General features: G+C 38.6%; 50 protein-coding genes and 1 pseudogene (2 of these 51 cut by a window edge). 20 read left to right on the top strand and 31 right to left on the bottom strand.

The window, feature by feature from the left end:
- Positions 1-1,604: pseudogene (locus BUA16_RS18805) on the top strand (DNA polymerase III subunit gamma/tau) (it extends 186 nt beyond the left edge of the window).
- 14 nt (positions 1,605-1,618) lie between these two features.
- Here the strand turns inward: BUA16_RS18805 and BUA16_RS01545 are convergent.
- The 7 genes from BUA16_RS01545 to BUA16_RS01575 all read right to left on the bottom strand — a co-directional run bounded on the left by BUA16_RS01545 (position 1,619) and on the right by BUA16_RS01575 (position 11,163).
- On the bottom strand, positions 1,619-1,978 hold the full coding sequence (locus BUA16_RS01545; RefSeq protein ID WP_072762885.1) for a transmembrane 220 family protein: 360 nt from the start codon (positions 1,976-1,978) through the stop codon (positions 1,619-1,621).
- Positions 1,979-1,981: 3 nt separating this feature from the next.
- A complete protein-coding gene (locus BUA16_RS01550; RefSeq protein WP_072762886.1) occupies positions 1,982-3,358 on the bottom strand; it encodes an alkaline phosphatase family protein in 1,377 nt (458 codons plus the stop codon).
- A 3-nt stretch (positions 3,359-3,361) separates the two neighbouring features.
- On the bottom strand, positions 3,362-4,555 hold the full coding sequence (gene eboE, locus BUA16_RS01555; RefSeq protein WP_072762887.1) for a metabolite traffic protein EboE: 1,194 nt from the start codon (positions 4,553-4,555) through the stop codon (positions 3,362-3,364).
- Positions 4,555-5,730 carry a 3-dehydroquinate synthase gene (locus BUA16_RS01560; RefSeq protein ID WP_072762888.1) on the bottom strand — a complete coding sequence of 392 codons (1,176 nt, stop codon included), beginning with the start codon at positions 5,728-5,730 and terminating at the stop codon, positions 4,555-4,557. The genes eboE and BUA16_RS01560 overlap by 1 nt, the downstream gene beginning before the upstream one ends.
- 13 nt (positions 5,731-5,743) lie before the next feature.
- Positions 5,744-6,646, bottom strand: a complete 903-nt coding sequence (eboC, locus tag BUA16_RS01565; RefSeq protein WP_072762889.1) for a UbiA-like protein EboC — start codon at positions 6,644-6,646, stop codon at positions 5,744-5,746.
- On the bottom strand, positions 6,647-7,555 hold the full coding sequence (locus BUA16_RS01570; protein ID WP_084668387.1) for a TatD family hydrolase: 909 nt from the start codon (positions 7,553-7,555) through the stop codon (positions 6,647-6,649). It abuts the gene before it with no gap.
- A 257-nt stretch (positions 7,556-7,812) separates the two neighbouring features.
- Positions 7,813-11,163 (bottom strand): ThuA domain-containing protein, encoded by a 3,351-nt coding sequence (locus tag BUA16_RS01575; RefSeq protein ID WP_072762890.1) that lies wholly within the window; start codon positions 11,161-11,163, stop codon positions 7,813-7,815.
- Between the two features lie 443 nt (positions 11,164-11,606).
- Here BUA16_RS01575 and BUA16_RS01580 point away from each other — a divergent pair, with 443 nt between their 5' ends.
- Entirely contained in the window at positions 11,607-13,496 is a 1,890-nt protein-coding gene (locus BUA16_RS01580; RefSeq protein WP_072762891.1) for a 3-keto-alpha-glucoside-1,2-lyase-like domain-containing protein, read from the top strand.
- A 5-nt stretch (positions 13,497-13,501) separates the two neighbouring features.
- The gene (locus BUA16_RS01585; RefSeq protein ID WP_072762892.1) at positions 13,502-15,445 is read left to right on the top strand and encodes a hypothetical protein; all 1,944 of its coding nucleotides are present in this window, start codon (positions 13,502-13,504) and stop codon (positions 15,443-15,445) included.
- Between the two features lie 76 nt (positions 15,446-15,521).
- Here BUA16_RS01585 and BUA16_RS01590 read toward each other — a convergent pair whose 3' ends face one another.
- A complete protein-coding gene (locus BUA16_RS01590) occupies positions 15,522-16,391 on the bottom strand; it encodes an EboA domain-containing protein (protein WP_245795498.1) in 870 nt (289 codons plus the stop codon).
- Between the two features lie 168 nt (positions 16,392-16,559).
- On the opposite strand from BUA16_RS01590, the gene miaE reads away from it, so the two are divergent.
- Positions 16,560-17,141, top strand: a complete 582-nt coding sequence (miaE, locus tag BUA16_RS01595) for a MiaE family protein (protein WP_072762894.1) — start codon at positions 16,560-16,562, stop codon at positions 17,139-17,141.
- A gap of 86 nt (positions 17,142-17,227) precedes the next feature.
- Here the strand turns inward: miaE and BUA16_RS01600 are convergent, their stop codons facing one another.
- The 9 genes from BUA16_RS01600 to rpsA form a co-directional block, all read right to left on the bottom strand.
- Positions 17,228-18,115 carry a Ppx/GppA phosphatase family protein gene (locus tag BUA16_RS01600; RefSeq protein ID WP_072762895.1) on the bottom strand — a complete coding sequence of 296 codons (888 nt, stop codon included), beginning with the start codon at positions 18,113-18,115 and terminating at the stop codon, positions 17,228-17,230.
- A 12-nt stretch (positions 18,116-18,127) separates the two neighbouring features.
- The gene (gene ppk1 / locus BUA16_RS01605) at positions 18,128-20,206 is read right to left on the bottom strand and encodes a polyphosphate kinase 1 (RefSeq protein ID WP_072762896.1); all 2,079 of its coding nucleotides are present in this window, start codon (positions 20,204-20,206) and stop codon (positions 18,128-18,130) included.
- Positions 20,207-20,692, bottom strand: a complete 486-nt coding sequence (locus BUA16_RS01610; protein WP_072762897.1) for a SixA phosphatase family protein — start codon at positions 20,690-20,692, stop codon at positions 20,207-20,209.
- A gap of 81 nt (positions 20,693-20,773) precedes the next feature.
- Complete coding sequence (gene pdxH, locus BUA16_RS01615) at positions 20,774-21,421, bottom strand: pyridoxamine 5'-phosphate oxidase (protein ID WP_072762898.1); 648 nt, start codon at positions 21,419-21,421, stop codon at positions 20,774-20,776.
- Between the two features lie 569 nt (positions 21,422-21,990).
- Positions 21,991-22,896 (bottom strand): ribonuclease Z, encoded by a 906-nt coding sequence (locus BUA16_RS01620; protein ID WP_072762899.1) that lies wholly within the window; start codon positions 22,894-22,896, stop codon positions 21,991-21,993.
- A 322-nt stretch (positions 22,897-23,218) separates the two neighbouring features.
- A complete protein-coding gene (locus BUA16_RS01625; protein ID WP_072762900.1) occupies positions 23,219-23,551 on the bottom strand; it encodes a ribonuclease Z in 333 nt (110 codons plus the stop codon).
- 7 nt (positions 23,552-23,558) lie between these two features.
- A complete protein-coding gene (locus BUA16_RS01630; protein WP_072762901.1) occupies positions 23,559-24,485 on the bottom strand; it encodes an aspartate carbamoyltransferase catalytic subunit in 927 nt (308 codons plus the stop codon).
- Positions 24,486-24,488: 3 nt separating this feature from the next.
- Complete coding sequence (gene pyrR, locus BUA16_RS01635; RefSeq protein ID WP_072763066.1) at positions 24,489-25,028, bottom strand: bifunctional pyr operon transcriptional regulator/uracil phosphoribosyltransferase PyrR; 540 nt, start codon at positions 25,026-25,028, stop codon at positions 24,489-24,491.
- Positions 25,029-25,234: 206 nt separating this feature from the next.
- On the bottom strand, positions 25,235-27,076 hold the full coding sequence (gene rpsA / locus BUA16_RS01640; RefSeq protein ID WP_072762902.1) for a 30S ribosomal protein S1: 1,842 nt from the start codon (positions 27,074-27,076) through the stop codon (positions 25,235-25,237).
- A gap of 267 nt (positions 27,077-27,343) precedes the next feature.
- Here rpsA and BUA16_RS01645 point away from each other — a divergent pair, with 267 nt between their 5' ends.
- Entirely contained in the window at positions 27,344-27,724 is a 381-nt protein-coding gene (locus BUA16_RS01645; RefSeq protein WP_072762903.1) for a LysM peptidoglycan-binding domain-containing protein, read from the top strand.
- A 44-nt stretch (positions 27,725-27,768) separates the two neighbouring features.
- On the opposite strand, the gene cmk is transcribed toward BUA16_RS01645, so the two are convergent.
- The 6 genes from cmk to glgB form a co-directional block, all read right to left on the bottom strand.
- Positions 27,769-28,464 (bottom strand): (d)CMP kinase, encoded by a 696-nt coding sequence (gene cmk, locus BUA16_RS01650; protein WP_072762904.1) that lies wholly within the window; start codon positions 28,462-28,464, stop codon positions 27,769-27,771.
- Between the two features lie 115 nt (positions 28,465-28,579).
- Positions 28,580-31,030: an endopeptidase La gene (lon, locus tag BUA16_RS01655; RefSeq protein WP_072762905.1), complete on the bottom strand. Its 2,451-nt coding sequence runs from the start codon at positions 31,028-31,030 to the stop codon at positions 28,580-28,582.
- A gap of 293 nt (positions 31,031-31,323) precedes the next feature.
- Positions 31,324-32,655 (bottom strand): MFS transporter, encoded by a 1,332-nt coding sequence (locus BUA16_RS01660; protein ID WP_072762906.1) that lies wholly within the window; start codon positions 32,653-32,655, stop codon positions 31,324-31,326.
- A 67-nt stretch (positions 32,656-32,722) separates the two neighbouring features.
- Positions 32,723-33,529 (bottom strand): M48 family metallopeptidase, encoded by an 807-nt coding sequence (locus BUA16_RS01665; protein ID WP_072762907.1) that lies wholly within the window; start codon positions 33,527-33,529, stop codon positions 32,723-32,725.
- Positions 33,530-33,668: 139 nt separating this feature from the next.
- Entirely contained in the window at positions 33,669-36,068 is a 2,400-nt protein-coding gene (locus tag BUA16_RS01670) for a glycoside hydrolase family 31 protein (RefSeq protein ID WP_072762908.1), read from the bottom strand.
- A gap of 99 nt (positions 36,069-36,167) precedes the next feature.
- Positions 36,168-38,063 (bottom strand): 1,4-alpha-glucan branching protein GlgB, encoded by a 1,896-nt coding sequence (gene glgB, locus BUA16_RS01675; protein ID WP_072762909.1) that lies wholly within the window; start codon positions 38,061-38,063, stop codon positions 36,168-36,170.
- Between the two features lie 165 nt (positions 38,064-38,228).
- Here glgB and BUA16_RS01680 point away from each other — a divergent pair, with 165 nt between their 5' ends.
- The 4 genes from BUA16_RS01680 to BUA16_RS01695 all read left to right on the top strand — a co-directional run bounded on the left by BUA16_RS01680 (position 38,229) and on the right by BUA16_RS01695 (position 41,477).
- A complete protein-coding gene (locus BUA16_RS01680) occupies positions 38,229-38,795 on the top strand; it encodes a dihydrolipoamide dehydrogenase (RefSeq protein ID WP_072762910.1) in 567 nt (188 codons plus the stop codon).
- 158 nt (positions 38,796-38,953) lie between these two features.
- Positions 38,954-39,451: a peptide-methionine (R)-S-oxide reductase MsrB gene (msrB, locus tag BUA16_RS01685; RefSeq protein ID WP_072763067.1), complete on the top strand. Its 498-nt coding sequence runs from the start codon at positions 38,954-38,956 to the stop codon at positions 39,449-39,451.
- Positions 39,452-39,721: 270 nt separating this feature from the next.
- Positions 39,722-41,113, top strand: coding sequence for a dihydrolipoyl dehydrogenase (gene lpdA / locus BUA16_RS01690; RefSeq protein ID WP_072762911.1), 1,392 nt, complete (start codon positions 39,722-39,724; stop codon positions 41,111-41,113).
- A 73-nt stretch (positions 41,114-41,186) separates the two neighbouring features.
- Positions 41,187-41,477 carry a DUF3817 domain-containing protein gene (locus BUA16_RS01695; RefSeq protein ID WP_072762912.1) on the top strand — a complete coding sequence of 97 codons (291 nt, stop codon included), beginning with the start codon at positions 41,187-41,189 and terminating at the stop codon, positions 41,475-41,477.
- A 3-nt stretch (positions 41,478-41,480) separates the two neighbouring features.
- Here the strand turns inward: BUA16_RS01695 and BUA16_RS01700 are convergent, their stop codons facing one another.
- The 3 genes from BUA16_RS01700 to BUA16_RS01710 form a co-directional block, all read right to left on the bottom strand.
- Complete coding sequence (locus BUA16_RS01700) at positions 41,481-42,200, bottom strand: Dph6-related ATP pyrophosphatase (RefSeq protein WP_072762913.1); 720 nt, start codon at positions 42,198-42,200, stop codon at positions 41,481-41,483.
- Positions 42,200-42,616, bottom strand: coding sequence for a type II 3-dehydroquinate dehydratase (gene aroQ / locus BUA16_RS01705; RefSeq protein ID WP_072762914.1), 417 nt, complete (start codon positions 42,614-42,616; stop codon positions 42,200-42,202). The genes BUA16_RS01700 and aroQ overlap by 1 nt, the downstream gene beginning before the upstream one ends.
- Positions 42,617-42,826: 210 nt before the next feature.
- On the bottom strand, positions 42,827-43,333 hold the full coding sequence (locus tag BUA16_RS01710) for a hypothetical protein (RefSeq protein WP_072762915.1): 507 nt from the start codon (positions 43,331-43,333) through the stop codon (positions 42,827-42,829).
- 157 nt (positions 43,334-43,490) lie between these two features.
- On the opposite strand from BUA16_RS01710, the gene BUA16_RS01715 reads away from it, so the two are divergent.
- A complete protein-coding gene (locus BUA16_RS01715) occupies positions 43,491-44,393 on the top strand; it encodes a site-specific tyrosine recombinase (RefSeq protein ID WP_072762916.1) in 903 nt (300 codons plus the stop codon).
- A 45-nt stretch (positions 44,394-44,438) separates the two neighbouring features.
- Here the strand turns inward: BUA16_RS01715 and BUA16_RS01720 are convergent, their stop codons facing one another.
- Complete coding sequence (locus tag BUA16_RS01720) at positions 44,439-45,731, bottom strand: NAD(P)/FAD-dependent oxidoreductase (RefSeq protein WP_072763068.1); 1,293 nt, start codon at positions 45,729-45,731, stop codon at positions 44,439-44,441.
- 255 nt (positions 45,732-45,986) lie between these two features.
- Between BUA16_RS01720 and BUA16_RS01725 the strand changes: the two genes are divergently transcribed.
- Both BUA16_RS01725 and BUA16_RS01730 read left to right on the top strand, forming a co-directional pair.
- Positions 45,987-46,481, top strand: coding sequence for an RNA polymerase sigma factor (locus BUA16_RS01725; RefSeq protein WP_072763069.1), 495 nt, complete (start codon positions 45,987-45,989; stop codon positions 46,479-46,481).
- A gap of 186 nt (positions 46,482-46,667) precedes the next feature.
- Complete coding sequence (locus BUA16_RS01730) at positions 46,668-47,132, top strand: hypothetical protein (protein ID WP_245795499.1); 465 nt, start codon at positions 46,668-46,670, stop codon at positions 47,130-47,132.
- Here the strand turns inward: BUA16_RS01730 and BUA16_RS01735 are convergent.
- Together BUA16_RS01735 and BUA16_RS01740 are read right to left on the bottom strand one after the other, a co-directional pair.
- A complete protein-coding gene (locus tag BUA16_RS01735) occupies positions 47,129-47,932 on the bottom strand; it encodes a lysophospholipid acyltransferase family protein (RefSeq protein ID WP_072763070.1) in 804 nt (267 codons plus the stop codon). The genes BUA16_RS01730 and BUA16_RS01735 overlap by 4 nt on opposite strands.
- A 147-nt stretch (positions 47,933-48,079) precedes the next feature.
- Positions 48,080-48,721 carry an NUDIX hydrolase gene (locus tag BUA16_RS01740; protein ID WP_072762918.1) on the bottom strand — a complete coding sequence of 214 codons (642 nt, stop codon included), beginning with the start codon at positions 48,719-48,721 and terminating at the stop codon, positions 48,080-48,082.
- A 147-nt stretch (positions 48,722-48,868) separates the two neighbouring features.
- On the opposite strand from BUA16_RS01740, the gene BUA16_RS01745 reads away from it, so the two are divergent.
- Positions 48,869-49,591: a peptidylprolyl isomerase gene (locus BUA16_RS01745; protein WP_072762919.1), complete on the top strand. Its 723-nt coding sequence runs from the start codon at positions 48,869-48,871 to the stop codon at positions 49,589-49,591.
- Positions 49,592-49,624: 33 nt separating this feature from the next.
- Here BUA16_RS01745 and BUA16_RS01750 read toward each other — a convergent pair whose 3' ends face one another.
- Complete coding sequence (locus tag BUA16_RS01750) at positions 49,625-50,242, bottom strand: trimeric intracellular cation channel family protein (protein WP_072762920.1); 618 nt, start codon at positions 50,240-50,242, stop codon at positions 49,625-49,627.
- Between the two features lie 3 nt (positions 50,243-50,245).
- Entirely contained in the window at positions 50,246-50,971 is a 726-nt protein-coding gene (locus tag BUA16_RS01755) for an RDD family protein (RefSeq protein WP_072762921.1), read from the bottom strand.
- A 38-nt stretch (positions 50,972-51,009) separates the two neighbouring features.
- Here BUA16_RS01755 and BUA16_RS01760 point away from each other — a divergent pair, with 38 nt between their 5' ends.
- The 7 genes from BUA16_RS01760 to BUA16_RS18900 form a co-directional block, all read left to right on the top strand.
- The gene (locus tag BUA16_RS01760) at positions 51,010-51,978 is read left to right on the top strand and encodes a stage II sporulation protein M (RefSeq protein WP_072762922.1); all 969 of its coding nucleotides are present in this window, start codon (positions 51,010-51,012) and stop codon (positions 51,976-51,978) included.
- Complete coding sequence (locus BUA16_RS01765; RefSeq protein WP_072762923.1) at positions 51,959-52,903, top strand: hypothetical protein; 945 nt, start codon at positions 51,959-51,961, stop codon at positions 52,901-52,903. Before BUA16_RS01760 ends, BUA16_RS01765 begins: the two co-directional genes overlap by 20 nt.
- Positions 52,903-53,634, top strand: a complete 732-nt coding sequence (locus BUA16_RS01770; RefSeq protein WP_143150431.1) for a hypothetical protein — start codon at positions 52,903-52,905, stop codon at positions 53,632-53,634. Before BUA16_RS01765 ends, BUA16_RS01770 begins: the two co-directional genes overlap by 1 nt.
- Complete coding sequence (locus BUA16_RS01775) at positions 53,627-54,844, top strand: DUF4350 domain-containing protein (RefSeq protein ID WP_072762925.1); 1,218 nt, start codon at positions 53,627-53,629, stop codon at positions 54,842-54,844. The genes BUA16_RS01770 and BUA16_RS01775 overlap by 8 nt, the downstream gene beginning before the upstream one ends.
- A 3-nt stretch (positions 54,845-54,847) precedes the next feature.
- Positions 54,848-55,852, top strand: coding sequence for an AAA family ATPase (locus BUA16_RS01780; protein ID WP_072762926.1), 1,005 nt, complete (start codon positions 54,848-54,850; stop codon positions 55,850-55,852).
- 117 nt (positions 55,853-55,969) lie between these two features.
- Positions 55,970-57,304 carry a DUF58 domain-containing protein gene (locus tag BUA16_RS01785; RefSeq protein WP_072762927.1) on the top strand — a complete coding sequence of 445 codons (1,335 nt, stop codon included), beginning with the start codon at positions 55,970-55,972 and terminating at the stop codon, positions 57,302-57,304.
- A gap of 70 nt (positions 57,305-57,374) precedes the next feature.
- A protein-coding gene (locus BUA16_RS18900; RefSeq protein ID WP_245795500.1) for a hypothetical protein crosses the window boundary here: on the top strand, positions 57,375-57,671 show its 5' portion. The gene runs 24 nt beyond the window's last position; the window shows 297 of its 321 coding nt (coding positions 1-297); its start codon is at positions 57,375-57,377; the stop codon falls past the right edge of the window.

Here is a 57,671-nt window from a genome sequence, read left to right on the forward strand (position 1 = left end):
ATCAACCAGGCCACCGGAGATTATGGAGATGAGGATTTTGCCTTTAATATCTTTGAATTGGATGCCGCATCCAATAACTCGGTAGATGACATAAGAGACCTAACGAACCAGGTACGGATACCGCCACAAGTAGGAAAATACAAGGTATATATTATCGATGAGGTGCATATGCTATCCCAATCGGCCTTCAACGCCTTTTTAAAGACCTTGGAAGAGCCACCAGCACATGCTATCTTTATTCTGGCGACTACCGAAAAACACAAAATTATCCCGACCATTTTGTCGCGTTGTCAAATATTCGACTTTAAGCGTATTACTGTTGGCGATGCCGTGGAATATTTAAAATATATTGCCGAAAACCAAGGAATAGAAGCAGATGGCGACGCCTTGCACATCATTGCCCAAAAGGCAGATGGCGCTATGCGAGATGCCCTCTCTATTTTTGACCGTGTAGTGAGTTTTTCAGGAAAATCCCTGACTCGAAAAGCCGTAACCGAGAACTTAAACGTCTTGGACTACGACACCTATTTTAAAGCTACCGACCTCATATTAGGTCATGATATCCCTGGACTATTAGTGCTCTTTAACGACACCCTTGCCAAAGGGTTCGACGGGCATCATTTTATGAGTGGTTTGGCTTCGCATTTTAGAGATCTTATGGTATGCCAGCACCAACAAACAATAGCTCTCTTAGAGGTTGGTGATGACGCCAAAAGGAATTACCTGGAACAGTCCAAAAAAACTTCAGGCCCCTTTTTATTGGATGCCATTGAAATCGCCAATGATTGTGACATTCACTATAAGTCTAGCAAAAACCAACGTCTTTTAGTAGAGCTTACCTTAATGAAATTGGCATCCATCGGCTTCGATGGAGATAAAAAAAAAAGTCTAAATCCCTAGGAAACAGCCTTAGCCATCTCAATTTTATAATCCCTGCTTCTTATTATAAGACCGGTGTTGAAGCACAAGAAACACTAGAAAAACCTACGGTCACTGCAGATTCTCAAGCAACTTCTGCCCTTGCCAAAAGTCCACAAACCGTAGCAGGGCAGCAGAACGGCAGCAATGCGCCCATTGGAAGCCAAAAACTAGAGACCGCCTCTGCAGCCGCAGCAACCAAAATAAACCTAAAATCATTGCCCAAGCGGGTTTCCGGACTTTCCATATCTAGCTTAAAGGCTAAAAAGGAACATGAACTTAGTAAAAAAGAAGATGTTGCCGATGAAAACCAATTACCAAAGACCCCTTTTACAGAAAAGGCCATGCAAGAATTGTGGACAGAATTTGTAGAGATCCTAGACAAAGGGGGACGTAAAATATTGGCCTCTAACCTCAATGCCGATCTTCCAAAATTGAAGGACAATTTTACCTTATGTATAGAATTGCCCAACGATACTATGAAAAAAGAGGTGGAAAGAGATAAATACGATTTAATGGAGTTCTTAAAACTAAAACTGAACAACCATTTTATTAGCTTAGAAATAAACGTCAACGAAGCAACTGCCAAAAAATTCGCTTTTACACCCGAGGAAAAATACCAGAAACTAAGGGAAAAGAATCCTGTGATCGATTTTCTACGACAAGAATTCGATTTGGATATGTAAAAGTGTATAGATACCTAAAGCGATTCCTTTTTTTGTATCGAGATCTGCCAATTATAAAATAATATCACTATAGCATTTACGAAAAGACCCAAAGATTCCCTGGCGTGCTCTATATTATCGATATTCCCACCGGAAATAGCAACTCCCTGGTACTGTTCTGGCCAGAATAAAATACCCCCTATCCCATAGGAAACCGCTAAGAGGAGTCCCACTAGCTTTGGTAGTTTTTGAAATAAAAACAAGACTGAGGCTAAAGCAGCAATACCGTATAAGACATACCATAGGGCTGCATCCGGGTCATTGTACTGCACAGATGCCGCCCATATAAATAATACAGTAAAAATTGCCGCAAAGAACTTTGAGAACAAATTCATGAATTAAGATTTTAGAACATGACTTTCTATAAGCCCACATACTTCGGTAGCCACCAAAGAATCTTTAGGGTTTAAACCGACATTATTTGTTATGAATACCGGGTGATCGTTAGGATCTTCCGGAATACGGCCATGAGACCCTTTTATTAAATTAGCATCCAAAGGAATAATGTCCAACACGGTTCTAAAGCCCATCTTTTTCTTTGCTAACTTCCACACAACCTTAAGCATCAGTAATTTATCATTTGGATCGGTCATCATTTCTACAGGATCGTAACCAGGTTTTTTATGAATATCAACCATCCTGGCATAATCGGGAGCCTTGGCATCATCAAGCCAAAAGTAATAGGTAAACCAAGAATCTTTATCGGCAACTACTACCAAGTCCCCGCTCCGCTCATGATTTAGGCCCATAGCCACAATGTCATCCCCAGATAGAACTTTTTCTACTCCCTTCACTTTTTCTAGCAAAGATTTTATCTTTTCCTTTTCCGCAGCATTGTCAATATACACATGAGCCAACTGATGATCAGAAACGGCGAAGGCCTCGCTTTGTCCTGCATCCAACAATTCTAATCCGCGTTCTATCCTTACCTTTAAATAGCCGGCCTTTCTTAGCTGCCTATTAATATGAATAGGATTATTGACATTGGTAATCCCGTATTCGGAAAGCAGAATTATATGCGCATCCTTCTTTTCATAAAATTCCACTAATTGTTTTACCACCCCATCTATTTCATTTAGATCCTTGGATATAACGTTAAAATCATTGCCATATCTCTGAAGGTTATAATCTAGGTGAGGGAGGTATATTAAGGTTAAGGTCGGATCGTGCATAGTCTCGGTTTTTATCGCTGCATCGGCAATCCATTGACTCGATTTAATAGTGGTCTTTGGTCCCCAAAAATGAAACAGCGGGAAAGTCCCCAGTTCGTCCTGTAAATGATCGCGCAATTCAGCAGGATACGAATATATATCGGGTATTTTTCTTCCATCGGCTAAATAGTTGGGTCTAGGTGTTACGCTATAATCGGCATTGGAATACATATTATACCACCAAAACATATTGGCACAGCTGAAATTTTCATCCTGTCTTTTTAGCTTGTCCCATATTTTTTCTTGTTGCACTAAGGTATTTGACTGCCTCCAGAACTTCACCTCGTGTTCTTCCTTAAAATACCAGCCATTCGCCACGATTCCATGTTCGGAAGGCGTTTTACCAGTTAAATAAGTGGCCTGAGCCGCACAGGTAACCGCAGGTAACTGTGGCCTTATGGTTGCTAACTTTCCTTTTTCTAAAAACGATTTAATAAACGGAGTGTGTTCCCCTATTAAACTACGCGTTAAGCCAACAACATTAATTACTACAGTCTTTTTCATTATTTAAAGCTTATTCTTTAACCATTGTATTTCTCTAACGATACACTCGCTCAGATTCGTTTTCAAAGCAGCTGGCAATACATCCCAGGTATACGTTTCTATTTCTAAATGCTCGGACACCTGATTATTTTTAAGATATTCCACGACCTTGATAATTTGGTCTTGGGTAGAAAATAAAGCATCGTATTTCTCTAAAAAAATGGGGACATGAAAGTGCGCCCTTAGCTCCTCTGCATCGGGCCTCTCTGCCAATACCTTAGGCAGATCATTATAGGTAACTACCCTATCATCACACTTTTGGGTCACCTGATGCAGGTATACCCCTTCATTAAATTGTTCCAATGAGCCCCATACCTTCTCAGTATCGCCTTCATTAAATACTATTTTTAAAGCTGAGCTAACTTGAATTTTCCCAACCTTAATACCGGCATCCCTAAACTTTGTCAGGGTATATTCCGGCTCTTCATACGCTAAAGAAAAATGGCATACATCGTAACAAACAGTGATATATTTCAAAATAAGCTCCTTAGCCGTAGCTGCATCCACTCCCAAGACTTCCATCAGCAGGGTACTGCCTTGAGGAAGTAAATAAGCCTCAAAAAATTGCAATACCTCATCGCTATTTTCGAGCATGCCATCTGGTTCTGGTTCTATATCTAAATGCAGGTGTTTACCCGTATTTTTTTCAATCCCATATAGATGCAGGGCTAGCTGAGCCATATTTTTGGCCCCAGTTAAGAATGCCGCTTCCAAAGCCGCTTCCGTCTTATGCCAATGTTTATAACTTATAGGAGAAGTCGAAATTCCTCCTGAAATACCTCTTGGAACTAAAAATGCTAACTGATCAAAGAGTCTTTTGGTATAAGTCAATCTATCTGTAGTGGTCCAATCCGGTGCATGCACCTGATCTTTTACCCTTTCGTTATGAAAATTCCCATAAGGAAACCCGTTCATAGTAAAAACGTACATTTGATTCTCTTCTAACCAATCGTTGAGTTTTTGCAAGTGATCTCCCTCTTGCAATTCTTCACTGGCTGTATTAGACAATCGCAAACCAACACCGAAGGGTACCCCTGCTGCAACTTCTGCTTTTATTCTAGGAAGATATTTCTTTAAACTCTCCCAGGTTTGCTGCCAGTTTTCTCCTGGATGTATATTGGTACAGTACCCTAGGTGATACTTATTGTTAATAATCATTAGAATTGCGACATTTTAGGTTGGTACATTTCATTGAGCCAAACTACCGATTTTCTCATTACTGCCATATCGATTTCATGGACATCGTGTTTTTTTCCGATTTTAGAGATAAGGGTAATAGTAAGTTCTCCTCCTAAATGTTCTCTAAATTCTTCTATTCCCGCCAGTAGTTCATCCAATTCTTGTTCTCCCTTGATAGGAATATGCAAATCGAATCCGACCTGTTCCATCACCTTAAGAGCGCGTTCAAGGGTTGCTTTATCTATTAATCCAATAAAATGGGCATATGTTAAATCTAACGCCATGCCAATAGCGACAGCTTCCCCGTGCCTCAATTGGTAGTTGGTCATATACTCAAGTTTATGAGCCGCCCAATGACCAAAATCTAACGGCCTAGAAGAGCCACTTTCAAAAGGGTCCCCTCCTTGGGCAATATGTTCCATATGCATTTCTGCACAGCGATATATTAAATACTGCATGCTCTCCATTTCCCTGGCATGCAACAAAACACTTTTTTCTTCTATATATTTAAAGAATACATCATCCTTAATCAGTGCCACTTTTATGGCTTCGGAAATACCGGAAATCCAATCCCTATTTTCCAAGGTCGTTAAAAATCGACTATCGTTAATAATGGCATATGCAGGGGCAAAAGTCCCCAAGAAATTCTTCTTCCCAAAAATATTAATACTATTCTTAACCCCTACGGCCGAATCATTTTGAGATAGTACCGTAGTAGGAATCCTGATAAGTTTTACACCCCTATGGGCTATAGCCGCGGCATAACCGCTCATATCTATAACAGCACCGCCACCAATAACCACAACAAAAGAATGTCTGCAAATACGATTTTCGTGGACCGCTTCTAAAATACGTTCCACATTTTCGTAGTCGTTTTTACACTGCTCCCCACCTGCAATGATTAATTGTTCTGTTAAAGCAATAGTCTCTTTATAGGTTTGGCAATATCCTTTTATATCTTCTTGTAGGGAAGGATGATTTTTTACAACTCCATCATCAATAACAAAAAGGACCTTTACGTTTCCTTTTTCATTATAATCGGAAATTATATTTTTAAACAGGGGATTATTCGCCTGAAACAGCTGTTCCGTAAAATGAAGTTTATATTCAAAAGGAACTTTAAACGACTGGGCGATAGCTTTATAATGTTGCATCTTTTTATTAACTTTAGGTAACTGCGAACAGTTTGGACAAAAATTTGGATAAAGGCAATAATAGTAGGGTTGGTAATCCAACCCACCAATAGGAGAAACCTACAACCAGGGTTGCGTCTAGTACTATTATAGATAGGACCCCGGCAACAACTGCATTCTTTATATTTTCGGGCGAATTAATCTTATACGCCTTCATCAATGGCCTATATACCAGGATAGCGAACAACACAAGAAAGGGCAACGCCTGTAGCACATTAAGGTCCGCGGTAACGAACAGCAACAAAACACCAAGAATTACACTGGCGTACAAGGTCGCTGCAAAAAGGATATGCTTTTTATTATTCCCATACACCTCCCCCCTGCTTATAAGGGTAATCGCGGCAATGTACACTATAGGAATAGACACACACCACCAATAATTAAAAGAACCTAGTATGCTTATTCCCAATAATAAATTAATGCCTCTACAGGTTCCCATGGTCAGAGGGCCAAAAAAACCGTGATGTTTTGCTAAACTATCATACAAAAGAATAACCAAACCTAGAGCGGTAGCCGTTAAGCCACTTAAAGGGTTTACCAAAAAAGCGATCCCTGCCCCTAATGCCATTAATACGCCTCCGAATATGGCGGCCGATCTTAAAGGTACCAGACCAGAGGGAATAGGTCTTTCTGGACGTTCTGTTTTATCTATTTTATAATCGAAGACATCGTTTAACACCACTCCTGCAGCATACAACAGTACCGAAGACATTATCAATATTAGAATATGTTCTATATTATTGACGCTAGATGACTCCCCTAAAGTGGCGTGCATAAAAACTCCTGAGATAGCAGTACCGGCTAAAATGTCGGCCGCTGAAGTAGGTAGGTTTGCAGGTCTTGTAAGTCTTAAATATCCTTTAGTTACAGGATTCATTTATACAATCTTATCAGTATCTACCTTAGGCTCTTGCCCTCGTAAAACACTATTATCATTAAAGAGTTGGGTCTGATTGATTCCAGATGGGTTTAACCAGTCCGATTCCTTCATTTTTCCGTTCATTCCAAAAATATCCAAGGCATTTTGGTAACATGTCTTTCTCACATCTTCTCTAGATATACCTCTTTTTAACATCAAAGACGCTGTTTTTGGCACTGCTAAAGGATCGCTAACACCCCAATCTGCCGAGCTGTCTACGATAATATTGGTACTTCCAAATTTACGAACCACTTCAACCATTCGTTCATTCCCCATTTTTGTTTTAGGGTAAATGGTAAAAGCTGCCAAAAACCCACGGTCTAGAACTTCTTTTACCGTTTCTTCATTATTGTGGTCAATAACCACCATAGAGGGATCTAGACCATGCTCTAGACAAACTTCCATACTCTTAATTGTTCCGGCCTTTTTATCCCTATGAGGGGTATGTACCTGAACCGGCAAGTTCAATTCTTTAGCCAATTCTAATTGCGCCCTAAAATATTTATCTTCCGCAGGGGTCTGATCGTCGTAACCAATTTCTCCAATAGCCACTACGTTTTCTTTATGAACATATAACGGTAGTAATTCTAGCACCTGTTCCGCCAAGGCTTCATTATTGGCTTCTTTAGAGTTTAATCCGATAGTACAGTAGTGTTTAATACCAAACTGGCTAGCTCTAAAGGGCTCCCACCCTACTAAACTGCTAAAATAATCTTGAAAAGAACCCACTTGTGTCCGTGGCTGTCCCAACCAAAAAGAAGGTTCAATGATGGCTACCACTCCTGCCGCCGCCATAGCCTCATAATCATCGGTAGTCCTAGACGTCATGTGTACGTGCGGATCTATTATCATCATTTTCTCTTCCATAGTATACTTCTATATTTTTTTTAATATTTAATTATTCATATAATAGTCAACTTCCTTCTTTTAAACAATACTCCTCTACAGTCACAGATATTCGAGGTATAAAATCAGGAAATTCTCCAACGGATAAAATTACTGAATTAATAGGTTATAAGGACAACCTTTGCCCTTTTTTAAACCGCATTTAACAATCCCAAAATAGACATGTCGTTTCTAAAATAAGCTTAGAAACGACATATCTTACCAAACTTATTGACCCATTAATATTGTAAAGCCATCCAATCCAGGTTAGCAATCACCTGATCCTTATCCTTTTCATTAACAAAGACTAAACAAATAGTTCCGATTTCGGAACTAGGATTCACGGGAATCGAAATTTCCTTTTTTCGTCCCTCCTTCTTGTCATAATGATCAATAACCTGGGTTCCCATTACCTTTCCGGCAGCATTACCCTCGCGGACTTCAATCTTTCCATAGTATTGGGTATCGGGCCCAAAAAACATGGACAAGCGAACTCCTTTTAATCCAGCCAAGGATACATTATTAAATTTTAAAAAGGAATTATTTTTTATATCACCCACCATATTATCTCCCATGGCATCCCAAAAACTTAGGCCCTCACTTTTTTCATCGGCCATTTCGGCCTCATATTTTGGGTATTTAAAAATCACCTGGGCTCTCCCTTGCAACTTCGAATCTTCTAAATCTGTGGCTCCCTTATCCAAATAGGAAGCCATAACAACATATTTCCCCTCGGTCTTATTTACCATATGTTCTTTAAAACTAAGGACTCCTTCCAAGGGGAGTAGCGTTTCTTTTTTATTCATGCCATTCTCCAAGGACAAGATATAATCTACCATTTTCTCTACTTCCTCAACCTTTAACTGAGGATGGGCCGACATCATTCCTTCGCCCCAAACACCAGACCCTCCTTTTATAATCTTACTTATCAAATATGGTTTATCGGTCATGGAATAACGTTGAGAAATCTCTTTATAACTAGGCCCATTTACTTTAACATCGACAGCGTGACAGGCCTTACAATCGGTACCATCTATGAGAGATTTCCCCTCTGGAACCGTGTTTTGCTGATGGCCAAGGGTAGCCTTAACCATATCTTCACCTTCCGGGATATAATCAAAAGTTACTTTTACATCCTTAGAAGAAATACTCCCCTCCTCGCTACTTCCGTCCTGCGCATCCACCACACTCACTTTATACTTTACTTGACGGTTGTCCCAATAGGTGACATTTTCGGTGTCCAAGGCTATTTTTATCACTGGCTCATCATTACCCACCAATATTTCCTCGGTACTTTCACTGGTATTCCCTGCTTTATCAGTTACTTTTAAACGAACCGTATATTTTCCGGGTTCTGTAAAAGTAAAGGAAGGTGTTTCGCTTTTATCTTGTACGGTCTCTTGGGTAAAAAACCACTCATATTGCAGCTCCTCCTTGTCATAATCCTCCGATGCTGCCCCTGAGAATTGCACGGTAAAAGGATGTGCACCCACCATTTTATCGGCAGTAATTCTTGCTATCGGCTTTCGATTCCCACCTTCATAACTAATTCTATTTAAACGGGCATCCATGTTTTGGGAATTCCATTTTTGCCCGTATTCCAAAACATATAGGTTGCCATCAGAACCAAAGATCATATCCATGGGATGGGAAAACTCACTATTAGGCATAAATGGATCTGCCTTCACGTAATTCTGATTTTCATCTAAGGTTACTACATATATCCAATCTCTCATCCATTCGTACAAAAACAATTTCCCTTCAAAATAATCTGGAAAGGAATTAGTTGCACCAGGATAATCGGAAGCGCGAAAAACAGGTCCGGCCATAGGGTTCACCCCACCAGCTCCCAGCCAAGGGAATTCTTCGGACTCACCATAGGAAAACCAAATCATGGATTCCTGGGCCGCGGGCAATTCCCTAAGTCCGGTATTATTGGGAGAATCATTGATCAGTTTTTTTGCATTAAACTTGGCGCCAGGCGTCTTGGTCGCAAAATCATAATCATTATACAACTGATTATTGCCTCTTGTATAAGGCCACCCCCAATTGCCAGCCTTTCTTGCCTGGTTAAATTCGCCCATCCCGTGCGGACCTCGCTGAGGGTCATTTTTTCCGGAATCGGGACCTACATCTCCCCAATACAAATAAGCTGTTTTACTATCCACTGAAAACCTAAATGGGTTCCGAAGTCCCATCGCATATATTTCTGGTCTTGTATTTGGGGTGCCTTCTGGGAATAAATTTCCTGAAGGAATAGAATAACTACCGTCATCTTCTGGTCTAATCCTTAAAATTTTACCTCTTAAATCGTTGGTATTTCCTGCCGATCTTTGCGCGTCCCATAAGGCTCTTCCCTCACGCTCGTCTATTGGGGCAAATCCAGAGGACTCAAAAGGGTTGGTATTATCTCCCAAGCCAATATACAGATTGCCGTCAGCACCAAATTCTAAAGCTCCCCCACTGTGACAACATTTTCTTAAAGTCGGAATGGTCAGTAATTTTTTCTCGGAACCTAGGACCAGGGAATCGCCCACTAAGTCGAATCTAGAAACATATTGCTTGGACTCTTCCCCTGCAGCGGAATAAAATAAGTAGATCCAGTTATTTTCCCTATAATTAGGATCTACTGCCAATCCCAACAAACCATCTTCATTCCCGTAGAACAGATCTAATTGGGCGATGATCTTTGTTTCTTCGGCTTCAAAATCATAGAGTTTTAACTTCCCTCTTCGCTCCACAAACAAAATTCCTCTCCCCGGCAATTCATCGAGCTCCATAGGTTCGTTCAAATTAAAATCCAATACCTTACGAACGAATCTATTTTCTTCTGGAATTCTTTTTGTCCTGGCTTTGGTGTAATCCAATACATTTTCTCCCATGGCGTATTTAATACCTCCCAGCAAATGAGCCAAAAAAGCAGTATCTGTAAAGGTGTCATCGGTATGCCCCATTTCCGTATAAAAAGATCTGCCCCCATCGTAGTCATGATACCAAGAAATTGGATGATTATCCCCGTTTGTACCGCCTTCATAACTAGTCTCATCAATAGCTATCAACACATTTATATCGGGATTAATATCTTTAAAATTGTACCATTCATCAGTTTTGACCCAAATAGCCCCCAATGATTTTGTCGCCTGATGGGCTTTATTGGTCACCTTTAATGTTGCTTCTTGAACTTTTGGGTGTCCATCGAAATAAGCCCCTACCAGTTTATTATACCAAGGCCAATTATATTCGGTATCTGTAGCTGCATGAACACCTACAAAGCCACCTCCGGCCTGAATATATCTTTCAAAATCTGCTTGTTGAACATCATTTAAAACATCACCGGTGGTATTTAGAAAAACCACTGCAGCATATTCTCGTAATACTTCCTCTGTAAAGTCAGAAGCATCCTCCGATAATGTTATAGTTATATTGTTCTCAGCCCCTATTTTTTTTAAGGCTTCTATTCCGGCTTCGATAGATCCATGTCTAAAAGCTTCCGTTTTACTGAATACCAACAACTTTTCTTCCTTAGAAGTACAAGCCCCCAAAACACCTATTAAAAAAAGCATTAGAATGCCCTTAAACACATTTATCATATACCCTTAATTTGTTTTTTATATCTAGATTCTTATTAAAAGAAAAGCCCGGAGTGATTAAGTATGCTCATTTTACCATCACTTGATACTTTTTTTGCTCTTTATCTTAATTTTATCCAAAATTGTGCTACAATTTATAATTTTTGAGCTTATTATTGCAACTTCACATAAAAAAACACTTAAATATTAAGCATTTAACTATTAAAAGCACTAGATGAAACCTTACAACAAAATGATATTTAAAATTGTAAAATCACAAAGCATCCCAATACCCATACGTCCAGACGCCATACATTTCTCCACGAGAAAAACTGCCTAGCGATTCATTTAAAGAAAATACCACAAATCTCATTTAATTGCTAAAAGCCTAAAGTATTATAACTCAACCCTCATTTTTATGATACTTCCAAGAGTTCACCATTTTTTAAAACAAGTATAATCAAATGAAAATCAAAGTATCTATCCTCTTACTATTTTCTAGTTTTAGCATGCTTGCTCAAGAGCAACTATCATTGGAAAACATGAATGATTTCAGAAATCAATCAGGAAATTGGCAAATTATTGGCAATGTTTTAGCCAATCGAAACATTTCGGTACATCCGGAGCCCGCACCCGTATCAGATAAAACTTCTAAACGCCGTAAACGCAAAAAAAGGAAGTCGGCCCCAACATTAGCTGCTGTACAGACAGAAGCCGGAACCGGAATTCTATACAACAACTATAGCGAGACACAAAAAGACCATTTGTTGACAACATGGGAACACGGTGACCTAAAATTAGCATTGGAAGTACTTATTCCTAATGGTTCCAATTCTGGTATCTACTTACAAGGTCGATATGAAGTACAATTAAAGGACAGCTGGGGTGTTATGAACCCTACTTCCAGTGATATTGGTGGTATCCACCGAAATTGGGAAACAACACCAGGAAAGATATTTATGGGAATCCCCCCTTTAAGCAACCCAACAAAAGCTCCTGGCTTATGGCAAAAAATTGCCATTCACTTCCAAGCCCCAAGATTTAATGATGCTGGTGAGAAAATCGCCAATGCCAAGATAATCTCTGCGACCTTGAACGGTGTTTTAATCCATAGTAATGTAGAAATACCTTTGCCTACTGGAGGCCCTATTTCCAATACCGAAGTTGCAACCGGACCTTTGATGATACAAGGAGACCACGGCCCTATTGCTTTTAGAAATATAAAATACCAATTGTTGACAAACTCCAAGGTAGCCCTTAACGAGCTTTCCTATAAAACGTATAAAGGCGATTTTAAAGGTTTGGAAGATCTAGAGGCCGCAAAAGTTGTAAAGGAAGGAACTGCTAAAAATATCGATGTACATGTTACAGATGAAGAGGATGCCTACGGCATTACTTATTCTGGCAGCATCACTATCCCAGAAGATGACAACTATACCTTTGAAATTGGGTATACCGGTGGAGCTAGTTTTGCTATAGATGGTAAAACTATAGTTTCTAACAATTCCTCGGATTCCGAAGGCGTACTTTCTAAAGAAATTACTTTAAATGCCGGAACCCATTCCTTTACGATCACAAATATTAAAACGGCCGCATGGAGAGCCCCTCGATTAGGATTTACAATAAGCAGTGCTAAAACCAATCCAAAAAGTTTTCATGTAGTCGATTCATACCCTCCAAATGTAAATTCAGTGTCCCCTATATATGTTTCTGCCGAGGCCGATCCACGAATGCTAAGAGGATTTGTTAGCTTTAAAGGCAACCAACAACGTCTTTCCCATACGATAGGTGTCGGTACTAATGAGGGTCTTAATTTTGTTTACGATTTGGAATCGGCTAACCTTGTTGGCGTATGGCGAGGCAATTTTGTCAACGCTACCCCCATGTGGCATAGCCGTGGTAACGGTTCTTTTAACCCCGATGGTGCAGTACAATGGACTTTTTTAAATCAGCCATTAGCCCAACTCGAGGATTTAAATGCCCCTTTCCCTGCCACAGGAACAACTCCTGACTTTAAACCAGAAGGGTATAGTGTTGATACGATCGATGGTTTACCTATTTTTAAACATAATTATAAAGGAGCTTCCATCACTAATAAAATATATCCTAATAACAACAACACCCATTTAATTCACGAGATCAATGTTTCTGGTACTGTAGATGCCAATTGGTATTATAAAATAGCATCGGGCAAGGCAGAAAAACAAGCAGATGGTTCTTTTACCATCAACGACAAGGAATATTACGTCAATATTCTTTCGGGTCAACAGCCTATAGTTCGGGAATTAAATGGTGAGACAGAATTGTTGGTATTAGCCGATGGCAGTACTATAAAATATGAAATAATTTGGTAATAAACATGAGAACCTACATACATAACACTTTAAAAAAGACACAAACATTTGCTTTCATCAGCTTGTTTGCCTCTACAACTGCCTTATTTGCACAAAACACTCCTACCGAGGACGATTATTATAGGATCACTACTATCCCCACTCCAGAAGGAATTCTGGTAGAAGGAGGTGGTGTCGTATCCCTGCCTAATGGGAGTTTAGCGGTAGCTACCCGAAGAGGGGACGTTTGGACCATAGAAAACCCCTCAATGGCCAACGGCCAGCAGCCTGTTTTTAAAAAATTCGCTCAAGGCCTTCACGAGCCTTTAGGCCTTGCTTATAAAAACGACGCCTTATATACCGCTCAGCGAGGAGAATTGACCAAATTAAAAGATACTGATGGTGATGGGATTGCGGATGAATATAAAACCGTCTACGCATGGCCCCTATCTACTCATTACCACGAATATTCTTTTGGTCCTGTTTTAGCTCCCGATAACAGCTTTTTTGTCACTGCCAACGTTGCTTTTGGCAATGAGGAATGGTGGCGTGGAGAAAGCCGCAAACCTTGGCGAGCATGGACCATGAAAATCACTGAAGATGGTCAAATGGAACCATGGGCAACGGGAATGCGTTCTCCAGCCGGATACGGAATGGTAGATAACGAGTTATTCTATTCCGAAAACCAAGGAGACTGGGTTGGTTCTGGTGCTATTTGGCACCTTCCTAAAGGAACCTTTGCCGGACATCCTGCGGGACTAAAATGGTCTGGTCATAAAGACTCTCCTATTACCCTTACCGAAGAGCAATTCTATAGCAAAATAGACATGAGACAGGTAAAGGTAAATGGTCGTTATGTGAAGCCCGAGAATATCAATGATGAAAAAAATCCGGATTTTGCCTATCAATTTTTAGAAGATTTCCCAGGTTTAAAACTTCCTGCGGTCATTCTTCCTCATGGAATTTTAGGGATTTCGAACTCCGAATTAAAAGTTGATGAAACAAAAGGGAAATTCGGGCCTTTTAGCGGTCAGTTACTCGTTGGCGACATGGGACAAAGTAAAATTATGCGAGTAGTCCTAGAAAAGGTAAAAGGTGAGTACCAAGGGGTAGCCTTCGATTTTAGATCTGGATTCCAATCGGGTGTCATGCGAATGGATTTTGATAATGATGGACGACTATTTGTAGGAGAAACCAACAGGGGGTGGGGTTCTGCAGGAACTACCAATTCTGGATTAGAATTCCTTACTTGGACCGGCCGTATGCCTTTTGAGATGAAAACGGTAAAGGCGATGCCAGACGGATTTGAACTAGAATTTACCTTTCCCGTAGACAAGTCTTCTGCAGAAGACTTGGATTCCTATACTGGAAAAAGCTACATCTATAAATATCATGCCGCCTATGGTAGTCCACAGACCAATATAGAAGAAATTAAAATTAAAGGTGTAAAAGTAAGTGAAGACGGGATGAAGGTACGCGTGGTTACCGATAATCTTAGACCCTATTATGTACATGAGATTATGCTTGCCGGAGTAAAGGCAAAAACATCTTCCAATCCACTATTGCATCCTACTTTTTACTACACTCTTAACAATATTCCTGATGGTAATAAATTACCAGTATCCGAACTATCTACCAAAAGATCTAGTGCCAGAAAAAAAGTAGTTCCTAAAAAGGCCGCTCCTAAGCAAATAGCGACCAATATTAAAGTTTTAACGGATACCGAAATTCAACCATTTTTAACGAATAACACCTGTGTTGCCTGTCACCACAAGGACAAAAGGGTAATTGGCCCGTCATTTAAAGAAATTGCCAAACGCAATTATACGGACGAGAAAATTGTAGATTTAATCTACAATCCACAGCCTAAGAACTGGCCAGAATATGCTACTCCGATGGCACCTATGCCCCATGTTCCAAAAGATCAGGCATTAAAAATAGCGGCCTGGATAAATTCCTTGAAGAAATAATCCGACCCAATTCCCTATTAAAAAGGCCTCAAATCTATGATAGATTTGAGGCCTTTTTTTTATAACATTCCGATTCTTAGGAAGCAGTTAAGGTTTCCCAGGACAAGGATCCGTTTTCTATATTTTTTACCAGTTGCGGAAAGGCCGCCAACATATTCTTTGCCTTAGGGTTCTCTGAAACATAGCAACAAAGGGCACCCGCCTTGTTCTCAGCGATATTTTCACTGTGTAATAAACGTTCCATATCCATTAAAAGCGTATCGTCTATAAACTTCGCCACAGGCCTCCAAAAACAGGGATCTACCTCTCTTGACGCCGCCCAGCGTTCATGCCCATAATCTGATATAATCCTGGCGAGGTCAGCATTGGCTCTTTCATCTACCGATAAAATCTGCCTTAAATCTTGTTGCATAAAGGCAGCCTTTAAATACATTTGATTCCATTGCTGATCATTAAAATATAATGCAGGGTACGGATTATTCATGGTAATAGCATCGAAGACAGTCGCTATATTGGTCCTCAAGGCTTCCACAGCCTGATTTTTATAATCTGAAGGATTTGGTAAAAGGACTAAAAACTTTAAAAAAGTCTCCAATTCACTTTTGTCTGCCACTTGGATAATATTAGCAACTTTAGTTTTGAAAAAAGTAGCATTTTCTTCCAACACCCTCACCAAAAGATAAATTCGGCCCAATTCATGGATGGTGGCTTTCTGTGTCTCTAGATACTCCCACAATTCTGTATCTCCTGTAGTTATGGGGCGTTCGTTTAATTTTATTTTCGAAGGAATCAGACTGTAGGTCAAATATAAGTCTTTGGTCGATTCGGCTTCCAGAATATGATTTATTTTAAATAACAGCCATTGCTTCTCATCTTCGGCCAAATTATTCTCCAATATTTTAAACAACTGCTTACTTACATTTTTAAACAACATATTTCTTTTCAAATCTTTAAATTTAACGTCACAACATTCAAGTTACTTCCTAAACAACAGCAACTTACCCCACAATGAGGCTTATTTGTTGTAAACTAAAGAATAAATATAAAACTATATCATTATATATTATGGCCCTTAGGGCTATTCTTTCTATTTTTGAGATAGAATTAAGGAATTATGTTAGGTTTAAAATTACCCACAGACCCTAGATGGGTCAATATTGTAGAAAAAAATATCGATGAGATATTGACGGATCACGCCTATTGCGAGCAAAAGGCCGCAAGTACTGCTATTTCGTTAATTGTTAGTTTTCCGGAATACACAGACCTTATCCAAGAAATGATAGCCTTATCTAGGGAAGAAATGGGCCATTTTAAGATGGTACACGACCGGATTTTAGAACGAGGAAAAACCTTGGGAAGAGACCGAAAGGACGACTATGTTATTGCTCTGATGAAGTTTTTTCCAAAAGGAGGCAGTAGAACCACGCAGCTCGTTCATCGATTACTGTATGCTGCCTTAATAGAAGCACGTAGTTGTGAACGATTCAGATTACTATCGGAACAACTTGAAGACAAGGAATTGGCAGCCTTTTATCACAAACTCATGATTAGCGAAGCTGGCCACTACACTATGTTTTTAAAGTTCGCCAGACAATATGGCGATCGCCAGGAGGTTGACAGCAAGTGGGAAGCCTTACTGACCTATGAAGCCGAAATAATGAAGGATCTTGGAAACAAAGAATCGGTACACGGCTAAAGACAAAAGGTATTAACAATGCTTTGAACAAGCTTTGTTAATACCTTTATAAAACGCCTTAGAACCATCTAATCGATAATACCCTCTCAGTTTTCTGTATAGTACAGCGTTTTTATAATTCCATCGGAAAGCCCAATTTTTGGCACATGAATTTTTTTAACCCCCAACCATTTGGCGGCGTTAATAAATATCCGGGTCGCGTGGATGATAACATCGGCCCTATCTGGATTTAAGCCCAATTCTGATACCCTTTCTTCGAAGGTAAGGCTTTGCAAAAAATGATATTGCCCCTTTAACCATACATAAGACAAGGGATCTCCCAGCTTTCTGCCCGACATTTTGTGCAACTTATTGATATTCCCCCCCGAACCGATGATTGATAAGTTTGCCAGTCCTTTTACATTATTTTTTAGCCAAAGCTCCAATTCCTTCCAAAGGCCCTCATCGACCATATCATTTAATAATCGTACGGTTCCTATTTTAAAGGACTGGGAGATTTTTATTTCCCCTTCAGTAAATACGGTAAATTCCGTACTTCCCCCACCTACATCGATATAGAGGTAATTTTCATCCTTTTTAATGACATTTTTTAGGTCTGTAGACGCTATTATAGAAGCCTCTTTTTCCCCATCGATGATTTCTATGTTGACGCCCGAGGCATCAAAAATTCCGGCAATCACCTCTTCCCCATTCGCGGCTTCTCGCATAGCAGATGTGGCACAAGCCATATATTTTTCTACCCCATGTACCTTCATCAGTAACTGAAAGGCTTTCATGGCATTGACCAAACGATCGGTGTTCCTATCAGAAATCCTTCCGTTTACAAAGACATCTTCTCCTAAACGAATTGGAAGTCTCACAAGAGCACTCTTTCTAAAGAGCGTTTTTTTACCTTCTTCCTCGATAACGTTATGGGTCAATAAACGGATTGCATTGGATCCTATATCTATAGCGGCAAATTTACGTACTTTCAATAGTCAATAATTTTAAGAATTTAATTTATTTAGGTAATAGTCGTACATCGCAAATTGAGAACGGACCTTCTTTTGGTCATTTTCCCTATAAGCATTATCCTGTTTTTCGGAAAAAACACGTGCTTTTACATTGTCTTGCCAACAAATTTCGAAAGTATCCAACAATTCTTGTTTAACATCCTGATCATAGATAGGCACTCCCACCTCTACACGGTAATCTAAATTTCTAGTCATCCAATCTGCTGATGATATATAAACTTTTGGACTACCATCATTCCCGAAAATAAAAACTCTTGGATGCTCCAAGAATTTATCGACAATACTGATTGCTTCAATATTCTCGCTCATTCCCTTTACTCCAGGTACCAAACAGCAAATTCCTCTTATTATCAATTGAACCTTTACCCCTGCCTGACTGGCTTCGTACAATTTATCGACCATTTTATAAGAAGTAAAACTATTCATTTTAATTTTTATAAAGGCTTCTTTTCCTTCCTTTGCATTTCGTATTTCCTTATCTATCAGGCGTTTAAAAACATTCTTAGTATAATGAGGAGAAACTACAAGGTGTTTATATTTGTTGATTTTATAGGTAGTCTCAAAGAAATCGAAGACTTTGTTCAGTTCTTTCAAGATTCCTTGATGGGCTGTAAACAAGGTATAATCGGTATATATCTTAGCCGTGGACTCGTTAAAGTTCCCAGTACTCAAAAACCCGTATCGCTTTATTTCGTTTCCTTCTTCGCGTTCTACCAAACAGATTTTACTGTGAACTTTAAGTCCGCGGACACCAAAGATCAGTTTCACACCCTCTGCTTGCAATTGCTCGGCATATTTAATATTTGCCTGCTCATCAAATCTTGCTTGCAACTCTATCTGCACCGTTACATGCTTTCCATTTTTTACGGCATTGATCAAAGACGCGGCAACTTGTGAATTATTAGCGAGTCTATAGACCGTAATTTTAATATTGCGAACCTTAGGATCTAAGGCCGCTTCTCTCAAAAATTTTATAATATAGGAAAACGTCTGAAATGGAGTGTATTGCAAAAAGTCCTTCTCTGCAATTCGTTCAAAAAGGCTTCCTTCCATAGAAATCCCTTTTACCGGTAAAGGCAATATTTTCTCATACATCAAATCCTGCCTTCCTAAGCTAGGGAACCCCATATAATCACGTCGATTATGATATCTTCCTCCCGGAATTACACTATCGGTATCCTCTACATCCATTTTATCTTTCAGGAAGGTCAAAGTATCTTCCCCTATATTCTTATCGTATACGAACCGTACCGGGTCACTTATTTTACGATGCTCTACACTAGAGGAAATCTTTTCAATAAAACTCTTGCTTAGATCATTATCCATATCGAGCTCGGCATCCCGCGTAATTTTGATCATATGTGCCGATATAGATTCGTAATCGAACATATTGAAGACACTTCCCAAACAATACCGGATCACGTCGTCCAACATAATAATATAACTCCTATCTCCCTCCTTAGGCAAGACTACAAACCTGTCTATTTCTTTAGGAATCTCAATAAGTGCATAGCGTTTTTCTTTTTTTCCAATGGTCTTATCATCGGATTTTTTCAAGATCAGTTTTATTGCCAAGTATGCCGCGGTATCATTCAGCATTGGGAATTCTGTAAGATCATTTAAAATAATGGTCATTAAAACAGGACTCACCTTTTCCAGAAAGTAATTTTTTATAAACTGGGATTGCCCTTCAGATATTTCCGTTTCATTGATCAGGAAAATATTCTTGGTCTCCAATTCGGCTTCAATATCCCCTAGTATTTCTAAACTTCTAGTTTGTTGATTAATTACTATGTTGGTTATTTCTTCTAGGAGATCTTTTGCCTTTTCTCCTCCCAGAACACTTTTTCCCGTTTTACCTGCATCTACAATTCTTTTTACCGTTGCATAGCGCACCTTAAAGAATTCGTCCAAATTATTAGAAAAAATCCCTAAAAACCGAAGTCGCTCAATTAGGGGAACATTTATATCAGCACTCTCTTGCAGTACTCTGGCATTAAAACTTAACCAACTAATTTCTCGGTTAATATATTGGAATTTATTTTTATTCATTTATTTTAATTGTTTCGGAAATAACGTTCGAACCGTAGTTCCCTTTTCAACGGTATTCCAATCATTTGTATCAAATTTTAACTGCACCAGACCACTGGTAGAAACATTGTTTATATATTGGTTTCCTAAAGAATTTGCTATATGGGTAAAGGCCTCATTATGACCAAAAATCATAACTGTCTCTAGCTTATTGTCCAAATTCCTTATAAACTGATAGACATCCTCTCCTGAAAAATCGTACAATTGATGCACTACTTCTAACTGCGAAAACGGCACATTGACAGTTCTTAAAAAAATCATAGCCGTATGCAATGCCCTATTGGCCGGACTGGAAAATGCGGCATCGATTTTCACAGGAGCAGCACTAAAGGTACTCGCCACCAATCCTGCATCTTTTATTCCTCTTTCCATTAAAGGCCTGTCTCTATCGGACACCTTATATTCCCAGGATGATTTACCGTGTCTCATTAAAATTAAGGTTTTCATGTGTACAATTTTATGGTTTTATTGATTCACTAATTCCCTCCCAAAACACCCGTGAGAAACAAGAACGGTACCGACTTTCTATTAGGGTGCCAGTCGTTCTATTTTCCAGTCAAAATCTGGCTGCAGGCTATAACGGATCCTATCGTGTAAACGGTTGGGCCGTCCCTGCCAAAATTCTATTGAAACGGGCTTTACGATGAAGCCGCCCCAATACATTGGTCGCTCTACCTCCTTATTTTCATAAGACCTTTCCAAATCCTTTAATTTCTCCTCTAAAAACTCTCTATCCGGAATTACGGAACTCTGACGAGAGACTATAGCCCCTAATTTACTCCCTAAAGGTCTGGACTCAAAGTAGCCATCGGATAAATTTTCGGCAATTTTTTCGGCATTCCCTTTTATGATGACCTGTCTTTCCATATTAGGCCAAAAAAATGAAATACAAACTTTAGGATTTTGGGCGATGGCCTTTCCTTTTTCGCTTTCGTAATTGGTATAAAATATAAAGCCTTCATAGGTGTATTTCTTTAATAATACCACCCGATTTTTTGGAAAACCATCTAAACCTACCGTGGATACCGTCATAGCATTGGGCTCATCTACTCCTTCCGAAGCCTCTACCTCATAAAACCACTTTTGAAACAATTCCATAGGATTAGCAGAAATAGCACCTTCTGTCAGGGCACTTTTCTCATAGGATTTTCGATAATTCCCTAGGTCTTTTTGCATGTGAAATCTTTAATATTTTGAACAATACTAGTATTTACACAAATTTGCGCAAAACAAACCTAATCACGAAAAGTACATCGGTTTATTTTGGATATGTTTCCTAATTAAAACAAACTATTATTAATAGTACAAGATTTTAACGAAGAAGATATAGAATATATTTTGAACGCATGGGATCGGGAACATTTTTTATTTTATATCGCTATATATGGCAAATATACCCCATGAAAATACACCCTTTTTCCCTAAAATTTGAATATTTTATAAATGATGTAAATTTCTCTTGCGTCAGTGTACAGGATTCCCCTATTTACGATTCCCCTAATACACCTTAATGAACATCAATTAACTTCCACTCCTATCACTCCTAAGGGCAATGATTCATTTACTGGTTATTTTGCGTTAGGGACCGCGGCGGCATCCCCGCAGCAGCGCAAGGGATATAGCCAAGGGCCCGCCCGACGAAGGAGGGAACGCCCAAAGTAAATTGTTAAAGGCTATAGGAATCCAGAATCGACATTTTTTAATTGGGTCCGATCATTTTTATGAGACCTAGCATCAATAAAAACCTACAGGTCAAACTCCTTGCCGTCATCAGCCAGGGCGACGTTGGAGAAAATTGTCTCAGCCTCTTCTTTAAACAGCTCTATAGATTTATAGCGGGTTGAAAAATGCCCTAGAATAAGTTTGCCTACATTGGCCGCTTTAGCAATACTTGCTGCTTCCTTTGCAGTGGCATGTTTTGTTTTTGGCGCCAAATCTTTTTCGGTCTCCAAAAATGTAGCCTCGTGATACAATACATCTACATCTTTAATCAGTGGAACAATCGATGTTGTATAGGCAGTATCGCTGCAGAAAGCATAGCTCTTAGGCTTTGGAGGATCAAAAGTGAGCTCGGCATTTGGGACAAGTTTATTATCATCTAATCTAATATCCTTTCCATTCTTTATATTCTGATAATAGCAGCGATCTATTCGATATTTTTCGGCTGCCGCGACATTTAATTGCCGTAACCCCGGCTTTTCCTTGAACAAAAAACCATTGGTATAAACTCTGTGTTGTAGTGGAATGGTAGAAACGCTTACCGTATCGTCCTCAAAAATAAGTTCTGAATCCGAAGACGTTAATTCATGAAACAACAGCGGATAATTGGTCCAGGAATCTCCAAGCTTTAAAAGTAGGGTTAAAGCTTCCTTGATGCCTTTGGGCCCGTATACGTGTAATGGCGTTTTTCTTCCCAACAAACGAAAGGTGGAGACTAGCCCTGGTAAGCCAAAAAAATGATCTCCGTGTAAATGTGAAATAAAAATATGGTTGATCCTGGAAAACCTGACCTTATTCTTGCGCAATTGTACCTGGGTACCTTCCCCGCAATCTATTAAAAATAGGTGGTTTTTAATTTCGAGAACTTGGGCTGTAGGATTATTTAAAGACCTTGGTGTAGCCGCATAACAACCCAGTATATTTAATTTCATATGTGGATATTTATTGTTTTTTACCGGTCATACTTCGGCTGCGCTCAGTACAAGCATGTAAGTCCCCTAACTGAATCCGTATTTCCGACCAGTCTTCGGTCATGCTCATTTCATAAGGTTTATAATTTGTATGGACAGCGATTTTCATGTTCGCTGAACACAAATTTTTCCCTTACCCGGACTAGAGATTCAACTACGGATTTCTGTTTAGAAACCAGCTTTTGGGTCTAGGGTATACGTTGAAAGGCAAGCGTAAATTTAGGCCGTCCAAGGCCTCCCAAATAATTATAGAAACAACGGTGTTAGATTAAAGGACCTTAACTTACAGCTCCAAATCTCTTTCTATTTCTTCCATTTCTATAATATCCATCGCCTCTTGCAAGGTTGGCACCACACAAATCTTGTCTGGAACCTCCTCATAAGAAACCTTATCGGTCACCAAAACAAATGATTTTTTTGATTTGCGATGGGTATCAGAAATTTCCAAAAATTCCAATACGTGATCCGGTGTAAGTTTAGAAAATGAAAAAAGGTTTAAAACGATATGATCATTTTTAATTTTTGGATACGCTTCATTTAGATTACTCAAAAAACTATTTAATGAGGTATTCTCTTGAAGAACAACTGTGGTATTCCCTTCTTTAGTCAGAATCATAATAACATTATTTAATTTTTGATGCCAATAAATAAATCACTGCCATACGAATGGCCACACCATTTTCTACCTGATTTAGAATAATGGATTGTTTCGAATCTGCCACATCGCTGGTTATTTCCACACCTCGATTGATGGGTCCAGGGTGCATGATCACTATTTCCTTGTCCAAGCTGTCTAGCAAGGCCTTGTTTACCCCAAACTGTTGGGTATATTCCCTTGTTGTCGGAAAATAACTTATATCGAGTCGTTCATTTTGAATCCTGAGCATATTGGCAACATCGCACCAATTTAAAGCTTTCCGCAAATCTGTTTCCACCGTCACCCCCAAAGACTCTATATATTTGGGCATTAAAGTTTTAGGACCACAAACCTTTACGTTTGCTCCCTGCAATTTTAAGGCAAAAATATTGGATAACGCTACTCTTGAGTGTAGAATATCGCCAACGATCACCACGTTTTTCCCAGCCACATCGCCTAATTTTTCCCTGATAGAATAAGAATCCAGTAAGGCTTGGGTAGGGTGTTCGTGGGCACCATCTCCAGCATTAACGATAGCTGCCTTTACATGTTTCGACAAAAATATTCCTGCTCCGGGATTGGGGTGACGCATCACCACCATATCTACCTTCATCGAAAGAATATTGTTAACGGTATCGATAAGGGTTTCCCCTTTTTTCACAGAAGATTGTCCTGCAGAAAAATTGACGACATCGGCCGATAATCTTTTTTCTGCCAATTCAAAAGAGAGTCTTGTACGGGTACTATTTTCAAAAAAGATATTCGCAATAGTAATATCGCGCAATGAAGGTACTTTCTTTATGGATCGGTTGATAACCTCTTTAAAATGATCTGCTGTTTCTAAAATGAGCTGAATATCCGATTCTTTAAGATATTTAATTCCCAACAAGTGATTTACACTTAATTCAGCCATGTTTTAATTTTTTACTAAATATATAACATCTTCCCCATCGTTCTCTTCCCACAGAACCTTTACTTTCTCCCCATTTATAGCATCGACTTGACGTCCTCTATAATTGGGTTGAATAGGTAAATGTCTGCTAAAACGACGATCTATTAACGTTAACAACTCTATTTCTAATGGTCTTCCAAAAGATTGGATTGCCGTTAAAGCTGCCCGTATACTGCGTCCTGTGTAGAGGACATCGTCTACAAAAACCACTTTTTTATCTTCTACCAGAAAATCTATTTTGGTTTTATTGGCTTCCAAGGGTTTTTCTCCCCTTCTAAAATCGTCCCGATAAAAGGTAATATCCAGGAAGCCTAGATTTATTTCTTTTACCCCGTATTCTTCTTTTAGGAGTTTTGCAAGTCTTGCCGCCAAAAAGGTACCTCTGGGTTGTATTCCAATAAGCACGGTATCCTTAAAATCCAAATGATTTTCTAATAACTGACAAGCCAAGCGATGCAGGATGATATTTATTTCTTTCGAGGAGAGTAATATTTTTTGACTCATAGACAATTTGGCCAACGCTTTTGATTCACAAAAATAGGAATTTCTAACTAAAAAAAATCGTTTGCTATCAAATATAGCAACTAAAATATTCAATCTAATCTAAACAAAAGATTTATTATCTACTAACCTCCTGAAAGACATGAAACAAAAAGCAAAAAAAAAGCCTGGACGGTTGTCCAGGCTTTTCCAATAAAATTAACAAAAGCTTATTTCTTCTTCTTGTCGTTAGCTTCCATTTTTTCTTTCAACGCTTGTAATGCTTCGTTAGCATCCCCTAAAGTAGGTTTAGCCTCATCAGCAGAAGCAACAGCTTTTTTAGCAGCAGCTTTTACATTACGTTGTTCTTCTTCTCTAAAGATTGCAGTGTGACTAGCAACAACTCTCTTGAATTCTTTGTTGAATTCAATGATTTTAAATTCTGCTTCTTCACCTTTTACCAATTTCTTGCCATCTTCTTTTTCTAAATGACGAGCTGGTACGAATGCAACGATATCTTCGTTAAATTCAATAGTAGCACCTTTATCAACTAATTCAGCAATGGTACCTTTATGTAAAGTATCAACTGCAAATTCGTTTTCGTACTTATCCCAAGGGTTTTCAGTAGTTTGTTTGTGACCTAAGCTTAACTTACGACCTTCAACATCTAATTCCAATACCTCAACATCTAATTTATCACCTACGGTTACAAATTCAGATGGGTGTTTAATTTTCTTAGTCCAAGATAGGTCAGAGATGTAAATCAATCCATCGATACCTTCTTCTAATTCTACGAATACACCAAAGTTGGTAAAGTTTCTAACGATACCGTTATGCTTAGAACCTACAGGATATTTATCAGTAATATCAGTCCATGGATCTGGAGTCAATTGCTTAATTCCAAGAGACATTTTACGGTCTTCTCTATCCAAGGTCAATACTACAGCTTCTACCTCATCTCCAACTTTTACGAAATCCTGAGCGGAACGTAAATGTGTAGACCAAGACATTTCAGAAACGTGGATCAATCCTTCAACACCTTCAGCAACTTCGATAAACGCACCGTAATCTGCAATAACAACTACTTTACCTTTAACTTTGTCACCAATTTTGATGTCTTCGCTAAGAGCATCCCAAGGATGTTTCTCTAATTGCTTAAGACCTAATTGGATTCTAGATTTGTTCTCATCGAAATCAAGGATAACAACGTTCAACTTCTGATCCAATTCCACCACCTCATTTGGATGGTTGATTCTGCTCCAAGAAAGATCGGTAATGTGTACTAGACCATCAACACCACCAAGATCGATAAAGACACCGTAAGAAGTAATGTTTTTAACAACACCTTCCAATACTTGTCCTTTTTCCAATTGACCGATGATTTCTTTCTTCTGCTCTTCGATATCAGCTTCGATTAACGCTTTATGAGAAACAACTACGTTTTTGAACTCATGGTTGATTTTCACCACTTTAAATTCCATAGTCTTATTCACATACTGGTCGTAATCGCGAATAGGCTTAACATCGATTTGAGAACCTGGCAAGAATGCTTCGATACCGAAAACATCTACGATCATACCACCTTTTGTTCTGCATTTCACAAAACCACTAACAATTTCTTCATTGTCGTGAGCGGCATTCACTCTATCCCAAGCCATGATAGTTCTTGCTTTTCTGTGAGAAAGCACTAACTGACCACTTTTATCCTCACGGATATCTATCAATACTTCTACTTTATCACCAACTTTTAAGTCAGGATTGTAGCGAAATTCGTTCAGTGAAATTACACCTTCAGACTTTGCGTTAATATCAATAATAGCTTCGCGTTCGGTCAAGTATACTACTGTACCTTGAACCACTTCTTCGTCTGCTGTATCTACAAAGTTTTCAGCGACCAAGATTTCAAATTCCTTTAATTTAGAATCATCTACACGCTCAATTCCTTGCTCATACTTGTCCCAGTTAAAGTTTTCCAAAAATTCTTTTGGATCCTGTACTTGGGCCGCAACCTTTGTTTCTTGTGTGGCTTCTGTAGATTCCTCTACCTGCGCCGTTTTTTTGTCTTCAGCCATTTGCTGATAAATAATTTGTATTCCACGGAGATGCAAGAGTTAAACAATACCTGTGAAAGATGTTATATTAGATTTTTTTTTACTTCCCTTTCTCCTCTTGATGTTTTGTTTAAAAAAGGTGTGCAAAAATACAACTTTAAAATGATTTAACAAACTCTAAAACCTATTGATAATTAATATTTTAACTATTTCGTAGAATGTAACGGGAAAGAATTGAATTTTACTTATCTTGATTACTGAAGAATTAACCGTTAAAAAAAAACGATTATGAGCATAAAAACAAAATATCAGGAAGTTTTAAACCTAGGCAAGGCCCTAGAAATCAAAAATGGCGACGTAAAGGAGGAAGATGGTGTTTTAAAGATTAAAGGAGAAGCCAACACCCAATACGAAAAAAACTTATTGTGGGATAAAATAAAGGAAATCGGAGGCGAAAAGCCTTCGGATATCAAAGCAAACATAACTGTTGCCGACGACAGCGTGTATCACAGGCATACCGTACAAAAAGGCGAGTCCTTAAGTAAGATATCCAAACACTACTATGGCGACCCTATGAAGTATCATAAAATTTTTGAGGCCAACAGTGATATTCTAAAAAACCCAGATATTATTCATCCTGATCAGGTTTTAGTAATCCCCAATTTATAAGGGGTGTATAAATAAAAAAAGCCTCTTTTAAGAGGCCTTTTTTGTTACTTTTCTTTTTCAATAATACGGAGCGCAAAATTGAGGATCCTGTCCAATTGTTCTTTTAGCCCCATATCACTATTATCGAATTCTATGGAGTTTTCTGCAATTTTCAAGGGAGAAAACTCCCTGTGCGAATCTATATAATCTCTTTGTTGTACATTTTTAAGAACGTCTTCATAGGTCACCTTTTCACCTTTCCCCAAAAGCTCCTTATACCTTCTTGCCGCCCTTGTTTCAGGGGAAGCCGTCATAAATATTTTAAGTTCGGCATCAGGAAAAACCACGGTCCCAATATCTCTTCCATCCATTACAATTCCCTTATCCTTTCCCATTTCTTGTTGCATGGCTACCAATTTAAGGCGTACCGCTTCAATAGTAGCGACCCGGCTTACCTGCCTGGAAACTGCTAGGGTTCTAATTTCTTGCTCTACATTTTCATCGTTTAGATACAATTCCGAAAACCCTAAGGCTTTGTTATAGACAAATTTCAGATTAATATTGGGCAGCGCCTCCAGCAGCCCGTCAATATTATCTTCTTCGCCCCCAACGTATCCGTGACGCATGGCAAAAAGGGTCACCCCTCTGTACATAGCTCCTGTATCTACGTAAATATAACCCAAGGATTTAGCCAATTGTTTGGCAATAGTACTTTTTCCCGTTGATGAAAATCCATCAATTGCAATTGTAATTTTTCCCATGTAGTTAAAATAAAAAGAATAAACGAATTTTCGAAGGATTCCTTATAAATCCAATGGTTACTTAATAAAACGGAAGGTGTCTCAAAAATCCTATGAAGACACCTTCTTTAATCCTTTAGAGACTTTTTGCATTTTTAACCGACTCTTCGGTAATAGCAACATCTATTACTTCTTGCATATCGGTAACATAATGAAAAGTCAAGCCACTTACATACTCCTCTTTAATCTCTAAAATATCCTTCCTATTATCTTCACAAAGGATAATTTCTTTGATTCTAGCACGTTTAGCGGCTAATATTTTCTCTTTAATACCACCCACGGGCAACACTTTACCTCTAAGGGTAATTTCCCCTGTCATGGCCAAGCTTTTCTTCACTTTCTTTTGCGTAAACAAAGACACCAAGGAAGTCAGCATTGTAATACCTGCACTTGGACCATCTTTTGGAGTTGCCCCTTCTGGCACGTGGATATGTACATTATACTTATCGAATACCTCAGGATTGATACCAAACCTATCGGCATTAGATTTAATAAACTCCATAGCTATAGTTGCCGACTCTTTCATTACTTTCCCCAGGTTCCCAGTAATGGTCATAGTACCTTTCCCCTTTGACAAAATAGATTCTATAAAAAGAATATCTCCACCAACACTAGTCCATGCCAGTCCGGTTACGACCCCAGCCACATCATTGTTTTCGTACTTATCGCGTTCCATACGCGCGGGTCCCAATACTTTTTCTACATCCTCAAAAGTCACCTTAAGATTATACTCTTCTTCCATAGCGATAGATTTTGCTGCATTACGCACCATTTTCGCTATTTGTTTGTCCAAGGATCTTACTCCGGATTCTCTTGTGTAACCTTCCACAATTTTTTCTAATTGCGGCTTGGCAATTTTCAGATCCTTAACCGTTAAGCCGTGTTCTTTTAATTGCTTAGGCAACAAATGTCTTTTGGCGATCTCTACCTTTTCTTCTATAGTGTATCCGGTAACGTTAATAATCTCCATTCTATCTCTAAGCGCCGGCTGAATTCCGGAAAGATTATTAGCTGTAGCAATAAACATCACCTTAGACAAATCATAGCCCATTTCAAGGAAATTGTCATAGAATTCAGAATTTTGTTCTGGATCCAAGACCTCTAACATCGCCGAAGAAGGGTCTCCTTGATGGCTATTGGAAAGCTTATCTATCTCGTCTAAAATAAACACTGGGTTAGATTTCCCTGCCTTTTTAAGACTTTGGACTATTCTTCCTGGCATAGCCCCGATATAGGTTTTACGATGTCCTCTAATTTCTGCTTCATCGCGCAACCCTCCTAACGAAATACGCACATATTCTCTACCCAAGGCCTCGGCTACCGATTTCCCTAAGGAAGTTTTTCCTACCCCTGGAGGTCCGTACAAACATAAAATAGGAGATTTCATATCGTTTCGCAGTTTCAATACCGCCAAATACTCGATAATCCTTCTCTTTACGTCCTCTAGTCCGTAATGGTCCCTATCCAATATTTTCTGAGCTCTTTTTAAATCGAATTTATCCTTGGAAAACTCGTTCCAAGGCAGGTCCAAAAACAGATCCAAATAATTCCTTTGAATAGAATATTCGGCAACTTGGGGATTCATTCTCTGAATCTTTGTCAATTCTTTCTCAAAATGCTCCTTAACTTCCTTGGACCATTTTTTCTTTTTAGCCCTAGCGCGCATTTGCTCAACCTCTTCCTCATAAGACAAGCCACCCAATTCTTCCTGAATGGTTTTCATTTGTTGGTGCAGGTAATATTCGCGTTGCTGCTGATCCATATCACTTCTTACCTTGGATTGAATATCATTTTTCAATTCCAATTTCTGAAGTTCAACATTCATATATTTCAAGGCTGCTAGCGCCCTATCTTGAAGATTCGGAATCTCCAAAAGTTCTTGTTTCTCCTTAACACTCAAGTTGAGATTGGAAGACACAAAATTAATTAAGAACGAATCGCTTTGAATGTTCTTAATAGCAAAAGAAGCTTCGCTAGGAATATTAGGGTTGTCCCTTATAATCTGCAAGGAAAGCTCTTTAATAGACTCTATAATGGCTGAAAATTCCTTATTATCCTTGCCCGGCCTTACTTCTTTCACCTCTCTAACCGTAGCGGTCAAATAAGGTTTTTCAGTAAGGACCTCAGCTACTTCGAATCGTTTTTTCCCTTGAATGATGACGGTAGTATTCCCATCGGGCATCTGAAGCACTCTGAGAATCTTGGCTACGGTACCCAAGGTGTTTATGTCATTAACACCAGGGTTTTCTGTTTCTTCATCCTTTTGAGAAACTACACCGATAACCTTTGATCCATTATTGGCGTCTTTTATTAACTTGATAGATTTATCCCTTCCTGCGGTAATCGGAATAACGACACCGGGAAATAAAACGGTATTGCGCAATGGCAAAATGGGCAAAGTTTCCGGTAAGGCCTCATTGTTGATTTCCTCCTCATCTTCCGGTGTCATCAAAGGAATTAATTCCGAATCCTCATCTAGCCCTTGCAGTGACATACTGTCAAAATTTATATTCTTCAATTTACTCATATTATTTATTCGGTCATTCTGTCATAGAAAGACAGTAGGACTATTTATATTTATTCAAGATACTTTGTTCTAACCTCCTATAAACATAGGAGCTGACAACTTATTGTTTTGTTTTCCACTCTGTTTTTGCAATTGTTGTGCCAACAAAGAAAAACTTTAATAAAAATTCCAAGCGCAACTTTCACTAGGTATAGCAGTGCAGTAATAACGGTAAGAACTTTACATCAACAAAGATCCTAAACGACGGTATTTCATCAAAACCATCCTTAATCAACAAAATATTACGGCACTTTTTACAGTTCTTTTTTAGTTTGATGTACTCTAGTCAACATTAGAGCCCCCAGCACGAAAATAAGACCTAGAAAAATGATTGCATTTCGCAGATTCCCGGTAACCTGAGCCACATAGCCATACATAAAAGTCCCCAACACAATCCCAATTTTTTCGGCAACATCGAAAAAACTAAAGAAGGAAGTAGTATCTGTTGTATCTGGAATAAATTTGGAATATGTAGACCGGGAAAGGGCTTGAATACCACCCATCACTATCCCGACAAATCCTGCTGCAACATAAAAATCTATGGGAGTAACCACAAAATAGGCATAAATACAGATCAATACCCATAGGGCGTTTACAACGATCAGGGTTTTAATGTTTCCAAACATTTTGGAGGCCCTGGCCGTTACTGTTGCTCCCAAAATTGCCACCAACTGTATCAACAAAATACTAACAATTAACCCAGTCGTTCTTTCTCCATCGGATCCCCACTGAATTTCTTCTTCCCCAAAAAAAGTAGCGATTAACATTACGGTCTGTACCGCCATACTGTACACAAAGAAGGCACCCAAATATCTTTTCAACTGCACTTGGTCGCCTAATTGATGCCACACACTTTTAAGCTCTTTAAACCCGTTTAGCAGAATATGTTTTCTTTCGCCCTCTTTTTTATATCCTTTAGGCAATCTAAAAAAGGTATATTGGGCGAATAATGCCCACCAAACACCTACGGTTAAGAAAGAATACCTCATCGCTTTAATTTCAGCTACTCCTGCCGCATCTGTCTCTATCCCAAATAAACTTGGATGCATTACCATCGCTAAATTTACCAGCAGCAAAAGAACGCTCCCGATATACCCCAAGGAGAACCCCTTAGCACTTATCCTGTCTTGTTGATCTGGAAAAGCAATATCGGGCAAGTAGGAATTATTAAAGGCAAAGCTTACCCAAAATCCTACCAACCCAAAAAAGTAACAGCCTAGGCTAAAATAAATTTGCTCTAAGGAAAACCAATACAGCCCAACACAGGATAAGGCCCCCACATAGCAGAAAAACTTCATAAAAAGGCGTTTGTTCCCCAAATAATCGGCTATTCCCGACAAAATTGGAGTTATGAGCGCTATAAAAAGAAAGGCCGCCGAAGTAACGTAACTTATCAGTGGACCTCTTGCTATTTCACCTCCAAAAACTACTACCTTTTCTATTTCGGCCGTTCGAAAAAGCGCCCCATAAAAGATGGGAAAAATTGCCGAAGTGATTACTAAACTGTATACTGAATTTGCCCAATCATAAAACGCCCATGCATTTAACAATTGCTTACTACCTTTTATTGGGGGTTTTTTGACCATATATAAAAAGAAGCTGTTTTCATAAAACAGCTTCTTTAATTTAAATTTTACTTTTGGTTACTGCTCACTATTGAAAAGAGGTTATCCCATATTTTGCAGCTTCTTTTTTAGCCATGGGTGCCCATTCTGTGAGGTTAGCTATACGGGTATCATTAGAAGGGTGAGTACTTAAAAACTCTGGTGGCGCTTGTCCTCCATTGGCCTTCATTCTTTTCCAAAGCTCCGCAGCTTCATCAGGATCATATCCTGCAATGGCCATAATTTGCAACCCAATCCTATCGGCTTCGGTTTCATGACTTCTACTAAAAGGCAACATTCCGCCCAATTGGGTACCTACCCCATAGGCTTGGTTAAAAATATTTCTTTTCTCTTCGTCCTGTATCGCAACATTCCCTGCTACGGCGCCTAACTGCTGTAATGTTCCTGCACTCATTCTTTGGGCGCCATGGTCGGCCAAGGCGTGGGCAACCTCATGTCCCATAACCACGGCTATTCCTGCCTCCCCCTGACAAATAGGAAGTATCCCGGTATAAAAAACAATTTTTCCACCTGGCATACACCATGCGTTTACAGTTTTATCATCAACCAAGTTATATTCCCATTTATAATCCTTTAAATATCCAGGATAGCCATTTGCGGTTAACCATCGCTCGGCTGCCGTAGAAATACGCTGTCCAACTTTAGTGATCATTTTGGCTTCAGCAGTTTCCTTAATGACTTTGTGCTCCCCTAAAAACTGATTGTACTGCGCGAAGGCAGTTGGAAAAATCTGACTGTTCGGATAAAAATTCAAAACTTTTTTTCCAGTAAAAGGATTGGTTTTACAAGCCGCTACGCCAAGAAAAACCAAAAGCATTATTGCTATTTTCTTCATCTGTTCTAATTTATTTGTTCCTTTTGTTGTTCCCCGCTATCTCAGAGATAGCATTTTGTGCAATATATACATACATTAATACCTCGCCAATAGTTTGGTTTTGATCAAGTGCTTTTACAATTCTTAAATACAAAATAATTTAAAAGCCCGAAATGTGCAAATTAGAAAATCCCTTATCCAAAACGATACTACTATTGCCTTTCAACTGCACCTCTTTTAAAGACACCTGTACGTGGTCTACCTCAATGGTACTTATCGTAAAGGGCAGTCCATGGAAATTTAACTTAATTGTTTCATAGGATGAAATATAGCTTCCACCTTTATATTGCTGAATTATAAGTTCATTTTCCCTTCCTGTCAGTTTATAGTTTCGAAGACTATATCTTCCTTTTTTGTAATCGTACCCATCTTGTCCGTCTTCATAAACAGAGGATCTTTCTACTCCATTTTTATAATAGACTTCCATAATAAGTTCCTCTACCTCAATCTCCCCGACATATTGCTGTACCGGGTATTTTGGAATCATGGCACCTTCCTTAATAAAGAGGGGGATTTTATCTAGTCTGGCAACCACCCATTTTTCCATTCCACCTAATAACACTTCATCTGTCCAATAATTGTACCAAGTACCCCTAGGAATATACATTCTTCGTCCTTGGGCGTTTGGCTCTTGCACTGGGCAAACTAAAATTTGTTCCCCAAAAATAAACTCATCGGTTCTAAAATGTGTCTGGTGGTCTTCCTGATCAAAGTGCACCAAAGGTTTTATCATGGGTACATTTTCTTTGGTATACCTATAAAACATAGTATATAAATAAGGTAGCAGTTGGTAACGGAGTTCAATATAGGAACGCACGATATCGGTTACCTCGTCATCAAAAGACCAAGGCTCTTGATCGCCGTGATCCCCGCTAGAATGCACCCTACAAAAAGGATGAAACACCCCCAATTGAATCCACCTAGCAAAGAGCTCTCCACTAGGTTGTTCGGCAAAACCACCAATATCGGACCCCACAAAAGACATCCCACTGATACACATACGCTGAATTTGTACATTGGCAATCCATAAATGTTCCCAAGTAGCTACATTATCCCCTGTCCAAGTAGAGGTAAAGCGTTGCGCCCCGGAATAGGCCGCTCTGGTAATCACAAAAGGACGTTTTGGAAAAGAAAACTTCTTAACCCCTTCATAGGTAGCCCTGGCCATTTGCGTACCATAAACATTATGCGCTTTTCTATGGCTACAAGGATGTCCGTCATAATCATGTCTGACATCTAAAGGAAAGGTTTTGGTAGGCACCTCCATAACAGCAGGTTCGTTCATATCGTTCCAAACACCTTTAATACCAATTTCAGCAATTAATTCCTTGTACAGTCCGGCCCACCATTCGCGTACCTCGGGATTTGTAAAATCGGGAAAATTACATTCTCCAGGCCATACCTTGCCTCGCATGGCAGGGCCATCGCCTCTTTTACAGAAATAATCATTATCCTTAGCCTCTTGGTACACCCAATAGTCCTTGTCTATTTTTATACCCGGATCTATAATAGCGATGGTTTTAAATCCATCGTTCCTTAAGTCCTGCACCATTTTTTTAGGATCTGGAAAATACTCCTTGTTCCAAGTGAAACATCGAAACCCTTCCATATAATCTATATCCAGGTAAATACCATCACAAGGAATCCGTAAATCCCTAAATTTCTTAGCAATTTCCAGGACTCTATTTTCTGGATAATAACTCCATTTGGACTGATGAAAACCAAGGGTCCACATCGGCGGCAATTCTGGCGTACCCGTTAAATCTGTATAGGAATTAACAACCTCTGCTATTTTTGGCCCATAGAAAAAGTAATAATTCATTTCTCCCCCATCAGCCCAAAAGCTAGTTACATTTCTTCTTTCGTGAGCAAAATCGAATTGAGTCCTAAAGGTATTGTCAAAAAATATCCCATAAGCACTATTGTTGTGCAATCCAATATAAAAAGGAATCGCCTTGTACAATGGATCCTGATCCTTACCAAAGGCATACTGATCGGTAACCCAATTATTGACGCGCTTCCCTTTCAGGTTAGAATGAGTCGCTTTATCCCCCATACCATAAAAACTTTCGGCATTTTGGGTAATCTTACTCATTTTTACAGTATTCCCACCAAACTGATAATTCTCCTCCCAATGAAACCCTAACTCGTCTTCATTGATAATGGCGCCTTTTAAATCTGATATTTGTATCCGTAAGGTTCGTTTATCTACAAGGATTTTAAGTTTTGCAGTAATGATCAAATACTCGGTTACCGTCTCTTCTACCTCCAGCTTATTATACCCAATACTAGCGCTTTCACTGATGGCGTAGGAAAAATCTGGTTCAAATATATTTTCCGTGGCATATCTAAACCTAAAAGCGCTATCTCTAAGAATAGACACTTCCAAAACAACGCCATTAGAGGTTGTAAAGTAAAGTTTTTCTGCATCCCTCCGGAAGTCAATTATGTCATTCGGATATAAATTCCCTTTATATTCAAGCTCAGTATTGGTAATCATATTCCGTTAATTTTTTGCATTACAAAAAAAGCATATTCGGAACAATCTACGAAATGCAATCGACAACAATTATTACTTACACTTTAGGCTTCAAAGGTTTTATGCAAAAACCACCATGCCTAAAGGCGGAATCGTTATTTCAACGGAATTATCTAAGCCGTGCCAAGAAACGTTACTGACTTTTAGTGTCTTATTTTTCATGCCAGACCCGCCATATTTTTTATCGTCTGTATTAAATATTTCTTTTAGGGAACCAGATTTTGTGACTCCCATTCGATATTTTTTTCTTGGAACAGGGGTAAAATTACAGGCTACTATAATTTCTTTTTCAGGATCGTGTCCTTTTCTAATATAGGTAAGAACAGAATTTTCATGATCTCCGTAATCTATCCACTGAAATCCTTCCTGACTAAATTGTTTTTCATAAAGAGCAGGGTAGGATTGATAAAGTTTATTTAAATCCTTTACCAATTGTTGGATTCCGGAATGATACTCATATTGCAACAAGTGCCAGTCCAAACTCTTCTGAAAATTCCACTCTGCCGTCTGCCCAAATTCGCCACCCATAAAAATTAAATTTGTCCCTGGATGGGTGTACATATAGCCAAACAACAATCTCAGGTTAGCAAATTGTTGCCATTCGTCCCCTGGCATTCTATACAACAAGGATTTTTTTCCATAAACCACTTCATCATGGGAGAAAGGGAGCATAAAATTTTCGGAAAAGGCATATGTCGCACTAAAGGTCAAATCGTTCTGATGATGTTTTCTATAGACCGCTTCCTTCTTAAAATATTCCAGGGTATCGTGCATCCATCCCATCATCCATTTCATACCAAATCCTAGTCCACCCATGTGCACTGGTTTAGTCACCATTGGGAAAGAGGTAGATTCTTCTGCAATCATTTGAATTCCTTCAAAATTGGCATATAAGGTTTCGTTAAGTTCCCTCAAGAACGAAATAGCGTCTAAATTTTCGTTGTTTCCATAGATATTTGGCTCCCACTCCCCATCTTCTCTGGAATAGTCTAAATACAACATGGAAGCCACGGCATCGACTCGTAAGGCATCGACATGGTATTGATCTAACCAATACATGGCATTGCTGATCAAAAACGCCCGTACTTCGTTTCTGCCATAATTAAAGATTAAACTCTTCCAATCTGGATGGTATCCTTTTCTACGATCTGGGTGCTCAAAAAGGTGAGAACCATCAAAGAACCCTAATCCATGGGCATCCTCAGGGAAATGGGAAGGCACCCAATCCAGAATGACCCCTATATCATTTTGGTGCATTTTATCAATCAAGAGCTTTAAGTCTTCTGGCGACCCAAATCTAGAGGTGGGCGCAAAATATCCGGTAAGTTGATACCCCCAAGACGGGTCGTAGGGATATTCCATAATAGGCATAAACTCTACATGGGTAAAGTTCATTTCTTTTACGTAGGCCACCAACTCATCGGCAAACTCCGTATAGGTTAAAAATTCATTATCTCCCTTTCGCTTCCAAGAACCTAGGTGAACCTCATAGACAGCGAAAGGCTTGTCCAAGGCATTTTTATCTTTCCTTGTAGCCATCCAAGTCTTGTCTTTCCATTGGTGAGTAGTTTCGGAGACAATAGAGGCCGTTTTTGGCGGATGTTCACAACTTTTAGCAAAAGGGTCTGCCTTTTCAGTTACAACACCATGATTATTAGAGTGGATAAGATATTTATACAAGGTTCCCACCCCTAGCTCGGGAACAAAGCCTTCCCAAATACCACTGCCATCCCAACGGACATGCAAGTGATGTTCAGCCTCGTTCCAATGGTTAAAATCGCCAATAACAGCGACCGACCTTGCTGACGGTGCCCAAACCGCAAAATAAGTACCTTTAACTCCATTTACCTCAAGAGGGTGAGACCCTAATTTTTCATATAGTTTGAAGTGCTTTCCTGACTTAAAAAGATTAATATCAAATTCAGAAAATATACTATGGGGTATTACTTTAGTCATGGTTATGTTATTTACTACAATATTAAACAACTTTGATTAATTATCAGGCTTAAGCGCTTTTACTTTTTACAACAAACAGTAGTTTTAAGCCGTTAATTAAAAAGTGGAACGCTTTTTGAAATAATTATACCAACAATTATTCTTCAACCCTTAAAAATACTCATTATGAAAAAAATCACTCTACTACTCGGCGCGTTTATATCCTTATTCATTATTTCTTGCGAAGGTCCGGCAGGCCCTCCCGGTTTTGATGGATTGGACGGAGAAGATGGGCAAGACGCCATCCAAGCACAAGTTTTTGAAGTAGATAATATTGACTTTGGTTATGATCCTGGGAACAACCTGTATTCTTATCTTATTACCTTTTCTGACTTTACCAGCTTTGAAGTCTTTGAATCCAATGCTGTTTTGGTTTATAGGTACGATGGCACTATTGAGTTCCAAGATAACACTAGCGCAGATGCCTGGAGCCTTATACCTCAGAATTTCTTTTTACCGGGTGGCACCATACAATATAGCAATGCCCATACTTATAAAGATGTAGAAATTTTTATCGATGGAAATTTTAATCTATCTAACTTGAATCCTGACTTTACTGACAACCAGTTGTTCCGGATTGTTATTCTGCCAAGTGAATTTGCGGCAGCCAAAATGGACAAATCCAATATAAATGCGGTCATGAAAACCATAGGGGTTAAGAATGAGGACGTACCGCGTTTTAAAGCGCAATAAACAAACAATATTCAACTAATTCTTTACACCCCTATTGCTCTGGAGCTATAGGGGTTTATTTTTGAACCGAACCTTTTGATCGTAAATTACGTACTTTATTTAAAGTCGCAACAAGAAAATAAAAGATGGCAGATCGAATCTCCATAAAATCTAAAATCATGAACAAATTAATACCAATCATTTGTATTTTATTCATAGGATGCAAAGGAAATTCTCAGGAAAAAGAAAATGTAAAGCCAAACACTGCCACTAAGACTACTCAGTATAAGGTAACAAAAACAGAAGCAGAATGGCGCAAACAGCTCACTGATATTCAGTTTTATGTACTGCGGAAGGCGGGCACCGAAAAAGCCGGAACGAGCGAATTACTACACAATAAAGAAAAAGGCGTCTATGTTTGCGCTGGTTGTGGCACGCATCTCTTTAAAAGCGAACACAAATACGATTCGGGAACTGGGTGGCCTAGTTTTGACAGGGAAATCAAAGGCAATGTTGCCTTTGAGGTGGACAATAAGTTAGGAATAATAAGAACCGAAGAACACTGTGCCGTATGTGGCGGACATTTAGGCCATGTTTTTAACGACGGCCCAAGAAAAACAACAGGAAAACGGCATTGTATTAATGGTGCTGCCTTAAAATTTGTACCCGAAAACTAACTATCTATTCCCGAGACGCAATTTAGCATATAAATTATCTTACAAATATTAATTAGAGAAAACCCTCGCCTCTACTTGGCGCTATAAAAGCATTCTTTGGGCATTTACTTCCCTTTGGGGTCGAAAAAAGCTTCTTAGTGAGGAGCGCAGCCGAGTCATCCTGCGCTCCTTTTTTAATTCCAATTAAATTAAAACAGCATCAATCGGAATTCAGTATGGTTTTGTAACTTTGCGACTTCATAATTTAAGACATCAAAAAAAAATATATAAATGAGCAATTTCGATATCATTGTACTAGGTAGTGGCCCAGGTGGCTACGTAACAGCAATTAGAGCTTCTCAATTGGGATTTAAAACCGCAATTATAGAAAAAGAGAACCTTGGAGGCGTATGTTTAAATTGGGGGTGTATACCTACAAAGGCACTATTGAAATCGGCTCAAGTTTTCGAATATTTACAACATGCCAACGATTACGGCCTAAAGGCAGACAACGTAGACAAGGACTTTGATGCGGTAGTAAAACGTAGCCGTAACGTTGCCGATGGCATGAGTAAAGGGGTTCAGTTTTTGATGAAAAAGAATAAAATCGAAGTCATCAATGGATATGGAACCTTAAAACCAGGTAAAAAAGTTAGCGTAAAAAGTGCCGATGGTAAGGTTACCGAATATTCGGCCAACAATATCATCATTGCTACTGGAGCGCGCAGTAGAGAATTGCCTAGTTTGCCACAAGATGGAAAAAAGATCATAGGGTACAGACAGGCCATGACCTTGGAAAACCAACCTAAGAAGATGATTGTAGTAGGTAGTGGCGCCATTGGTATTGAATTCGCCTACTTCTATAATGCTATGGGTACGGAAGTAACCGTAGTAGAGTTTTTACCAAATGTAGTTCCTGTTGAGGATGAAGAAATCTCCAAACAACTAGAGCGTAGCCTTAAGAAAACAGGGATCAAAATCATGACTTCTGCCGAGGTTACGAAGGTAGATACTTCAGGAGAAGGTGTTGTCGCCACCGTTAAAACTGCCAAAGGTGAAATTACCTTAGAAGCCGATATTGTTTTATCTGCAGTTGGAATTAAGACAAACATAGAAAACATCGGCTTAGAAGATGTTGGTATAGCTACCGATAGAGACAAGATTTTAGTGAACGATTACTACCAAACAAACATCCCTGGATATTATGCCATTGGCGATGTTACTCCAGGACAAGCCTTGGCCCACGTTGCTTCTGCAGAAGGAATACTTTGTGTTGAAAAATTAGCGGATATGCACGTAGAGCCTTTAGATTACGGCAATATCCCAGGTTGTACCTACTGCTCTCCAGAGATTGCTTCTGTTGGACTTACCGAAAAACAAGCTATAGAAAAAGGATACGAGATAAAAGTTGGAAAATTCCCGTTCTCTGCCAGTGGTAAAGCAAGTGCTTCTGGTGCAAAAGACGGATTTGTAAAGGTTATTTTCGATGCTAAATACGGTGAATGGTTAGGATGCCATATGATTGGTGCCGGGGTTACCGATATGATTGCCGAGGCTGTTGTAGCCCGTAAATTGGAAACTACCGGACACGAGATCTTGAAGGCAGTTCACCCGCACCCAACGATGAGTGAAGCGGTTATGGAAGCCGTAGCCGATGCTTACGGAGAAGTTATTCACCTATAAAATTAAGTAAGGCTTGCGCTTGTTTATAAATACAAAGCGCAAGCCTTTATTATATTCTTTAAACCGCTTACCGATGTTGAAAATTTTTAGAATTACCGCCATCTTAGAAGGCATCTCTTATTTAATGCTTTTTGGACTTGGAATGCCTTTAAAATATTTGGCCCAAATGCCAGAACCCAATATATTTATTGGGTATGCCCATGGTTTTTTATTCATTGCCTATGTAGTATTGGCAGTCTTATTGACGACGGAAAAGAAATGGGGATTTAAAACATTTACCATCCTATTTATTGCCTCCCTATTACCGTTTGGGACTTTCTATATAGATAAAAAGTATTTAAAACCAACTGCGGTAGCACAATAATTATTATATAGGCAAAAGGTCACAGTACCAAAACGAGTTATCCCAAGAAGTATCCTTGGCAAAACAATCGTCATCATCTCCCGATGGATGATAGGTTCTAAGGACCTTTTCCCCTATTTCAAAAGTGACGGGGGTCTTAAAGATAGGCCCATCGAACACAAAGGTGTGGAATTCCCCGTTCTCTCCGGCTATATCTACATTCGCAGGCAAATCGTTTATAAAACTTTCATCAACGAGCCGCCCACAAAAGGAGCTGTCTAAATATTTGGCATTTACACAAACAGTAATCGCCTTAAAACCGGCTTTTAAAAATTCTGACATTAAGGTTTTAGTATCTTGTTTCCAAAGTGGAAAAACAGCTTTCACCCCAAATTCTACTAATTTCTGTTCTCGATAAGCCCGTAGATCTTCTAAATAAATATCGCCAAAAAAACCATATTGGTACCCATCGGATTTGAGTTCCGAGAGTAATTCGTTCATTTTAAACTCGTAGGCCTTCATGCTAATATTTCCTTGAAGCCCTACTTGTAATAACGGAAATCCTATTGATGCTGCCTGCTTTTCTAGTAAGATGGTTTTTAAACCGTGCATGGATACCCGATCAAAATCAGTATTTACAGTTGTTACTAGTTTTGAAATTGTATAGGCATCGTCTTGAAGGGCCCTATATAATGCCAAACAAGAATCCTTACCGCTGCTCCAATTAAAATAGGCCTTTTTCATTACGATAGACTATGAATGGCCAAATCGTAACTTTTTAATCCAAAGCCTAAAATAACTCCTTTGGCAACCGGTGAAATATAAGATACATGTCTAAACTCTTCACGTCCAAAAGTATTGCTGATATGCACTTCCACCACCGGAGTCTCTATGCCTTTAACGGCATCGCCAATTCCTATAGAAGTATGCGTGTATGCCCCTGCATTGAGAACAATGCCATCATAGCCTTCAAAACCGCATTCATGCAATTTGTTGATAATTTCACCTTCTATATTAGACTGATAGTACTCTAATTGTAGGCTTGTGAATTTAAATTGCAAGGAAGCAAAATACTCTTCAAAAGTAGTTTTTCCATAAACTTCGGGCTCCCTTTTCCCCAATAGGTTTAGATTGGGACCGTTAATAATTATAATCTTCATGCGATAAAAGTAAGAAAATGTATTCCATAAAAAAAGAGGACCAAAAAGTATTCCTTAGTCCTCTTCCTTGTTAGAGAAAACAAGATTTCTCTTATCTTTCTTGTCATGATGAATTATTCTATTTAATCATATAACTCTCAATCTGTTAATTCGTCCCTGCTATTTGTCACCGAGTTGTTCGGACTTAAACTATAAGGACCATATTTTACATTATAGGGTAAATAAAACCCCTAAATTAATAGTAGACCAAGACCCTCCATCTAGACTAACACCGGAATACGAAAAATTTAATTCAGTTTTCTCCCCTACATTATAACCTATTATGGGGCGGTAATAAAATCCACCATCATTAAATTCATTAATACCGACAGCATAACCCAGATCTGCACCTAATGATAATTCTTCAGTGACCATGACCCTTCCGGATGCCGCAATTGGTAAAAACTGTACATCCTCCGCATCTATCGCAATGGAACTTCCACCATCATTAAAAGTCATTTCTTTTCCAAAAGTGTTGGTAAAGCCAGTAGCAACACCTAAGCCAAAGCTATCGGAAACTCCCCAATGATATACTACATCCAGGCCAAGATTAAAACTAGAAAAGTCTGCGGCATCACCAACTGGTAAGCCAGCCAGGACCCCTATTTTAAACCCTTCTTGTGCATTAACACTGAATCCAAACAATGCCAACACTGCAATCAATAATACTTTTCTCATAATAAAATTTTAAATTGATTCATAGTTTAGACATAAACATATACCGAATAAGAATATTACTACAATTAATGTTGTTAAACTACATATATGTGTTGTAAACAACTAATTATTGTATCTCAACACACAATACACACAAAATCTATTTTATATTTAACCCATGAAATGGCATCAGGCAGTAAAAGATTACCAACATTATATGAAGATTGAGCGGGGACTCTCTTTAAATTCTATATCCAATTACACCTTGGACATAGAAAAACTAATTCAATTTTTAGAACGCCAAAAACTTTCGGAGTCACCGCTAGACATTACACCAGCTACCATTCAACAGTTTATTTACAAGGTATCTTTAACTTTAAATCCGCGGTCACAATCTAGAGTAATTTCTGGATTAAAGAGTTTTTTTAATTATCTAGTATTCGAGGATTATCGCAAGGACAGCCCTATGGATTTAATAGAATCGCCCAAGGTTGGCCGCAAACTACCAGACACCTTATCCAAGGAAGAAATTGATGCCTTAATTAAGGCCATTGACCTTTCTAAGCAGGAAGGCGAGCGTAACATGGCCATATTGGAAACTCTTTATGGATGTGGATTAAGGGTTTCCGAGCTAATAGATTTAAAAATATCGGACCTTTATTTTGAAGAAGATTTTATCAAGGTCACCGGAAAAGGGAAAAAGCAGCGGTTTGTACCCATTAGCGAAATCAACAAAAAATATATCAACCTTTATAGGGAAAATACTCGTTTAGATTTAAATATACAGAAAGGCCATGAAGATATTTTATTTTTAAACCGAAGGGGAAAGCAGCTTACCAGAGCCATGATATTTACTATTGTAAAACGATTGGCGGTAGTCATTGGCTTAAAGAAAACCATTTGCCCTCATACCTTTAGACATTCCTTTGCAACCCATTTATTACAAAATGGAGCAGATTTAAGGGCGATCCAACAAATGCTGGGCCATGAAAGCATTACGACTACAGAAATATATATGCATTTAAACCGGAAGGATTTAACGAAGGTTATGGAATATTACCACCCTAGGAACAATTATTAAACCCTCAGACGCCCTTACACTGCCATAAGGACTAGGGAAGGCCCCCTAGTCCTTAAACATTTTATAATCTTTGTTAAAGGGCCTTATAATAAGTCGAGCTTCCCTATCGAAGCGCACATAGTTATACACCCAATTTACAAAAACCACCATTCGGTTTCTAAATCCTATAAGGAAAAAGAGGTGTACAAACATCCACACAAACCAAGCAAATACACCTTGAAATTTAAAATTTCCCAGGTCTACCACCGCCTTGTTCCTTCCTACCGTTGCCATACTTCCCTTATCCTTGTATCTAAAAGGTTTTAACGGCCTGTCCTCCACTAAGGCTACTAGGTTTTCTCCCAGTTGTTTTCCCTGTTGCATGGCGGGCTGTGCCATCATTGGGTGTCCGTTGGGAGCTTCTTTGGTTTGCATACAGGCGACATCACCAACGGCAAAAATATTATTATATCCTATTACTTGATTATAGTGATTTACGATCAATCTATTTCCGCCCGCCAATAACTCTTTAGCATCCAACCCTTTAATCCCTACCCCTTTCACTCCTGCCGCCCAAACAAGGGTAGCCGTTTCAAAGCGTTCCCCGATATCGGTAGTGACGGTTTTACCATCGTACTCGGTTACTCTCATGTTTTTCCATATTTGAACACCCAATCCCTCCAAAAACCCCTCGGCCTTTTCCGAGGCTTGCACACTCATCTCCTTTAAAATACGATCCCCTGATTGTATAAGGTTTATTTGCACTCTTCTAGTATCTAAATCCGGATAATCCTTGGGTAAAATTCCTTTCTTTATTTCGGCCAAGGCCCCCGCCAATTCTACTCCGGTAGGTCCAACTCCTACAATGACAAAATTCATTAAGGCATCCCTTTCATGGTATTGATCGGTTAAAAGTGCCTGTTCAAAATTTTCTAGGATAAGACTCCTTAGGTTTAAGGACTGAGGAATAGATTTCATGGCCATACTATTGGTCTCAATCTCCGTATTTCCGTAATAATTAGTTTCCGCTCCAGTAGCCATCACCAAATAATCGTAGGCAATGTTTCCTATATTGGTCAACACCAACTGCTCTTCGGTCCTTATTTCTTCGACCTTGGCCAAGCGGAAGAAAAAATTAGGAAAGTCTTTTAATATCTTCCGAATAGGGTATGCTATTGAGTCAGGCTCTAGTCCACCTGTAGACACTTGATACAACAAAGGTTGAAAGGCATGGTAGTTATGTTTGTCTATCAGTACCACTTGCACTTCTTTCTTACTCAGTTTTTTGGCTAGCGCTATTCCGGCAAAACCACCACCAATAATTACTATTCTGGGAAAACTAGACTGTGGAATATTCATATATAAGGATTGTTCTACTAAAATAAACATTCAGTCGACACCAACGAAAAAGAATATTTCTTTATATTAATAGATAGAGACCCAAGGCTTTATACAAGGCTTCTCTACAGTTTTCCTAAAACAAACCAAGGTACCGTCCGAAGACAGAGTGATCTAACAAAAAGTAATATGTATAATTTTCTATAAAACCCAATCCTTTTCTGTAACAAAACCATTACATTGACTACTAATCAGAAAATCTCTATAAAAACCGACTTGACCAAAGATTTAGAACATCAATTTGTTACCGAATTAGAGCGGCATCAGAACATTGTTCATAAGGTATGTACTTTATATACCAATGACCGAGATTCTCATAATGATCTTTTTCAAGAAATCACCATTCAATTATGGAAGGCCTATCCCAAATTTAGAGGCGACTCTAAATTTAGTACTTGGATGTACCGAGTGTCCCTAAATACGGCGATAACACTTTATAGAAAATCTAAGAGGAGTGTCCAGACCCAAGATTATGAATCGGTTATTTTTAAAATTACGGCAGACCAATATGATGATGCACAAGAACAACAATTAAAGCTACTTTACAATGCTCTAAAGCAATTGGGAGATATAGACAAGGCTTTAGTTTTTCTGTATTTGGAGGACAAAAACTATTCGGAAATAGCCGAAACTTTAGGAATTACCGAAGTAAATGCCCGTGTAAAAATGAATAGAATTAAAAATAAATTAAGAACAATTCTTAATCCTTAAGAAACCATGGATGAGCTGGAATTATTAAAAAAGGATTGGCAAAAAAAAGGGGAGCAACTCCCCCAGTTAAGCTATAAGGAAATTTATCTGATGTTATGGAAGAGATCTTCCTCTATAGTTAAATGGATTTTTTACATCAGTATAATTGAATTTTTAGTACCGCACTTATTATATTTTTTACCTGTTATGTCTAAAAGTTTGGCGATCTGGAACGATTTGGGCTTAGGCAACTATTTGGTGTTTTCTTCTGTTCTGCAATACACCATAGTTCTCTTTTTCATTTTTCAATTCTACAAACGGTACAAGGAAATTTCTGTAATGGACAACGCAAAACAACTGATGAAGAATATTTTAAAAACAAGAAAGACGGTAAAGTACTATGTCATCTTTTGTCTTTCCCTTATTTTAATATCCTTTTTAGTAATGGCTGGGGGTATTTACTTAAATGAAGACCCATTGTCTGCTTTAGGAAACAGCTATGATATAGAACAGTTAAACCCCGAAAAGCTAAAGGTTACCTTATCACTATCTATAGTTATTATGGGCTTTGTAGTTACCCTAGTCATGGGATTTATCTACTTTTTACTCTACGGCATTCTATTAAAAAAGCTCCTTAAGAATTTTAAGGAGCTTCAAGATATCGATGTTTAGGCCCTAAACCTACGTTGTTTATTTTCTTCTTCCAGGGCCATTAAATCTGCCTTAGAAATCACCTTTAAAAAGGAAGGGTGTTGTTCTATGGCATATTCCAGCTTCTCTAAGATTGAATCAAAGGATTCATTATCATAGTCAATATCCAAGGGCTCCTTAATCACCATAGATTGTAAAATCCCTTTCTTTTTTATGCGAAGTCCTTTTTTGTCAAAAGAGCGTCTAAAACCATCAATTACAACAGGCACTACCACTGGTCTATACTTCTTTATAATATGGGAGGTTCCTTTTCTCAAGGGTTTCCATGGCGTAGTGGTTCCCTGAGGAAAGGTAATTACCCAACCGTCATTTAAAGCAGTACCAATATTGGTAATATCGCTCATTTTCACTTGACGCTTTACTTCCTTCCCTTCCGATCTCCACGTACGTTCTACACTTACAGATCCTGCATAGGCCATTATTTTTGTCAACAGACTTTTCTTCATGGTTTCGGCCGCTGCTACATAGTACATGTTTAGCTTGGGCTGCCATATATAGCCTAGATTTTTAAGAGAATCTTCCCTCCCACTTAAACTGGCATTAAATACGTGGAACATAGCCACTACGTCGGCAAAATAAGTTTGGTGGTTACTGACGAACAACACATTTTCTGAAGGCAGGTTTCTAAGTATATCCGACCCTTCAATCTCTAAGGTGTTAAACCCTCGGTATCTTTTATGTGTTAAAAGGGCAAGAATACGTATAAGCCATTTTTTAATAAACAAATTATGTCCGAAAGGGTTTTTCTTAAATAAGCCCATATATTTTTTTAGGTTTAAGGCCAAAATTACAAAATAAGTATCTTAGACACCGCTTGGAAATTTACAAAATGTTTTTATAAGCATAAGCTAGTATAATTTTAGCGTATTATAGGAACTTTACACAGTATACATTTCACTATTTATATTTTATAACACTTGTTTTAATAATTCTTTAATTTCGCTAAGCATCATGGCTGTTGCTCCCCAAACTGTATACCCCATAAAATTAAACGCGGGAACGGGAATATTTTGAGCATAAGAAGTAGTAATTCTCCTTTGCACCACCTTACTATCATCCATAAAATCCGTCACAGATACTTCTACCAAGGCAGCCACTTCCTCGGCCTGCAACAAAAAAGGCTGTTCTTTTCTATATAGGCCTAGGTAAGGTTGTACCTCAAAATTACTAGGAGGAATGTAAATTTCGGACAATGTTTTAATAACCTTGATTCGTTCTGGCACCGCCCCTACCTCTTCTTGAGTTTCCCTTAATGCCGTTGCCAACAAATTAGCATCGCCTTTTTCTAATTTACCCCCAGGAAGGGCTATTTGGGCGCTATGTACACCCTTATAGGTGTTTCTAAGAATAAGCAAAAGATTGGCCTCGTTCTTTAAGCTGGGATAAAACAAGGCCATAACTGCAGCCTGTTTAGGGTTTTTCTTTATGAGAGCTTCAGATTCTAATTCCCTAATTCTCATTAAAGGGGTCATTTTATAATGCGAAGCCCTTCCAGGAAGCGGTAGATTTTCTATTTTTGAAATTCTATCTGAAAAGTCATCAAAATTCACGCCGTTATTTTTTTTGTAATTTTCAGCAAATTAAGTAAAAACAAGCAACCAAGGGCTCGAAACTATTATATAACGCCAAAAACTTGGCTGCAAATAAAAGGAAGATCTGGAATATCTGCTTCCTTACAAATTATTAATTTAACTTACATGACACTGACACGAATTGCCCTTTCATTATTTTTCTTTAGCGTCTTGCTTATAAGCTGTAAGGAGTCACCGGCTAAAAAAACAACAAATATTACCGAGACCAGGGTTGAACCCGACACCTTAAGTAAACCCGACGCCCTGCCTACCCCTGAGGTCGAGGAAGAAGAACCTTTTAAACTTACCGAGGAAAATGCGATCGATTTTTTCTTTAATTACAGCAAAACCTTGAAGGAAGACAAGGTGAAGTTAACGACTAGTTTTGGATCTATAGTTATACAATTATTCGACAATGTTCCCTATCATAAGGCTAATTTCATATACCTTACCGAACAGGGATATTTTAACAATACTTATTTTCACAGGGTGGTAAAAAACTTCATCATCCAAGGGGGCAATGCCGACAATTTGGAAACAGCCAAAAAAAGAGGACAAATAGGACGTTACCTTTTACCTCCCGATGCCAAAAAAGGACATAAACACCATAGGGGCATCGTATCAATGCCTAGCAGTGAAGTTAACAATCCACATAAACTTGCCTCTCCTTACGAGTTTTTTATCGTGGTTACCAAACCCGGCTCCTACCATCTCGATGGGAGTTATACTCCTTTTGGCAAAGTAATAGAAGGTATGGACGTGGTAGATAAAATAAACCAACAACCCGTCGACAATGGGGATTGGCCCTCAAAAAACATCTATATCTTAAAGGCAGAAGTTATAAAATAATCTAGCTAACATCCCTTAGAAAGGACAATCACTTTACTTTTTCTTAGAGGCTCGATAAATATTAGGTAGCGCAATCTTAAATTTTACTGCCAGCAACCGTATGCCGATTACTATTGAAATGGCGACGATATTCGCATACGTAACCTCTATCGGTAGTTGCAAAATCAAAAAGTAACTAAACCCACCAATAATACAGGCTGTTGCGTAAATTTCTCTTCTAAAGATAACTGGAATTTCGTTGCAAAGGATATCCCTAGTAACCCCACCAAAACAAGCGGTCATGGTTCCCAAGGCTACACACATCACTGGCACCAGTCCAACATTCAACCCTTTTTCTATCCCTACCAAGGTATAGAGGCCTATACCTATGGTATCGAACAAAAACAGTGAGGTTCTTACATATTTTAATTTATCCCTAAACATAACAGCGAAAACTACAGTCACCGAAATAACTATAATATAAACCATCTCTTTCAACCAAAATACGGGGGTAGCTCCTAACAACACATCTCTTAGTGTACCGCCACCCACTGAAGTGACGAATGCAATGATAAAAACTCCAAAAGGATCGAGTTTTTTTTCCATGGCTACCAAAACCCCAGAAATAGAAAAGGCTATAATTCCTAATACATCAATAATAAAGTAAAACATAGGTTATAGCTTTTGAGTGAAATAATTATAATCTTTTAAAACAGTATCTATATAGGGGGTGTCGTATAAATCGGAATTCGTATTCAAAATACTTTCTACTTTGTTCCTTAAGATATTCAGCGTTTTATGATCGCCACTTTTTTTCGCAATATAAAGGGTTTCTTTTATTATTCTAACATCTTTATCGGATAGTACGGTAACATTTGTAAACTGTGGGACATAGGTTTCTTCTATTTCTTCCAAGATTGTATGGGAAACCTTCGTGTTGTTTTTAGTACTAATCACTACTGTTCCGGCCGCAGCATCACCCAAGCGTTGTTTTTTGTCGGAAAACAAAATAGTCAACAAACCCACAGACCCAAAAAACAACCAAATATCGACTAACCTCAACATCCAACGAACCAATAAATTAGACCAATGAACCGGGGTTCCATCTAAGCTTACCACTCGCATTTTTAAGAACATCTTTCCTATGGTCCGGCCATTAAACAAACTATGCATTACCACACTATAGAACATGGCGGGTAAAAAAATCAAGCTCACCAAACCAATTTGGGTCCAATCATCTTCAAAAACATATCCTATACCCTTTCCGATAAATTGCACCAACACAGCATACAGATAAAGCACAAAACCATCTATTAAAAAAGCGATAATGCGTTCACCAACCCCAACAATTTTATAATCCAGGTGAACATTTTGTGTGGTATTGATTTGAAGGTTGGACATATTAGTGCTATTTTTATTTTTTAAAGGACAATCCCACTATGCGTGAAGCTGCTTTTGTAAAGCAAAATAAGGAAAAATGGATAGCATTTGAAAAGGCTATTCACTTTAATACCAAAATTGATCCAGACCAACTGGCCAGCGGCTACATCCAACTTACCAATGACCTAGCCTACGCACAGACCTATTTCCCAGAAAGCAAGACGCTATTATATTTAAATTCCTTGGCCTCGCAAGCCCATCAAAAAATTTATAAAAACAAAAAAGAAAGTCGTCATAGAATTCTGGATTTTTGGACAACGGAATTTCCCTTATTTTTTAGGCACTATCATAAAACATTAGGGGTCGCCTTTTTAATTTTTGCTGTGGCTACCGCGATTGGCAGTTTATCGGTTTTGAATGATGATAGTTTTGTCAGGTTAATTTTGGGTGATGCCTATGTTAATGAGACCTTAAACAATATTGCCAAAGGCGATCCCACGGCAATTTATAAGGGAGGGAGTGAAATCGGTTCTTTTTTAGGAATCACCATCAACAATATCAGAGTAGCCTTCCTTGCCTATTCTTTTGGGGTCATAACCAGTCTTGGTACCGCCTATATTCTATTTAGCAATGGTGTCATGTTGGGATCCTTTATTACTTTTTTCTATACCCAAGATGTTTTTTTTCAAGCAAATAAGCAAATATGGTTACACGGAACCATCGAAATCTCGGTCATTATCATAGCGGGTTGTGCCGGCCTTATTATGGGAAATAGCATTTTATTCCCAAAAACCTATTCTAGGCGAATTTCCTTTATGAAAGGTGCCAAGGACGGACTAAAAGTAGTGGTCAGCACCATTCCTTTTTTTATCATAGCAGGGTTTATTGAAGGTTTTATTACCCGATACTCTAATATGCCTTCTTGGTTGGCATTTTTAATCATAGGCAGCTCCCTAGCATTTATTATTTTTTATTACATTTTATATCCAATTCTATTAAAGCAAAAACATGACCAAAGACCAGCCTAAGAAGTTTATAGAACTAAGAATAGATCGTGATTTTGGAGAAATCATCTCGCTCTATTTCGAGTTTTTTAAGCAAAATATCAAAAAATTCACCAATATCTTTTTAAGCTATAACGGTATTTTTTTAATAGGCCTATTACTAGTGAGCTACCTTTTGGTCTCGGGGGTTATTGGTATTATTACTTCCAGCGATAATTCCCTTCTATCGTCGTTTAGCAATAACGAAAGCGCATATTCGCTTTATTTTATCATTGGCGGCCTGTTGTTTTTTGTCATCTTTATAATGGTAGCCGTTTTAAATTATAGCTTAAGCACGGCCTATATGATCAAATATGAACAACAACAAGGGCAAGATTTTAAAAAAGGAGAGGTTTGGGATACCGTAAAAAACAACCTAGGAAAAATTATCTCCTTTATTTTGATATTGATGTTGCTCTTTTTTGGGTTTATGATTCTAATCATATTTTTAACCTTCATCCCCATTCTAGGCATGTTTCTTCAATATATCGCCCAATACTTTTTAATGGCATGGGTTGGGGTTTCCTTTTTTGTGATGCTCAAAGAAGGTAAAGGTGTCCTGGATGCCCTTGGAGAAGGGTATAATTTGATTACCCAAAACTTCTGGAAGGCAATTGGTGTAAATTTTATCCTTGGCTTGCTCATTACCATTTTATTTATGATCATCCTTATGATTCCTAGTGTAGTAGTAGGGGCGTACACCTTCCATGTGATTCAAAATGAAGTAGCCCTTAGTTCCCTTGTCCCTACCATACTCTACACCTTGGGAACCTGTTTCTTTTTAATCATTACTGTTTATGTACAATGTCTGTCACAATTTGTGAATGGATTGCTTTATTTCTCTTTACACGAAAAAACTTATAATATAAATACCAGAAACAAAATAGACCAAATAGGAAACCAAGAATAGTGACAAAATATATATACGCCTTTTTTTGTTTTTGCAGTTATTTCTTTGGGTATTCCCAGCAGAACACGGACACTATTACCTTGGCAGAAGATCTTCATTCTCCCATTCAAATCCGGTCTTTTGGTGATGAGTTCAGCGAAAAATATTCAGGAAATGCCTTTGAATACGATAGGAAGAGTGGAGTTTCCGAAAATTTCTTATCAAGGGTACTACATTGGATTAGCGCTAAAATGGAGGATTTTTTTGATATTACACTCCCTGCCAATGTACTCATCTTATTAGAAACCATAATTTACTTACTTCTAGGACTATTGGCCATTTATTTGGTCATTAGGTTTCTGATTAGGGAAAACATAAGATCTCTATTTATCAAAAAAACAAGGCCGATAATAGACCTTAAGCTCTCCGAGGAAGAATTGGAAAATTTAGACTTGGATCTGTTAATACAAAAGGCAGTTGCTCAGAAAAACTATCGACTCGCCATCCGTTACCATCATTTGAAGTCTCTAAAAAACCTATCTCAAAAAGAGGTTATAGCGTGGCATGCCGACAAAACAAACCTAGAGTACCAACAAGAAATTAAAAGTTCCCAATTACTATTGATCTTTAAGGAGGTATCCTATCTCTACGATTATATCTGGTATGGAGAACAGCAGATAGATGCCATTGCTTATAGGGCTGCTAGTCTTAAATTTATGACTTTTAATAAAATTGTAAACAACCGTGGATAGGCGTTCTAAAATAATAATCGGTATTTTTATAGGGGTACTCCTGGCGATTATCGCTACAGAAGTAAGCCGTCCTAGACCTATTGATTGGAAACCCTCCTATTCTGCCACGGACAAAATACCTTTTGGCGGCTATGTGCTTTTTAAGGAATTACCACAATTATTCCCCAACGAATCGGTCGCCCTTGTCGATGAAAGCATCTATCCGATATTACGGAAAAGGGACATATCAACAAGGTCCAATTACATCGCCATCAACGATGTAGTGGTGTTCGACAAGCAAGAAGCAAAACAGTTGTTACAATATGTTCATGACGGAAACGACGTGTTTATAGCGGCCACAAGTTTTGACTCCTACTTGTCGGATACACTGAAAATAAAGGTAAAAACGTCTTATTCCGTTCTAGAAGACACGGTAATATTGAGCCATACCAACACCGCCTTTCCCACTAAAAAACATTTGTATTCTAAAGGCCTAAACCATACTTACTTTACAACTGTGGACAGTTTAAAAACTAGTATCCTGGGCCATATAGAACCAATGAAAAAACCCGCTTCCTTACTAGATGATGTTTCGAACGGTTTAAAAACAAAACGCCCAAATTTTATTAGGGTACAATATGGCCAGGGCTACTTTTACCTCTGCACTACCCCCCAGGCATTTACCAATTATTATATGCTAAGGGGAAATAAAGATTATGTTTCCTATAGCCTCTCTTACTTAAAAAACAACCCTATATATTGGGACAATTATAAAAAAGCAGGCCGTAAAACCATAGACTCTCCCTTGCGGTTTGTCCTGAGCAAACCTGAACTAAAATGGGGATATTATACCAGTATAATGGGTATACTGTTGTTTGTTCTTTTTAAGGCCAAGCGAGAACAACGTATTATTCCGGTAATAAAACCATTAGCAAACTCCTCTATAGAATTCGCAAAAACGATCGGCTCCCTATATTTTGAACACAAAGATTACAGCGACCTGATCGCCAAGAAAATCAATTACTTTTTAGCATATCTCCGCACCCATTATTACATTAATACGGACGACCTATCTGATAAAACTGTCAAAGAATTATCGGCAAAATCGGGCATATCCCTAGTAGAAACCAAGGAGATCGTAGAGTTTTTAAGGCATATAAAACTCAAAACTAGGCATAGCGAAGAAGACCTAATTGCTTTGCATAAAAAAATAAGCACTTTTAAGAAATAACCTATGGAAGAAGCACAACAGCAACAAGATAAAAATTCACTAGAATTTAAAAGCAGAATAGATCTCAGTCATTTACAAGCCTCGGTAGCAAGGATAAAATCGGAATTAGGAAAGGTTATCATCGGACAGCAAGACATGATCGAATTCTTGATTATTTCTATCCTTGCCAATGGTCACTCCTTAATTGAAGGGGTGCCGGGCGTAGCAAAAACCGAAACGGCAAAACTGTTGGCAAAAACCATGGATATAGCCTTTAGCCGCATACAATTTACGCCAGATTTAATGCCCAGTGATATTTTGGGCACTTCTATTTTTAATGTAAAGACTTCGGAGTTCGAGTTTAAAAAGGGCCCTTTGTTTTCCAATATCATTTTAATCGATGAAATAAACCGCGCCCCGGCAAAGACCCAAGCAGCGCTCTTCGAGGCTATGGCCGAACGGCAAATTACCATTGATAATAACGCCTATACCATGAAATTGCCTTTTCTAGTTTTTGCTACCCAAAATCCTATTGAACAAGAAGGCACCTATCGTTTACCGGAGGCACAATTAGACCGTTTCTTATTTAAAATAAGGGTCAACTACCCTTCCCTGGAGGAAGAAATCCAAATCTTGGAAAGCAAGCATCATCAAAAGAACAAGCATTGCGGAAGCCTTATTTCGGCAATTCTCTCGGCCGAAGCAATTGAAAAATACCAAAACACCATACAGGAGATTGTTCTAGAGAGCAATTTAATGCGGTATATCGCAGGGATTGTCAACAATACCAGAATTAATGCCAACTTATATTTAGGAGCTTCCCCTAGAGCTTCTATAGCCATTATGGACGCTTCAAAAGCGATGGCCGCCATCAACGGACGCGATTTTGTAACGCCAGATGATATAAAAAGGGTGGCAGTCCCCATTCTTGGGCATCGCATTTTGTTGACCCCAGAACGAGAAATGGAAGGCTTTACTACGGACAAGGTGGTACAACAAATTTTAGAAACCATAGAAGTCCCTAGATAGTCCTCGCAGTAACAGTAAATATAAAGTTTTCCGCCATACATCGGCAAAGAACCGTTTCCCTTTACGCTGCCTTAATTATACAATTTATGAACAACCAACAATACTATTGCCATAAGAATGAAACAGCTCTTTAAAAACCTCTATTTAGAAGGTCGATTTTTTTTGGTATTGACTGGCCTTGTCCTTGGCTTTTTGATCTCCTATTTGATTCCGGATGTTTTTGGGGCTATAAAGTTATTGTGCTATTTATTTTTAGTATTCCTACTTACTGATATACTGTTACTTTTTGGCTCCAAAGGAGGTATAGATGCCAGCCGAATAGTACCCGAAAAACTGTCTAACGGTGATGAAAACCAAATTAGAATATCACTTTCCAATTCATTTCTTTTTACGTCTGAAATAAAGGTCTTGGATGAAATTCCCCATCAGTTCCAAAAACGTGATTTTAAGATAAATACAAGCCTTAAAAAGGGCGAACACAAAATATTCACCTACTCTCTACGTCCTACGGAAAGAGGTGTTTACGCCTTCGGATTCCTTAATGTCTTTGCGAAATCTCCTATTGGATTAGTTTCCAAAAAACATTCTTTTAACAAAGAACAACAGCTAGCTGTTTACCCCTCTTTTTTACAATTGCGCAAATATGGATTATTGGCATTTTCGAACCGACTTTTTGAACACGGCACAAAAAAAATAAGACGTATAGGCCATACGATGGAATTTGAACATATCAAAGATTACGTCCAGGGCGATGACATACGAAACATCAATTGGAAAGCGACTGCCAAAAAAGGTCAGTTGATGGTAAACCAATATCAGGACGAAAAGTCACAGCCAATCTATTCGGTTATCGACAAAGGTCGGATTATGAAGATGCCTTTTAACGGGCTGAGCTTATTGGACTACGCCATAAACGCCACCTTAGTCATCTCCAATATTGCCTTAAAAAAGCAAGATAAAGCCGGTATGTTTGCCTTTAGCAATACCATAGAAAATGTAGTGGTGGCCGAAAGACGCAGTTCGCAAATGAATCTTATTCTAGAGACCTTGTACAATTTAAAAACCAACTTTATCGAAAGCGATTACGGTAGACTATACGCCCAAATAAAGCGACGTCTTGCTCACCGAAGCTTATTACTTCTATATACCAATTTTGAAACCTTGGACGCCCTTCAAAGACAGCTCCCTTATTTACAAGCGATTGCAAAACAACATTTATTGGTGGTTATTTTTTTCGAAAACTCGGCCCTGACAACCTTTATGAATGAAAAAGCACATACTACCCATCAAATATTTGAAAAAACAATCGCGGAAAAATTTGTTTATGAAAAGAAATTAATCGTAAACGAACTTCGGAAACACGGGATACAAACCATTCTTACCAAACCCGAAAACCTGACGATCGATACGATTAACAAGTATCTGGAAATAAAAGCAAGAGGAGTACTCTAAAAGCAACCTATCCTCTTAAGCGTGAAGCAAGTAGCCTAAAGAGAAGAGCACCTAAAGTATATTGCTTGCAATGGACATCATAAAAAGGAAAAACACTCACAACCAACTACTATACTGGGGTAAGAAGGTTGTTTTAGTTTTGGATACCTATAATTTTCATACATTTATCAGTGAAGATCCTAGCATATTAAACCACCCTCTTATGGACAACAATTATATAAAAATATTTTCTGGGAATTTCCTTATTTCGAATAGGATTAAAGCAGAGCTCATGGAAATTGTCATCACACCCGTAATAAAAGACGAGTCGGAATCAGGACGGCTGGCCGGATTTGTATCTCCAATGCAGGGAGATCTAGAAATTTAT

It is taken from the genome of Arenibacter nanhaiticus, from assembly GCF_900141935.1.
Lineage (GTDB): Bacteria > Bacteroidota > Bacteroidia > Flavobacteriales > Flavobacteriaceae > Arenibacter > Arenibacter nanhaiticus.

What these genes read in the sequence shown, in the direction of transcription:
- BUA16_RS01585 (WP_072762892.1), top strand. Translation starts at nt 13,502, where the DNA reads ATGAGAACCTACATACATAACACTTTAAAAAAGACACAAACATTTGCT.
- BUA16_RS01700 (WP_072762913.1), bottom strand. Translation starts at nt 42,200, where the DNA reads ATGAAAAAGGCCTATTTTAATTGGAGCAGCGGTAAGGATTCTTGTTTG.
- BUA16_RS01755 (WP_072762921.1), bottom strand. Translation starts at nt 50,971, where the DNA reads ATGTCCAACCTTCAAATCAATACCACACAAAATGTTCACCTGGATTAT.
- BUA16_RS01735 (WP_072763070.1), bottom strand. Translation starts at nt 47,932, where the DNA reads ATGGGCTTATTTAAGAAAAACCCTTTCGGACATAATTTGTTTATTAAA.
- BUA16_RS01665 (WP_072762907.1), bottom strand. Translation starts at nt 33,529, where the DNA reads ATGAAGAAAATAGCAATAATGCTTTTGGTTTTTCTTGGCGTAGCGGCT.
- BUA16_RS01720 (WP_072763068.1), bottom strand. Translation starts at nt 45,731, where the DNA reads ATGAATATTCCACAGTCTAGTTTTCCCAGAATAGTAATTATTGGTGGT.
- BUA16_RS01575 (WP_072762890.1), bottom strand. Translation starts at nt 11,163, where the DNA reads ATGATAAATGTGTTTAAGGGCATTCTAATGCTTTTTTTAATAGGTGTT.
- BUA16_RS01760 (WP_072762922.1), top strand. Translation starts at nt 51,010, where the DNA reads ATGCGTGAAGCTGCTTTTGTAAAGCAAAATAAGGAAAAATGGATAGCA.
- aroQ (WP_072762914.1), bottom strand. Translation starts at nt 42,616, where the DNA reads ATGAAGATTATAATTATTAACGGTCCCAATCTAAACCTATTGGGGAAA.
- BUA16_RS01625 (WP_072762900.1), bottom strand. Translation starts at nt 23,551, where the DNA reads ATGATTCTGACTAAAGAAGGGAATACCACAGTTGTTCTTCAAGAGAAT.
- BUA16_RS01550 (WP_072762886.1), bottom strand. Translation starts at nt 3,358, where the DNA reads ATGAAAAAGACTGTAGTAATTAATGTTGTTGGCTTAACGCGTAGTTTA.
- BUA16_RS01730 (WP_245795499.1), top strand. Translation starts at nt 46,668, where the DNA reads ATGTCTAAAAGTTTGGCGATCTGGAACGATTTGGGCTTAGGCAACTAT.
- BUA16_RS01750 (WP_072762920.1), bottom strand. Translation starts at nt 50,242, where the DNA reads ATGTTTTACTTTATTATTGATGTATTAGGAATTATAGCCTTTTCTATT.
- pyrR (WP_072763066.1), bottom strand. Translation starts at nt 25,028, where the DNA reads ATGAGTCAAAAAATATTACTCTCCTCGAAAGAAATAAATATCATCCTG.
- lon (WP_072762905.1), bottom strand. Translation starts at nt 31,030, where the DNA reads ATGAGTAAATTGAAGAATATAAATTTTGACAGTATGTCACTGCAAGGG.
- BUA16_RS01715 (WP_072762916.1), top strand. Translation starts at nt 43,491, where the DNA reads ATGAAATGGCATCAGGCAGTAAAAGATTACCAACATTATATGAAGATT.
- BUA16_RS01765 (WP_072762923.1), top strand. Translation starts at nt 51,959, where the DNA reads ATGACCAAAGACCAGCCTAAGAAGTTTATAGAACTAAGAATAGATCGT.
- BUA16_RS01745 (WP_072762919.1), top strand. Translation starts at nt 48,869, where the DNA reads ATGACACTGACACGAATTGCCCTTTCATTATTTTTCTTTAGCGTCTTG.
- BUA16_RS01780 (WP_072762926.1), top strand. Translation starts at nt 54,848, where the DNA reads ATGGAAGAAGCACAACAGCAACAAGATAAAAATTCACTAGAATTTAAA.
- miaE (WP_072762894.1), top strand. Translation starts at nt 16,560, where the DNA reads ATGTTAGGTTTAAAATTACCCACAGACCCTAGATGGGTCAATATTGTA.
- BUA16_RS01695 (WP_072762912.1), top strand. Translation starts at nt 41,187, where the DNA reads ATGTTGAAAATTTTTAGAATTACCGCCATCTTAGAAGGCATCTCTTAT.
- BUA16_RS01545 (WP_072762885.1), bottom strand. Translation starts at nt 1,978, where the DNA reads ATGAATTTGTTCTCAAAGTTCTTTGCGGCAATTTTTACTGTATTATTT.
- eboE (WP_072762887.1), bottom strand. Translation starts at nt 4,555, where the DNA reads ATGATTATTAACAATAAGTATCACCTAGGGTACTGTACCAATATACAT.
- rpsA (WP_072762902.1), bottom strand. Translation starts at nt 27,076, where the DNA reads ATGGCTGAAGACAAAAAAACGGCGCAGGTAGAGGAATCTACAGAAGCC.
- BUA16_RS01680 (WP_072762910.1), top strand. Translation starts at nt 38,229, where the DNA reads ATGAAAAAAATCACTCTACTACTCGGCGCGTTTATATCCTTATTCATT.
- BUA16_RS01645 (WP_072762903.1), top strand. Translation starts at nt 27,344, where the DNA reads ATGAGCATAAAAACAAAATATCAGGAAGTTTTAAACCTAGGCAAGGCC.
- BUA16_RS01620 (WP_072762899.1), bottom strand. Translation starts at nt 22,896, where the DNA reads ATGAAATTAAATATACTGGGTTGTTATGCGGCTACACCAAGGTCTTTA.
- cmk (WP_072762904.1), bottom strand. Translation starts at nt 28,464, where the DNA reads ATGGGAAAAATTACAATTGCAATTGATGGATTTTCATCAACGGGAAAA.
- BUA16_RS01670 (WP_072762908.1), bottom strand. Translation starts at nt 36,068, where the DNA reads ATGATTACCAATACTGAGCTTGAATATAAAGGGAATTTATATCCGAAT.
- BUA16_RS01660 (WP_072762906.1), bottom strand. Translation starts at nt 32,655, where the DNA reads ATGGTCAAAAAACCCCCAATAAAAGGTAGTAAGCAATTGTTAAATGCA.
- pdxH (WP_072762898.1), bottom strand. Translation starts at nt 21,421, where the DNA reads ATGCAAAAAGACCTAGGGAATTATCGAAAATCCTATGAGAAAAGTGCC.
- lpdA (WP_072762911.1), top strand. Translation starts at nt 39,722, where the DNA reads ATGAGCAATTTCGATATCATTGTACTAGGTAGTGGCCCAGGTGGCTAC.
- ppk1 (WP_072762896.1), bottom strand. Translation starts at nt 20,206, where the DNA reads ATGAATAAAAATAAATTCCAATATATTAACCGAGAAATTAGTTGGTTA.
- glgB (WP_072762909.1), bottom strand. Translation starts at nt 38,063, where the DNA reads ATGACTAAAGTAATACCCCATAGTATATTTTCTGAATTTGATATTAAT.
- eboC (WP_072762889.1), bottom strand. Translation starts at nt 6,646, where the DNA reads ATGAATCCTGTAACTAAAGGATATTTAAGACTTACAAGACCTGCAAAC.
- BUA16_RS01560 (WP_072762888.1), bottom strand. Translation starts at nt 5,730, where the DNA reads ATGCAACATTATAAAGCTATCGCCCAGTCGTTTAAAGTTCCTTTTGAA.
- BUA16_RS01785 (WP_072762927.1), top strand. Translation starts at nt 55,970, where the DNA reads ATGAAACAGCTCTTTAAAAACCTCTATTTAGAAGGTCGATTTTTTTTG.
- msrB (WP_072763067.1), top strand. Translation starts at nt 38,954, where the DNA reads ATGAACAAATTAATACCAATCATTTGTATTTTATTCATAGGATGCAAA.
- BUA16_RS01580 (WP_072762891.1), top strand. Translation starts at nt 11,607, where the DNA reads ATGAAAATCAAAGTATCTATCCTCTTACTATTTTCTAGTTTTAGCATG.
- BUA16_RS01570 (WP_084668387.1), bottom strand. Translation starts at nt 7,555, where the DNA reads ATGGAAGAGAAAATGATGATAATAGATCCGCACGTACACATGACGTCT.
- BUA16_RS01610 (WP_072762897.1), bottom strand. Translation starts at nt 20,692, where the DNA reads ATGAAAACCTTAATTTTAATGAGACACGGTAAATCATCCTGGGAATAT.
- BUA16_RS01710 (WP_072762915.1), bottom strand. Translation starts at nt 43,333, where the DNA reads ATGAGAAAAGTATTATTGATTGCAGTGTTGGCATTGTTTGGATTCAGT.
- BUA16_RS01630 (WP_072762901.1), bottom strand. Translation starts at nt 24,485, where the DNA reads ATGGCTGAATTAAGTGTAAATCACTTGTTGGGAATTAAATATCTTAAA.